Origin of the sequence: Corynebacterium sp. HMSC14H10 (assembly GCF_001807105.1) — a bacterium.
In the GTDB taxonomy this organism is placed as follows: Bacteria; Actinomycetota; Actinomycetes; order Mycobacteriales; family Mycobacteriaceae; genus Corynebacterium; species Corynebacterium jeikeium_D.
In genome coordinates, this window is record NZ_KV787407.1 from 50038 (window position 1) to 107708 (window position 57671).

48 protein-coding genes (1 of these 48 running past the window's edge) are annotated in these 57671 nt (G+C 58.9%); 21 read left to right on the forward strand and 27 right to left on the reverse strand.

All coding sequences use genetic code 11. The annotated features are described in order from the left end of the window. Window positions 1-107: 107 nt before the first annotated feature. Together HMPREF3135_RS00215 and HMPREF3135_RS00220 are read right to left on the reverse strand one after the other, a co-directional pair. Window positions 108-779 (reverse strand): YdhK family protein, encoded by a 672-nt coding sequence (locus HMPREF3135_RS00215; RefSeq protein ID WP_210384691.1) that lies wholly within the window; start codon window positions 777-779, stop codon window positions 108-110. 76 nt (window positions 780-855) lie between these two features. Continuing rightward, window positions 856-2340, reverse strand: coding sequence for a YeeE/YedE thiosulfate transporter family protein (locus HMPREF3135_RS00220; protein WP_070437248.1), 1485 nt, complete (start codon window positions 2338-2340; stop codon window positions 856-858). Window positions 2341-2544: 204 nt separating this feature from the next. Here HMPREF3135_RS00220 and HMPREF3135_RS00225 point away from each other — a divergent pair, with 204 nt between their 5' ends. Continuing rightward, complete coding sequence (locus HMPREF3135_RS00225; protein WP_070437249.1) at window positions 2545-3564, forward strand: hypothetical protein; 1020 nt, start codon at window positions 2545-2547, stop codon at window positions 3562-3564. Here the strand turns inward: HMPREF3135_RS00225 and HMPREF3135_RS00230 are convergent. The 3 genes from HMPREF3135_RS00230 to betT form a co-directional block, all read right to left on the reverse strand. Next, window positions 3561-4379 carry a CDP-alcohol phosphatidyltransferase family protein gene (locus HMPREF3135_RS00230; protein ID WP_083280581.1) on the reverse strand — a complete coding sequence of 273 codons (819 nt, stop codon included), beginning with the start codon at window positions 4377-4379 and terminating at the stop codon, window positions 3561-3563. The genes HMPREF3135_RS00225 and HMPREF3135_RS00230 overlap by 4 nt on opposite strands. A 143-nt stretch (window positions 4380-4522) precedes the next feature. Further along, a complete protein-coding gene (locus tag HMPREF3135_RS00235; protein WP_070437251.1) occupies window positions 4523-6091 on the reverse strand; it encodes an aldehyde dehydrogenase family protein in 1569 nt (522 codons plus the stop codon). Next, window positions 6092-8272 (reverse strand): choline BCCT transporter BetT, encoded by a 2181-nt coding sequence (betT, locus tag HMPREF3135_RS00240; protein WP_070437253.1) that lies wholly within the window; start codon window positions 8270-8272, stop codon window positions 6092-6094. It lies immediately after the preceding gene. 348 nt (window positions 8273-8620) lie between these two features. On the opposite strand from betT, the gene betA reads away from it, so the two are divergent. Together betA and HMPREF3135_RS00250 are read left to right on the forward strand one after the other, a co-directional pair. Then, window positions 8621-10360: a choline dehydrogenase gene (betA, locus tag HMPREF3135_RS00245; RefSeq protein ID WP_070437255.1), complete on the forward strand. Its 1740-nt coding sequence runs from the start codon at window positions 8621-8623 to the stop codon at window positions 10358-10360. 111 nt (window positions 10361-10471) lie between these two features. Next, window positions 10472-11578, forward strand: a complete 1107-nt coding sequence (locus HMPREF3135_RS00250; protein WP_070437257.1) for an NAD(P)H-dependent flavin oxidoreductase — start codon at window positions 10472-10474, stop codon at window positions 11576-11578. 115 nt (window positions 11579-11693) lie between these two features. On the opposite strand, the gene HMPREF3135_RS00255 is transcribed toward HMPREF3135_RS00250, so the two are convergent. The 6 genes from HMPREF3135_RS00255 to HMPREF3135_RS00280 form a co-directional block, all read right to left on the reverse strand. Further along, a complete protein-coding gene (locus HMPREF3135_RS00255) occupies window positions 11694-12890 on the reverse strand; it encodes a globin domain-containing protein (RefSeq protein WP_070437259.1) in 1197 nt (398 codons plus the stop codon). Between the two features lie 191 nt (window positions 12891-13081). Then, complete coding sequence (locus HMPREF3135_RS00260; protein ID WP_049190987.1) at window positions 13082-13555, reverse strand: RrF2 family transcriptional regulator; 474 nt, start codon at window positions 13553-13555, stop codon at window positions 13082-13084. 112 nt (window positions 13556-13667) lie between these two features. After that, window positions 13668-15503, reverse strand: coding sequence for a phosphoenolpyruvate carboxykinase (GTP) (locus tag HMPREF3135_RS00265; RefSeq protein ID WP_070437261.1), 1836 nt, complete (start codon window positions 15501-15503; stop codon window positions 13668-13670). Window positions 15504-15801: 298 nt separating this feature from the next. Beyond that, window positions 15802-16227 (reverse strand): DUF6802 family protein, encoded by a 426-nt coding sequence (locus HMPREF3135_RS00270; protein WP_016421630.1) that lies wholly within the window; start codon window positions 16225-16227, stop codon window positions 15802-15804. A gap of 34 nt (window positions 16228-16261) precedes the next feature. Then, window positions 16262-17290 (reverse strand): hypothetical protein, encoded by a 1029-nt coding sequence (locus HMPREF3135_RS00275; RefSeq protein ID WP_070437264.1) that lies wholly within the window; start codon window positions 17288-17290, stop codon window positions 16262-16264. Beyond that, entirely contained in the window at window positions 17272-17814 is a 543-nt protein-coding gene (locus HMPREF3135_RS00280) for a hypothetical protein (protein ID WP_070437266.1), read from the reverse strand. Before HMPREF3135_RS00280 ends, HMPREF3135_RS00275 begins: the two co-directional genes overlap by 19 nt. A 323-nt stretch (window positions 17815-18137) precedes the next feature. On the opposite strand from HMPREF3135_RS00280, the gene trmB reads away from it, so the two are divergent. The 7 genes from trmB to HMPREF3135_RS00315 all read left to right on the forward strand — a co-directional run bounded on the left by trmB (window position 18138) and on the right by HMPREF3135_RS00315 (window position 24710). Further along, entirely contained in the window at window positions 18138-18986 is an 849-nt protein-coding gene (trmB, locus tag HMPREF3135_RS00285) for a tRNA (guanosine(46)-N7)-methyltransferase TrmB (protein WP_246818282.1), read from the forward strand. Between the two features lie 4 nt (window positions 18987-18990). Beyond that, window positions 18991-19674, forward strand: coding sequence for an NYN domain-containing protein (locus tag HMPREF3135_RS00290; RefSeq protein ID WP_070437268.1), 684 nt, complete (start codon window positions 18991-18993; stop codon window positions 19672-19674). 59 nt (window positions 19675-19733) lie between these two features. Further along, window positions 19734-20747, forward strand: a complete 1014-nt coding sequence (locus HMPREF3135_RS00295; RefSeq protein WP_070437270.1) for a lysylphosphatidylglycerol synthase transmembrane domain-containing protein — start codon at window positions 19734-19736, stop codon at window positions 20745-20747. A 92-nt stretch (window positions 20748-20839) separates the two neighbouring features. Further along, complete coding sequence (locus tag HMPREF3135_RS00300) at window positions 20840-21211, forward strand: DUF3054 domain-containing protein (RefSeq protein WP_049171813.1); 372 nt, start codon at window positions 20840-20842, stop codon at window positions 21209-21211. An 87-nt stretch (window positions 21212-21298) separates the two neighbouring features. Continuing rightward, complete coding sequence (locus HMPREF3135_RS00305; protein WP_016421637.1) at window positions 21299-22825, forward strand: peptide MFS transporter; 1527 nt, start codon at window positions 21299-21301, stop codon at window positions 22823-22825. Between the two features lie 236 nt (window positions 22826-23061). Beyond that, window positions 23062-23331, forward strand: a complete 270-nt coding sequence (locus tag HMPREF3135_RS00310) for an ACT domain-containing protein (RefSeq protein WP_070437272.1) — start codon at window positions 23062-23064, stop codon at window positions 23329-23331. 14 nt (window positions 23332-23345) lie between these two features. Beyond that, window positions 23346-24710, forward strand: coding sequence for a PFL family protein (locus HMPREF3135_RS00315; RefSeq protein ID WP_069359737.1), 1365 nt, complete (start codon window positions 23346-23348; stop codon window positions 24708-24710). An 18-nt stretch (window positions 24711-24728) separates the two neighbouring features. On the opposite strand, the gene HMPREF3135_RS00320 is transcribed toward HMPREF3135_RS00315, so the two are convergent. From HMPREF3135_RS00320 to glf, 11 genes are all read right to left on the reverse strand, one after another. Next, the gene (locus HMPREF3135_RS00320; RefSeq protein WP_070437275.1) at window positions 24729-25286 is read right to left on the reverse strand and encodes a TM2 domain-containing protein; all 558 of its coding nucleotides are present in this window, start codon (window positions 25284-25286) and stop codon (window positions 24729-24731) included. 212 nt (window positions 25287-25498) lie between these two features. Continuing rightward, on the reverse strand, window positions 25499-26422 hold the full coding sequence (locus HMPREF3135_RS00325) for a cutinase family protein (RefSeq protein WP_070437277.1): 924 nt from the start codon (window positions 26420-26422) through the stop codon (window positions 25499-25501). 5 nt (window positions 26423-26427) lie between these two features. Continuing rightward, window positions 26428-26916 carry a DUF732 domain-containing protein gene (locus tag HMPREF3135_RS00330; protein WP_016421642.1) on the reverse strand — a complete coding sequence of 163 codons (489 nt, stop codon included), beginning with the start codon at window positions 26914-26916 and terminating at the stop codon, window positions 26428-26430. A gap of 37 nt (window positions 26917-26953) precedes the next feature. Next, on the reverse strand, window positions 26954-29065 hold the full coding sequence (locus HMPREF3135_RS00335; protein ID WP_070437279.1) for an alpha/beta hydrolase-fold protein: 2112 nt from the start codon (window positions 29063-29065) through the stop codon (window positions 26954-26956). Between the two features lie 554 nt (window positions 29066-29619). Then, a complete protein-coding gene (locus HMPREF3135_RS00340) occupies window positions 29620-30663 on the reverse strand; it encodes an alpha/beta hydrolase (protein WP_070437281.1) in 1044 nt (347 codons plus the stop codon). Window positions 30664-31123: 460 nt separating this feature from the next. Then, on the reverse strand, window positions 31124-32143 hold the full coding sequence (locus HMPREF3135_RS00345) for a decaprenyl-phosphate phosphoribosyltransferase (protein ID WP_070437330.1): 1020 nt from the start codon (window positions 32141-32143) through the stop codon (window positions 31124-31126). A gap of 29 nt (window positions 32144-32172) precedes the next feature. After that, window positions 32173-32763 carry a phosphatase PAP2 family protein gene (locus HMPREF3135_RS00350; protein ID WP_049190962.1) on the reverse strand — a complete coding sequence of 197 codons (591 nt, stop codon included), beginning with the start codon at window positions 32761-32763 and terminating at the stop codon, window positions 32173-32175. Then, window positions 32747-34807, reverse strand: a complete 2061-nt coding sequence (locus tag HMPREF3135_RS00355; protein ID WP_070437283.1) for a glycosyltransferase — start codon at window positions 34805-34807, stop codon at window positions 32747-32749. Before HMPREF3135_RS00355 ends, HMPREF3135_RS00350 begins: the two co-directional genes overlap by 17 nt. Before the next feature lie 199 nt (window positions 34808-35006). Next, the gene (locus tag HMPREF3135_RS00360; RefSeq protein WP_070437285.1) at window positions 35007-36020 is read right to left on the reverse strand and encodes an alpha/beta hydrolase; all 1014 of its coding nucleotides are present in this window, start codon (window positions 36018-36020) and stop codon (window positions 35007-35009) included. 182 nt (window positions 36021-36202) lie between these two features. Beyond that, entirely contained in the window at window positions 36203-37156 is a 954-nt protein-coding gene (locus tag HMPREF3135_RS00365; RefSeq protein ID WP_246818283.1) for an EamA family transporter, read from the reverse strand. 36 nt (window positions 37157-37192) lie between these two features. Next, the gene (gene glf, locus HMPREF3135_RS00370; protein WP_069359745.1) at window positions 37193-38389 is read right to left on the reverse strand and encodes a UDP-galactopyranose mutase; all 1197 of its coding nucleotides are present in this window, start codon (window positions 38387-38389) and stop codon (window positions 37193-37195) included. 330 nt (window positions 38390-38719) lie between these two features. On the opposite strand from glf, the gene HMPREF3135_RS00375 reads away from it, so the two are divergent. Both HMPREF3135_RS00375 and HMPREF3135_RS00380 read left to right on the forward strand, forming a co-directional pair. Next, complete coding sequence (locus HMPREF3135_RS00375; protein WP_070429913.1) at window positions 38720-40225, forward strand: N-acetylmuramoyl-L-alanine amidase; 1506 nt, start codon at window positions 38720-38722, stop codon at window positions 40223-40225. Window positions 40226-40310: 85 nt separating this feature from the next. After that, the gene (locus tag HMPREF3135_RS00380) at window positions 40311-42728 is read left to right on the forward strand and encodes an N-acetylmuramoyl-L-alanine amidase (protein ID WP_070437287.1); all 2418 of its coding nucleotides are present in this window, start codon (window positions 40311-40313) and stop codon (window positions 42726-42728) included. A gap of 76 nt (window positions 42729-42804) precedes the next feature. On the opposite strand, the gene HMPREF3135_RS00385 is transcribed toward HMPREF3135_RS00380, so the two are convergent. Beyond that, the gene (locus HMPREF3135_RS00385) at window positions 42805-43638 is read right to left on the reverse strand and encodes a Cof-type HAD-IIB family hydrolase (protein ID WP_070437289.1); all 834 of its coding nucleotides are present in this window, start codon (window positions 43636-43638) and stop codon (window positions 42805-42807) included. A gap of 6 nt (window positions 43639-43644) precedes the next feature. After that, the gene (locus HMPREF3135_RS00390; RefSeq protein ID WP_070437291.1) at window positions 43645-45294 is read right to left on the reverse strand and encodes a lysophospholipid acyltransferase family protein; all 1650 of its coding nucleotides are present in this window, start codon (window positions 45292-45294) and stop codon (window positions 43645-43647) included. A 441-nt stretch (window positions 45295-45735) separates the two neighbouring features. Here HMPREF3135_RS00390 and HMPREF3135_RS00395 point away from each other — a divergent pair, with 441 nt between their 5' ends. From HMPREF3135_RS00395 to HMPREF3135_RS00420, 6 genes are all read left to right on the forward strand, one after another. Beyond that, a complete protein-coding gene (locus HMPREF3135_RS00395) occupies window positions 45736-47472 on the forward strand; it encodes a glycerol-3-phosphate dehydrogenase/oxidase (RefSeq protein WP_070437293.1) in 1737 nt (578 codons plus the stop codon). Between the two features lie 249 nt (window positions 47473-47721). Further along, the gene (locus HMPREF3135_RS00400; RefSeq protein WP_180950648.1) at window positions 47722-48471 is read left to right on the forward strand and encodes an MIP/aquaporin family protein; all 750 of its coding nucleotides are present in this window, start codon (window positions 47722-47724) and stop codon (window positions 48469-48471) included. A gap of 84 nt (window positions 48472-48555) precedes the next feature. Further along, window positions 48556-50112 (forward strand): glycerol kinase GlpK, encoded by a 1557-nt coding sequence (glpK, locus tag HMPREF3135_RS00405; RefSeq protein WP_070437295.1) that lies wholly within the window; start codon window positions 48556-48558, stop codon window positions 50110-50112. A 142-nt stretch (window positions 50113-50254) separates the two neighbouring features. Further along, complete coding sequence (locus HMPREF3135_RS00410) at window positions 50255-51427, forward strand: alpha/beta hydrolase (protein WP_049171838.1); 1173 nt, start codon at window positions 50255-50257, stop codon at window positions 51425-51427. Between the two features lie 254 nt (window positions 51428-51681). Beyond that, a complete protein-coding gene (locus HMPREF3135_RS00415; protein ID WP_049171840.1) occupies window positions 51682-52017 on the forward strand; it encodes a PadR family transcriptional regulator in 336 nt (111 codons plus the stop codon). Then, on the forward strand, window positions 52014-52856 hold the full coding sequence (locus tag HMPREF3135_RS00420; RefSeq protein WP_070437297.1) for a DUF5808 domain-containing protein: 843 nt from the start codon (window positions 52014-52016) through the stop codon (window positions 52854-52856). The genes HMPREF3135_RS00415 and HMPREF3135_RS00420 overlap by 4 nt, the downstream gene beginning before the upstream one ends. A 316-nt stretch (window positions 52857-53172) precedes the next feature. Here HMPREF3135_RS00420 and serS read toward each other — a convergent pair whose 3' ends face one another. Both serS and HMPREF3135_RS00430 read right to left on the reverse strand, forming a co-directional pair. Continuing rightward, the gene (gene serS / locus HMPREF3135_RS00425) at window positions 53173-54435 is read right to left on the reverse strand and encodes a serine--tRNA ligase (protein WP_016421664.1); all 1263 of its coding nucleotides are present in this window, start codon (window positions 54433-54435) and stop codon (window positions 53173-53175) included. Between the two features lie 47 nt (window positions 54436-54482). Next, window positions 54483-55133: a LysE family translocator gene (locus HMPREF3135_RS00430; RefSeq protein ID WP_016421665.1), complete on the reverse strand. Its 651-nt coding sequence runs from the start codon at window positions 55131-55133 to the stop codon at window positions 54483-54485. A 121-nt stretch (window positions 55134-55254) separates the two neighbouring features. On the opposite strand from HMPREF3135_RS00430, the gene HMPREF3135_RS00435 reads away from it, so the two are divergent. The 3 genes from HMPREF3135_RS00435 to HMPREF3135_RS00445 all read left to right on the forward strand — a co-directional run bounded on the left by HMPREF3135_RS00435 (window position 55255) and on the right by HMPREF3135_RS00445 (window position 57524). Further along, window positions 55255-56508, forward strand: coding sequence for a septum formation family protein (locus HMPREF3135_RS00435; RefSeq protein ID WP_246818284.1), 1254 nt, complete (start codon window positions 55255-55257; stop codon window positions 56506-56508). Between the two features lie 47 nt (window positions 56509-56555). Then, window positions 56556-56900, forward strand: coding sequence for a metallopeptidase family protein (locus HMPREF3135_RS00440; protein WP_038626990.1), 345 nt, complete (start codon window positions 56556-56558; stop codon window positions 56898-56900). Between the two features lie 78 nt (window positions 56901-56978). After that, window positions 56979-57524 (forward strand): DUF1707 SHOCT-like domain-containing protein, encoded by a 546-nt coding sequence (locus tag HMPREF3135_RS00445; protein ID WP_038627001.1) that lies wholly within the window; start codon window positions 56979-56981, stop codon window positions 57522-57524. Window positions 57525-57558: 34 nt separating this feature from the next. Here the strand turns inward: HMPREF3135_RS00445 and HMPREF3135_RS00450 are convergent, their stop codons facing one another. Further along, window positions 57559-57671 carry the end of a histidine phosphatase family protein gene (locus HMPREF3135_RS00450; RefSeq protein WP_070437302.1) on the reverse strand. It continues 679 nt past the right edge of the window, so only the last 113 of its 792 coding nucleotides appear in the window; its start codon lies off the right edge, out of view; it ends in the stop codon at window positions 57559-57561.

A 57671-nucleotide genomic window follows, 5' to 3' on the forward strand; every position in this document is an offset into this window, starting at 1 on the left:
GGCATGAGGTGACATAGGTGTCGTGAAGTGGCTGGGCGATTTTGAGTCGGAGCGGATTGAGCGAGAGAAGAGAGAAAGCTATCCGGAAAGACCGTCCAGACAGCCTGCTAGTCCTCCGGAGCAAGCTCGCTTTCAGTAACCCACTTGTGGTTCTTCATGGTCATACCATCATCGTCAATGTCGACCATGTACACCGGCTCCTGGGTGGAGTAGTCAACAGTGCCCTTGGCCCCCTTCATGCCCGCCATATGCTCGGCGTTGATGGTGATCTCGGAGCCGTCGGCAAGCGGTGCTTCGCCTGGGTTCTCCAGCTCCTCATGAACGACCCAGCGGTGGTCCTTCACCGGCTCACTGCCATCGGTCGGGGTGTAGGAAACGGAGTAGGTTGTGGTGGTGAAAACACCAACAACCTTGCCTTCTGCACCCTTCATGCCCGGCATATGATCGGCGAGAACCTGCACTTCACTGCCGACCGGGAACTTCGCGTTGTCCGCCGCAATCATTCCCTCTGGAGCCGGACCACCATCGGCCGGATGGTCATGGCCGGCCATCGCGTCATCACCATGGTCACCATGACCGCCATGCTCATCGGCATCGTCCATATCATCCATGTCGTCATGCCCCTCAGAGCTGGTGGCCGACACGGAAGAGCTGGTTTCGCTAACAGTGCTGCTTGCCTCAGTACTAGCCGAATCATCGGAGGAGCAACCGGCCAGCACAAGGACGCTGGCGGCACCCGCGGCTACGAGAGCATCTAGTGGTCGAATATTCTTTGCCATGGTTGAGCTCCTTTGTTGTTGATGTCAATCAATCTATGCCCTCACCCTAACAGCGCTCTCCCGCCGTCACCATGCCTTACTTCCCGCGGCGGACGGAAATCGTCCAGCCAGCTTCACTGGTCTGCTCAAAGTTGGTGACCTTGTGGCCATCCTTCGCAGCCCAGCGCGGAATCGCATCCGTGGCCTGGGTGCAGTCGAATGGGATCACCAGCTCCTCGCCGACCTCAATCTTGTTGATCGCGTCCTTGGCCTCGATCAGCGGGAATGGGCACACCGCGCCGACGGTGTCGAGCTCGTAACGCCCATCGCCCAGTGGCGTGAGCTTGCCGTCTTCCTGCTTGACGACGCTCCGGTCGAGCAACGCTACCGGCGCGACAGCAAAGGCACCCGCCAGCGGGGAGGCCTCGGTGCCAGCGGCACCGGCACCTTCGCTACCCGGCAGGGACACAGGCGAAGTAGCAGTCGAAGTGACCGGAGAAGTTGCCGATACCGCCGTGTCGTTGGTGGTGGAAGGGGTGCTCGGGACGTCGTTAAGCGAAGGTGCGGACGGCTTCAGCCAGAGCTTGGCGGCGATAGCGACACCTGCGGCGATGGACGCCAGCGCAAGCCAACCCTGGTAGCTGAACAGCGAGGTCTGGACCATGCCGTTACCGACGGTGCAGCCGCCGGCCCACGCAGCGCCGACACCCATGAAGATGCCGCCGACGACCGAGCGTGCACCCTGGGTGGCGTCCGGGACGCGGAGGCGGAATTCACCGGAGGCCTTGGCCGCGATGAAGGAGCCGACGAGGATGCCGAGGACGAGGAGGACGCCCCAGTCGAAACGCTCGGTGTCACCAGTAACAACGTAGTTGGCGAGGTTGGAGGACGGAGTCGTGATGCCGAGGCCGTCGTTGCGGCCGGTGGCGGCGGACAGCGGCCATGCGATAACGCCAAGTACACCGACGATGGCGGCGGTGGCGTACACGTGCCAGGCCTTTTCAGTCAGAATGTGCGCGAGACCGGACTTGCGCGGCGCCAGAGTGGCCGGGCGCGGGCCGGAGAATTCTTCGCGCAGGAAGCGGACAGCGAAGTATGCCGTGACGGCGCTCAGCGCGATGACCAGTGGCCAGATGCTAATGCCCAGAGAGGCGTGAATGCTGGTCAGGCCGACGGTGCGTTCCTTCAGGGAATCCTGCAGGCCGTTGAGGAAGCCAGTCTTCATGGCAGCAGCGGATAGGGCGTAAAAGACCAGTGCGATCCAGGAGCCGATCAGGCCCTCACCGGAGCGGTACCAGGTACCCGAGGCGCAGCCACCGGCCAGGACGATACCAAGTCCGAAGATAACGCCACCGACAATAACGGCCAGCGGTGCCAGCTCGTTGTATTCGGGAGTAATCACGCCGGCGCTGGTCAGTGCGGCCAGGCCGATGGCGTGGACGGAAATAACAATCAGCAGGGAGACAAAGCCGCGCCAGCTGCGCTGAGTGAAGATATCGCGCAAGAAGCCGGTGACGCAGAAGCGTCCTCGCTGCATAACAAAGCCGAGCACGGCACCCAGCGCTAGTCCTGAAATGAGCATGAGAGTGTTTCTCCTAAAATTATGAGCCAGTCCGCCATCAAAGCCATAATGAACAGACCTGTCTATTAGTGGATTAGAAGCTACTCTACACAGCGAAAAAAGTCCAACTTAATGAAGTTTTCATAGGGTAGAACACCTGCCAATAGACAGACCGAACCGTATAGTTGCTGGTGAGAAGCGCAAGTTGTGGCAAGCTAAAACACTATGAGCGCACAGAATTCAGCCCTGGTTGGACACCAGCGACACCAGCGGTTCCTTGCGATGCGCTCGATACTCGACCTTCCTTTTACCCATGCTTTCGCCCTTGATCCTCAGGCGGTCATCGATATTTCCGGCGTGGCCCGCCTCAGCGAGCTCAATGCCAAAAATGTCGCAATAATCGACAGCTTGCGTTCACTCGCCCACACCAACACGCAGGACTTTTACGCCATCGATGACGCAGCAGAAGCTCTGGGGACCGCCTTGCGAATGGCGATTTCCTCCCGGCAGCTACTCTGGTTCAGCTCGCTGCCCGAAAGTGATGTGGACAAGGTACAAAACATCCTCGGCGGCGACATCGTTCATGTGGTGGGCCCGGAACTGGCCGTCGATAAGCTCGATGGCAGTACCCTCGAGCTTCCCACTGCGCTGAAACAGCGCGGAGAACCACTGGTGCCCATCGCTATCTCGCCAAGCGAGCTGGTGCAGGCCTGGGCACACGGCAGTCTCGAGCAGCAAAAACTGCTCGCTTACCTGCTGGAGGGAACAAATACGCTGGTCATGCAGCAAAAGGATCTGCATGCACTACGCAAAGTCGGGACCAAACTCATCGAGCGCAACCCCGTGTGGCGCCTGCTCTACAACCCGAAAGTGTTGGCCTATCTGGTGGTAATGGTCTACTCTTCGCTCCGCGCGCTACCTGTGGTTTTCGTCCCCGGATTCCATGGCAATGTCTGGGTGCTGTGGAGCATCGACATCATTACCGCTATCCCCTACACCTGGGGAATTGTCGAGATGATCACCGGCCGCTCATTCGGCCGAAGAATGCTGGGGCTCCTGATCACCCTAGTGACTTTCGTCTCGCCTTACGTCTACTTCTGGGCCAATGGGCGCGATTATCCGATGTGGGTCACCATCTTTGTCATCGCGTTAATTGTCGCAGCCTGCGCCGTCGAATACGTCCGCTGGCTGCGCGACCGCGCCATCTCCGCAATCCTGCGCCAACCACCCACCAACTGCCGCTAGCGACCGCTAAGCGAGCGCCGCACGCCGCCAATAATCAGCCAGGCACCGGCGGCAACGTTGACAGCCACAAGCCCGTGGATAGACGCCTTGCTTAACGACGCTGCCATCGTCTCACTTGCGATAAGCATGCCGGTCGAGACAATCCAGATGAACGTTGCGGCAATGTTGGCAATCCGGCCGCGTTCCACGCGGAATGGATGCGTGTAGTGCAGCGGCACCAACGTCATTGCGCTGAAGATAAAAATGGCAGAGATACACACCGCCATGGGCGCGTTCCATACCCACAGCAAGACCGCCACGATATTCCACGCGGCGGGGAAACCAACGAAGTAGTAGTCGCCGGACTTGGCGGCTTCGTTGGCATAGCAGAACATCGACGACACCAGGACCAAAATAATCAGGGCAATCGCCAACGGCCGTGGCCCCAGTGGCAGATACATAACCATGAAAGCCGCGGGTATGGCGGTCCAGGTGAGATAGTCGACGATGTTGTCCACCACTGCGCCGTTAAACCACGGGACGACTTCCTTGATGTGATGCTTACGCGCCATATTGCCGTCGACACCATCGACGACGAGGGCAATGCCCAGCCAGAGCCACATCCAATGTGGGCTGCCCTCCAGCAGTGCGACCGCAGCCAGCGTTGCCCACACCAAACCGGTCAGCGTGAAGGCATGCACAGCCCAGGCGATGACATGCTGGCGCCAGGTGAAGCGGGTGAAGGTCGCGGCGGTGCTGGCAGTATCGGCGCAGGCAGTATCTGGCCCACTGGCGGTACTAGAACTGGCATTGTCGGAGCGAGTAGTAGCGTTCACGGCAGATGTCCTTTAGAGAACAAAATGCGCACAACTGCAAACCTTTATCGCAGTTGTGCGCAGAGTCGATTTTTTTCAATCGGTGAGTATAACGGCCGATGGGTCGTTTTCCCGTATTTTTACTCGGGCTTGTTCCGAGTTATTTAACGACGATCCTCGAACCAACCGGTAACAGCCGGTGCTGTGTTCTCGTAGACCAGCTTGGCTTCGGTGTACTCCTCCAGGCCGGTCGGGCCCAGCTCGCGGCCAATACCGGACTGACCAAAGCCACCCCACTCGGCCTGTGGCAGGTAGGGGCCAAAGTCGTTGATCCAGACGGTACCGTGACGCAGCTCGCGGGAAACGCGCTCAGACACCTCGCGGTTGGATGACCACACCGCACCGGCCAGGCCGTATTCGGTGTCGTTGCCGATCTCGATGGCCTCGTCAACCGTGGTGAAGGTCTCCACCGTCACTACCGGGCCAAAGGCTTCGTCGTGGACGCAGTCCATATCGCGGGTGACCTGGTCAATCACGGTTGGGAGGTAGAAGTAGCCGTCGGCAAGCGAGGCGGAACCATCGGCGGTGGTGCCCGTGGCGATCTCGCCGCCTACGCGCACACGAGCGCCCTGCTCACGAGCTCGATCGACGTATGCCGCGACCTTATCCAGGTGCTGCTTCGAAATCAGCGCACCGGTCTCGGCCTTCTCGTCGAGCGGACCGCCGAGCTGGATGTGTCCGGCGCGCTCGACCAGATCGTCGACAAACTTCTCGGCGATGGACTCCTCCACAATCAAGCGAGCGCCCGCCGAGCACACCTGACCGGAGTGCAGGAACGCAGCATTGAGGGCATTGTCCAAAGCGGCTTCGTAATCGGCGTCGGCGAAGATGATGTTCGGGTTCTTGCCGCCGAGCTCAAGCGCGACCTTCTTCACAGACTTAGCCGCTTCACCAGCAATAATCTTGCCAGTGACAAGACCGCCAGTGAAGGAGACCATGTCCACCTTCGGATGCGAGGACAGCGGTGCGCCCGCTTCGGCACCGGCTCCGGTAATGAGGTTGGCAACGCCTGCCGGAACACCCAGATCATCGATGACGTGCATGAGCAGAATTGCTGTGTGCGGAGTCAGCTCCGCCGGCTTGAGCACAAAGGTATTGCCCGTGGCCAGCGCCGGTGCAACCTTCCATGCGGTCTGCAGCAGTGGGTAGTTCCACGGCGTAATCAGGCCACAGACACCAACAGGTTCACGCACAATACGCGCGACGACGGACGGGTCATCCGCATCCACGAGACGACCGGCATCATTGCCTGCAAGCTTCCCGAAGTACTCAAAGCAGGCGATGATGTCATCCATATCGGCTGCCGCCTCTGGCAGGCGCTTACCGGTATCCATGGCCTCTGCCCAGGCAAATTCGTCCTTGCGCTGCCTGATGGCAGCACCGATGTCGAGTACCAACTTGCTGCGCTCAGCTGTGCTCCAGGATGCCCAGGAACCTTCCCCGGTACGTCGGAAGGCGGCGTCGGCGGCGGCGATGGCGCGCTCGGTGTCGGTCGCATCTGCTTCCGCAACTTCGGCGATGAAAGAGCCATCGGCCGGGCACTCGATAGTGCGAGTGTTGCCAGCGGCTGCAGCGGACCAGGTGCCGTCGATAAACAGCGTGGCCGCGCCTTCGTGGGATTTGGCGGTCTCGGGTGCGAGGGCCTTATCAGTAGTTGAAGGCTTAAAGGTCATTTAGGAATCCTCCTTGGCGTAGTCATCAGACCATTCGCGGACAGGTTCGGCATTATCGGACAGATCTGAGGTGCCCGGGAGATCAGACTGCATGTGCAAAAACTCCAAGTGCCGTTCGTAGAGGTCGAGGACGTCGGAAATCAGCTGCTCTTGGGTGTAGCCATAGACGTCGTAGCCGAGCGAACCGGTCAGCGTGAAGACCTCGAGGCGGTAGTAGTAAATATCAGCATCACTGTCCAGGTGTACCAGGCCAGCGAAAGACGGCGTCAAGTGTTCAACCGGATAGACCTGGTAGCGGAAGCTCATCTCCTCGCCGAATCCGACCTGCAGGTCAATCTGGTCAATACCGACTTCTTCTGCTGGTTCACGGTGCAGCGTCACTTCACCGCCACGTTCCCTGATAGCATCTGCCACCTGTTCAAGTGCGGGCTGCACCACTCGGTCGAGGTAGCGCATGACTGGCTTCTTGCCCGGGAAGGACATGGAGCGGGCAAGTCGATTGCGCCAGTCACCCTGTTGGCCATCCACGGCGCGGCCCGACATCGCCCCGTGGAGGGCTCGACGTGTCGAATCCTGTTGCAACAGCTCCAGTCGCAGCGACTTAAACAGGCCATACATCACCAGATAGATGACAAAGGCAAACGGCAGACCCATCACAATCGTTGCCGACTGCAGCGTCGGAATACCACCGACATAGAGCATGGAGATGGTCAGCACACCGACCACGACAGCCCAGAAAATACGGGTCCACTTCTTACCGTCCTGCTGTGTGTCGGTGATCTTCGAAGTGAAGTTACTCATCACCAGTGCCGCCGAGTCCGCCGAGGTGATGTAGAGCAACAGGCCAATCAGAGATGCGACTGCAGCCACCATCATCGGCGCCGGGTACTGCTCCAGCAGCAGGTAGAAGGCACGCTCCGGGTAATCCAGTGCAGTCTGGCCAAACTCCGAATCGCCATTGATGACCAGGTCCAGCGCCGAGTTACCGAATACCGACACCCACATCAGGACGAAGAGGAATGGAATGGTCAGCGTGCCGACGACAAACTGGCGCAGGCTACGGCCACGGGAAATACGAGCCAGGAACAAACCGACGAACGGTGCCCAGGCCACCCACCAAGCCCAGAAGAACAGGGTCCAGGAATTCAACCATTCCTGCGCTCCGGAGAACGCGTAGGTATCCATAGTCATGGATGGGAACTTGGAGACGTACTCGCCGACGTTCATCACCAGGGCGTCAAACAGGAACGCCGTGCGACCAGTGACCAGGATGTAGAGCATCAAGCAGATGGCCAGGCCAACGTTGAGCTCCGAGAGACGGCGAATCCCCTTGTCAACACCGGAAACCGCGGAGGCGATAGCCACCGATACAGCCACGACGATTAGAGCGATCTGCCAGGACGTACTCTCATCCACCCCGAACAGCACGCGCAGGCCGTAATTCAGCTGGACGACGCCGATACCCAGCGAAGTTGCGACACCGAAAACGGTACCGAGCATCGCTGCGATTTCGACCGCTTCACCAGCGGGGCCGTGGATGCGCTTGCCAATGATTGGGTAGAGCGCCGAGCGAATGGTCAGTGGCATGTTCAAGCGGTAAGCGAAGTAGCCGAATGCCATGCCCATCAGCGCGTAGAGCGCCCAACCGGTCACACCATAGTGGAAGAGCGTGAACACCACTGCCTGACGCGCGGCTTCGATGGTCTCCGCATCTCCGGTCGGCGGGCCATAGTACTGTGCCACCGGCTCTGCTACCGAGAAGAAGAGCAGGTCAATGCCGATACCTGCGGCAAAGAGCATAGAGGCCCAAGAAAACAGGCCGAACTGAGGTTTGGCGTGATCGGGGCCGAGCTTAATCTGCCCCGTTCGCGAGATGGCGATGTAGAGCATGAAGAGCACTGCCACCGTCGCGGTCACGATATAGAACCAACCGAAGTTCTTCGATACCCAGGCGACAATGCCCGCTAGGGTGTCCGCTGCATTGTCCGGGGCAAAAATAGCCCACAGGGCAATGGCGAGAATACCAACGCCTGAAATAATAAATACAGGCCAGTTGACCTCAGGCTCAGAGGTCACACTCGCTTGCGCTTGTTGTGGAGGGACCGACTGCGATCGCTGCATTTCTTGCGACGATCCAGATTTTTCCTCCGTTACCTTCTCAGTTGGCGGAGTATCAGACATAGGAAAATCCTTCAGATTCGGGAACTAACCCAGCATACCTAGTTTGAATAATCCCTCAAGTTTAAGAATCGATTCAGAAGAATTCTCCAATACCAACATCAACACCTTCACCTGCATATTTACCCAGTTTTCAAGACGTTTAAAATCATTCCAACTGGAATTGAATACCAATTGTGTGGCATTCTATATAGGTGAAGGGGATTTGAGATACGCCTCCGGCCACTTATTCCAATATCAATATATAGGGCCCGCCTTTAAATATTACTTGGGGCTTATCGGGGCTTATCACAGTCCTTGAAAACCATTCCGATATGCATCGGCAAACAACCTACGGAGGTACACCAGAACATGGGAGCTTTCCCGGCTGTCTTCAACTTCGGTAAAAAGAATGGCAACACCACAGTCGAACACCGCGACGTCGTCATCGTTGGCGCGGGCTCTGCCGGCTCTGTGCTGGCTAACCGGCTGTCCGCAGACCACACTCAGCAGGTGCTCGTACTCGAGGCCGGCCGCATGGACTCCCTCTGGGATCTCTACATTCACATGCCTTCGGCGTTCTCCTTCCCAATCGGTAACAAGTACTACGACTGGAAGTACGAATCCGAGCCGGAACCGGAGATGAACGGTCGCCGCATCTACCACGCCCGCGGCAAGGTCGTCGGCGGCTCCTCCTCCATCAACGGCCAAATTTACCAGCGCGGTAACCCCATGGACTACGACAAGTGGGGCGACACCAAGGGGCTGGAGAACTGGGGCTGGAACCACGTTCTGCCGTACTTCAAGCGCATGGAAAATGCGCTCGGCTCCGACAAGGACGACCCGCGCCGTGGCCACGACGGCCCACTGCGCATGAAGCGCGGTCCGGCCGATTCTCCGCTGTTCAAGGCCTTCTTCAAGTCTGTCCAGCAGGCCGGCTACAACTACACCCCGGACGTCAACGGCTACCGCCAGGAGGGCTTCGGTCCCTTCGACGCGAACATCGACAAGGGCCGTCGCCTCTCCGCTGCCCGCGCATACCTGCACCCAGCCCTGCAGCGTCCAAATCTGGAGCTCCGCACCCGCGCAGAAGCCACCCGCATCCTCTTCGAGGGCACCAAGGCCGTCGGCATCGAGTACACCTGGAAGGGTCGTACACACCAGGTGCGAGCAGACAAGGTCATCCTCTGCGGTGGCGCTTTCAACTCTCCGCAGCTGCTCGAGGTCTCCGGCATTGGCGATGAGAAGGTCTTGAATGCCGCCGGAGTGAACGTCGTCAAGCACCTGCCTGGTGTCGGCGAAAACCTGCAGGACCACCTGGAGGTCTACATTCAGTACAACGCCACCCAGCCGGTGTCTTCACAGCCGTACCTGGAGAAGTGGCGTTGGCCGTTCATTGGCCTGTGGTGGCTGCTCACCCACAAGGGCCCGGTGGCAACGTCGCACTTCGAGGGTGGCGGTTTCGCGCGCTCCAACGACAACGAGCCCTACCCGAACCTGATGTTCCACTTCCTGCCGCTGGCCATGCGTTACGACGGCACGAAGATCGATAGCCCGCACGGTTTCCAGTTCCACGTTGGTCCGATGTACTCGGATGCCCGTGGCCATGTCCACATCACCTCCTCGGACATCAAGGTCAAGCCGTCGATTCTGTTCAACTACCTGTCCACTGATCAGGACCGCCGTGAATGGGTCGAGGCTGTGAAGGTCTCCCGTAAGCTGCTGGACACTCCGGCAATGAAGGAGTACACCGACGGCGAGATTTCCCCGGGTGCAGATGTGCAGACCGACGAGGAGATTCTCGAGTGGGTCCGCAAGGACGCCGAGACCGCACTGCACCCATCCTGCACCTGCAAGATGGGGCCGGCCTCCGACGAGATGGCCGTGGTCGATCCGGAAACCATGCAGGTTCACGGCACCGAGGGCCTCTACGTGGTTGACGCTTCGGTCATGCCGGGCATCACCAATGGCAATATCTACGCACCGACCATGATGATTGCCGAAAAGGCCGCTGATCTCATCGCCGGCAAGACCCCGCTGGCACCGCAGGACATTCCGTTCTACCGCGCTGGCCAGGGTATGCCGCTGGATCCGCCGGAGAGCACCAAGTAGTTCTTGAGTTTTTGAGGCGGTAGCGCGACGTCTATTGCGCAACGTCGCTCGTCGGAACCGGCCGGGTTCTCCCACGCGGGGGAATCCGGCCTTAGTGTTACTCTCGCCCTTATGAGCAGTACAACCTCGCAGACACTCGAAAACCTCCGACGCTCATCAATCATTTTGGCACCGATGGCCGGTGGCCCATCCACGCCCGAACTCGTCGCTGCCGTTTCCAATGCTGGCGGGCTTGGCACCCTTGCCGCCGGCTACCTCACTGTCGAAAAGCTCACTGAACAGGCACACCAGACGTGCACACTGCTTGACGACGGCAAAGGTTTCGGCATCAACCTCTTCTGCCCCAACACCGCTGACGCCGGTATCGGAACCTCAGAGGAGGAACTTGCTCAGTGGACCGCTTTTCGTAATCGTCTGGCGCCGGCCGCTGCCCACTTCGACATCGACTTGCCTGACACTCCGACCTGGTCAGATGACTACTTCTCGGCGAAAGTCGAGGCAATTCTCGCTGATGACTTTCTGCCCAATCCCGATGCCCTGAAGTTCGTCTCCTTTACCTTTGGCTACCCAGATAACGAGGTCATTGCTCGGGTAAAGGAATCAGGCCGCAAAGTGATTTTGAATGCGACCTCAATTGAGGGTATACAGGCGGCGGCGAAGGCTGGCGCTGATCGCATTGTCCTGCAGGGACTAGCTGCGGGTGGGCACCGCGCATTTGTGAAGGGGAAGGATTCGTCCGACAGCATTGGGGCCTCTGTAGAAGAGCTCGCCCAAGCAGTCACCGAAGCATGTGCGGTAACCGATGTACCTATCATCGCCGCTGGTGGGGTGGGTAACCGAGAGGACGTCGTCAAGCTTGTGGAAGCCGGCGCGGTGGCTGTGCAAGCTGGCACACGGTTCCTCACCACCGCGGAGGCGGGTACGAAGGAGACGCACCGACGGGCACTGCGTGATTTGGTGGGGCGTGACACCGTTTTGACTCATGCTTTTTCCGGCAAGCCAGCGCGTGCCATCGAGAACACGTTTACCCGGGAGTTTTCTAGGATCGCGCCGGAACTTTACCCACAACTGCACTACTTGACCACGCCGATTCGAGGCGCGGCGAATAAGGCCGGCGATTCTGAATATCTCAACTTATGGGCAGGTATTGGGTTTGCGCAGTGCGAGGTTCAATATGCGGGCGAGGTTGTTGCGGAGCTTTCCGGCTTGGCCGAGTAATACGAAGCCGCCGATGCTACAAACTGCAAAATGACCAGCCCCGGACATATATCGCGGCTGGTCATTTGGCTTTATTTGTGACGATGGATTTTATGCCGACGGCGCAGTTGTGGCGTTAGGCGTCGAGCAGCCAATCGTTCGGGCTGAACAGCTCGAAGTGAACGTTATTGCGGTCAATACCGCGATTGGCAAGCTGATCACGCACGGCCTGCAAGAAGCCATTGCCACCGCAGAGGTAGTACTGCGCCCCCTCCGGCAGGTCAACATCGGTCAAATCCATCAGATCCGGCTCGTACCACACCTGCTGGCGGGCATTGACCAGTGCAGAGACTGCGTTATTGCGTTCTGCACGCAGTGCGTCGGTGTTCTCGGCGCGGTCCGCGTGGAGGACGACAACATCACGCTTAGAGTCAGCCGCCACCAGGGCATCCAGCATGCCAATCATGGGGGTGGCGCCAATACCTGCGGAAATGAGCACTACCGGGTCATCGGACTTTGTATCCAACACCAGGTCGCCTGCAGGCAGAGAGATTTCGATGGCATCGCCCGGCTGCACCTTTTCCCACAGCTGTGTGGAAACTTCGCCAGCCGGCAGGTCCTCGGAGGCATCGACACGACGAACCGCGAAGGTCAGAACACCTTCCTCACCGCCGACCAGAGAGTATTGCCGTAGCTGGCCGGCGCCGTCCGGCATGGTCTGACGCACAGAGATGTACTGTCCCGGGAGGTAGGAAACGGGGGTTTCGTCGTCAAGCTTGACGGAGAACACTGCGACGTCATCACCGCGCTCTTCACGAGAAACGACATGAGCGGCGCGGAAGACATCTCCTGCTTCGACACCGAGGTCGTCATAGAGCCCCTTCTCGAAGTTGATGAGAACGCGCTGCATCTCCAGGTAGACGGCATCCCATGCGTCGCGGACAGCCCCCTGAAAGACCTCTGGGGTGAGGATTTCCTCGATGGCATCGAAGAGGTGCTTGTGTACGATTGGGTACTGCTCCGGCTTGATGCCAACGGAGATGTGCTTGTGGCCGATGCGGGAAAGCAGTTCTTCCGGGGCGGGAGCATCTGGGTCGACCAGGGTAGCTGCGAAGGTAGCGACGGATGCCGCCAGCGCCTTCTGCTGAGCACCCTGCTTCTGGTTGCCGCGGTTGAAGGTATCGGCAATGAGCTCTGGGTGAGCAGCGAACATCCGGTTGTAGAAGTTCGGCGTGATTTTCTCGATGTTGGCACCGACGACGGGCAGGGTTTGGGTGACGATTTCAGCCTGCTCTGGAGTCAGGCCGTTCTTGTTAACATTCAGGTTTGGCATGACTTCACAATAACACCATATTGCGCATTCTGTTTGCGCATTATTGCCCAATGGGGTCCATAACTACTCTTTGTGGTTGAGTTTTACCCGTCTTGAACTGCACAAATGGCAATGTCGAAAACTTCACCAGAAAACTTCGACAGCACCATTTTTAGCTTTTTCAACCCGCGGTCAGACCTTCAGCTCTGCACCTAAACCGGACGAATATTGAGCTGGGTACTCCCCTGCGGACCGTCTCCCTCGGGGCGATTGGCATCCACACCATTAGCCGATTTGGGCGGAATGAGATCAGCAATCAACACCGGATCCAGTGCGGCGAAGAACGCCTCCTGCGCAGCCGCTAACTTGCCACGCAACAGGCACGTCGGCAGTAATGGGCAGTCAGTGCCGACACAATCGACGACCTCGTTGTTTTCCAGAGTGCGCAGCAGCTTGCCGACGGATTTTTCCGTAGCCGACTCGCGCAGATAGATGCCACCATTGCGCCCCTTGACCGCTTCCAAGAAGCCGAGCTCCACAAGTCGCGAGACGACCTTGGAAACATGCGCGCGAGACGCATTGAGAGACTCCGCCACCTCAGCAGCGGTGTACTTCCGTCCCGGCTCCCCCATCGCCATCAAAGTGATGACACGCAGGCTCAAATCAGAGAAAAGCGTTAATTGCATTGCGTGTCACCCTTCATCGTTGTACTGCACAAACCACCCCCTTGCCAGCCACTTCGGGCAACAAGGGGGTGGTTCTATGTTCTAGCTTTTAGCAAGGCTAGCTAGCAAGATCTTAGTCCTGCAGGCTCTTCTCGATACGAGCCTTCAGAGCCTCGAACTCGTCCCAGACTTCCTGCGGAACGCGGTCGCCGAGGAACTTCAGCCACTCCTCGTTGTCCGGCAGGTCACCCTGCCACTTAGCAGCCGGTGCCTTCAGGGCTTCCTTGACATCGGCGAAGTCGATGTCCAGGCCAGTCAGGTCCAGGTCCTCTGCCTTAGCGGTGTGACCAACAACGGTCTCCTTGGCGCCAACACGGCCCTCAATGCGGTCGATGATCCACTTGAGAACGCGAGAGTTGTCACCGAAGCCCGGCCACAGGAAGCGGCCGTCTTCGCCGCGGCGGAACCAGTTGACCAGGAAGACCTCTGGCATCTTGTCGCCGCCCTTGACACCCATGTCAATCCAGTGCTGCAGGTAGTCACCGACGTTGTAGCCAATGAACGGCAGCATTGCCATCGGGTCATGGCGCAGGGAACCGACCTTGGCCTCAGCGGAAGCAGCGGTCTGGCCGGAAGCCAGGGTTGCACCGATGAAGGTTGCGTGGTTCCAGGACAGTGCCTGGGTCACCAGCGGCACAGTGTCCGGGCGGCGACCACCGAACAGGATGGCGTCGATCGGGACACCCTGCGGATCGTCGTACTCCGGTGCGGCGACCGGGCACTGCGAAATCGGGGTGCAGTAACGGGAGTTCGGGTGCGAGGACAGCTCCTCGGAATCCGGAGTCCAGTCATTGCCCTTCCAGTCAATGAGGTGCTCCGGCTTGCCTTCCATGCCTTCCCACCAGACGTCACCATCGTCGGTCAGCGCGACGTTGGTGAACAGGGTGTTACCGGCCTCCATGGTCTTCATGGCGTTCGGGTTGGAGGAGTAGTTGGTGCCCGGTGCAACACCGAAGAAGCCGTTCTCCGGGTTAACAGCGTACAGGCGACCGTCCTCCCCGAACTTCAGCCATGCAATGTCGTCGCCGACGACCTCGGCCTTCCAGCCCTCGATGGTCGGAGTCAGCATAGCCAGGTTGGTCTTACCACATGCAGACGGGAATGCAGCGGCGATGTGGTAGGCCTTGCCCTCCGGATTAGTGAGCTTCAGGATGAGCATGTGCTCAGCCATCCAGCCCTCTTCCTTGGCCATGACCGAAGCGATACGCAGTGCGTAGCACTTCTTGGCCAGGATGGCGTTTCCGCCGTAGCCGGAACCGTAGGACCAAATCTCCTTGGTCTCCGGGAACTGGGTGATGTACTTCTCATCGTTGCACGGCCATGCAACGTCCTCCTGGCCCTCCTCCAGCGGAGCGCCAACGGAGTGCAGAGCGTGGACGAAGTCTCCGTCCGGGCCAATCTTGTCCAGGGCATCCTGACCCATGCGGGTCATGATTCGCATAGAGAGAACCACGTACTCCGAGTCGGTCAGCTGAACACCCAGCTTCGGCTCCGGGTCGGTGATCGGACCCATGCAGAACGGAACGACGAACATGGTGCGGCCCTTCATGGAACCGCGGTAGTGCTCGGTCATTTCCTTCTTCAGCTCGACCGGATCCGCCCAGTTGTTGGTCGGGCCAGCGTCCTCTTCCTTTTCAGAAGCGATGAACGTGCGGGACTCCACACGAGCAACGTCCTTCGGGTTAGAGCGGGCAAGGAAAGAGTTCGGGCGCTTTTCCTCATTCAGCTTGATAAGAGTTCCCTTATCAACCAGGTCCTGGGTAAGGCGGTTCCACTCTTCTTCCGAGCCATCAGCAAAGACAACCTTGTCTGGCTGGGTCAGTTCTACGACCTCAGCAATCCAGCGCAGCAGTTCGGCGTTCTCGGTCGGGGCCTGGCCCTCGAGACCAGGAATAGAAGGTGCGGACATCAGTTCTCCTGACTCATTGATTCGCGTCTTAATTTAAGGCTACCGGGGGATACCGAAAGTTGCCGGGCCCCACATCGACAATCGGCTTGTTCCCGCATTTGCAAGCCGTTACATCACAGCTTTACAACAAATAATTTTCCCCGCCCCATTCTTGCGACCTGTTCATTTACGGCCATAACCAGTGAATAAGGCCAGCCTCACCACATAAATCTACAACCATTACCCCTTCGGGTGCAGTTACCCCCATTTGTAAGCAACCGAGACACGGGTACCCCCGCGCACCGTGGTTCCAAAGTCGTTAGTCCCAGCTGCCCCGAGCGGATTGCTCCCATGAGTACGCATCCCACTTCCCCGCGGCTGATGCCGGTTTCACTGCTGCTTCGCCCATCGCGTCAGCAGCCCTCACATCATCACTGCTCCAAGACTCCCAAGTGCCGTCAAAACGGACCGTCGTAACGTGATCCACCGTGCCGTCACCGTCCAGATCTGAATAGATTGACAACCCGGAATCGTCGGCAAGCGTAATTGACCCCTCGTCGTCGCCGAGGTCGTAGAGCTGCCCATCGACCTCCACAACCAGCCCGGCGCCACCAACGTCCACCGACTGCCCATCAATCGGTGTCGCTGCCTCCAAACCACACGGCGTAGCGGGCGAACGCGCCTCCACCCCGCCATCGGACGCGGGTTGATCGGAAAAGTACTGCAGTAAAGAAAACTCATCCATCGTGATATCCCCCTATTTCTCTTCGCTGTCACAGCTATCGTGCAGGCGTTCCGGTGTACTCCGCCAGCTGCTCTATTCGCCATCCCGGACCCCGCGCACCAATGGCTTCGCGCACCGTCATCTCCACGGACTGTGTCCATTTTCGCCGCAGATGGGCAAGATAATTTGCCCGCCACTGCGAGGTGCGTTGGCGTGCGTTACGACGAATCGTTGCGCTCACCGCCACCACCGCAACACCGAGGCCTATTGCGAGTGCGACCAGCTGCGCCGCAAGCGTCGGCACCCCAATCCACATCAGCAATCCGTGGACGATCCGCACTGCGCCGACCGCCACGCCAAGCGATGCCACCGCCACCAGAGCGTCCATGGCATAACTGGGGTGAGCTGGGCTTGCTGGAGCGGGCACTGAGATTTCCACACGAAGGCCCAATTCGTCGCCACACCGCTGTTGCAGCCGCGTCGCTGCGACCTCGGCACGGCCCTGAAGTTCCGCTTGGTCACCCGCGGGGCCGTCAGCCACTTCCTGGAGCGCATCCCGCACTGCACTCTCAGCTGCCAACTGCATCTTCCGCTGCAATCGCGCCGCCGCCCCGGCTCCGCGCGATCGCTCCTGCGCCAGCTGAGCTCGCACGTTTCGAGCCCGGCGCGCACTCAGTGTTTCCCCCGAGTTTCTGGGCGGGCCTTCTGCCAGCAGAACCAGGGTTCTGGCCATCCTCTCGTCCAGCGCACCCATCGGGATTGTGCTGTCGATTTCCTGACGCCAGGCCTCGGCATACTCACCATTGCCAATCAGACCAACTGCAACGCGGCCGGTGGCCTGGCTAATTGCTGCAACCGTGCTGACGCACTCCCGCGTGGGCTGCACCTCGCTGTCTGCAACATAGAGCACGACGGCGCTGCGTTTATCCACAAACTCCAGCCGACGTGGCGGCGTCGCAGTGTCAACGATCTGCGAGAAGTCCGCGCGGTCCGCCGCGTCCCCGGCTTTGGTGACAAGGAGCGGTGGCTGCTCAGACCCCTCCGCCGAGACCGGGCGTGGCTCAACTACGTCCGGTGTTGCCATAGCAACTCCTCCAGGCTGTCTCTAGCCGCGGGAAAGGCTGCCGCGATCTCAGTCAACTGCACTGCGAGTAGCCCGTCATCATTGCGTGATCCGCCTTCCGCACCGTAGCGTTCAGCAATCTTCCGCAACGCGGAACTGAACAAAAAGGTGTGTTCAGCTGTCTCGTTTGTGGTGATGTCGCAATACTCGTCGGCAAGCGAATGGCGAATCGGTTGTTGCTCGATGACCAGCGCGACAGGGGCGGACAGCTTGTCGGCCAGCTCCGCGTGACATTGCGAAAATGCCTCGCGCACAGCGGTTTCGCGCACGCCCCTGCGCAATCGCGCGCAGATTATCGGTGGCCGTTTCTCGCGCTCAAGCGCCTTGGCGACGCACACCTCCGCGCCGCTCGTGTTAGCGGTGTCCGAGTGCGAGGCCTGTCGTGATGACAGCCAGTCCACCACGGCAGCGCGCAACGACGACGATGTAGATCCCGTTGACGGCTGTGTTGTTTCCGTGACATCAGTTGCGGAAATAAGGTCCATCCGGCCTAGTCCCCTCCCATAAATCCCCTGCGTGGTTTAGTTAAAACCTGCGTAACCCCCATACGGCCCGTGGGCCAGATTCCGCGCCCTGAAACGCTGCGCTAGGCAGCCCCCAAGCACCGCTTCAACAAACGAATAAGCGCGGCTTCGCGTTCAGCCTACAGCGGACCGCGGAATCGGCAAGTCGACAAAACAACTCGCCCGCCGTGCCGCCAACTCAGGGCGACGCGGCATCGCCTACCGGTGTGAAACCGCCAGGACAACAACAAAAATCCTAGGGGCAATGATTGGATAGTTGGCCGATGTCGTGGACAATAGGGAACGTGACTACTTCTGATTTTTCTGAAAATATCGAACAGCCTGCGGTTTCGCAGGAATCCGAACCATTGCCAACTCGCGCAGACGCGCAGGCGGAACAACCGCATGAGCGCCAGCCGAAAAAGGGCGAATTGCCTGCAGGTCGTCCGGAAAAGACCCAATTCGATGATGGTCTTGACTACCCGCGCATCGGCAATCTGTCCTTCCGCCGTGGCACTTTGACTCCCAACCAGGAAAAGATCTGGGAAGACAACTGGGACACGTACGGCAAGGTCCTCTCCGACGAAGTCATTGACGTGGAGGAATGGTTCGGCCGCAAGGGTCCGACCATCGTCGAGATTGGCTGCGGCACCGGCACGTCCACCGTGGCTATGGCTCCGCAAGAACCGGACCACAACATCATCGCCGTTGAGCTCTACCGCCCTGGCCTGGCGAAACTGCTCTCCGCCACCGTGCGCAATGAGGTGTCGAACATCCGCATGGTCCGCGGCGACGGCGTCGAGGTCCTGCAGCGCATGATCGAGCCGGAGTCGCTGGCCGGCGTACGCCTGTTCTTCCCGGACCCGTGGCCGAAGGCACGCCACCACAAGCGCCGCATTGTGCAGTCCGGCACGTTGCGCCTGATTTCTTCGCGTCTGAAGCCCGGCGGCATTTTCCACGCCTCCACCGACCATGCGGACTACGCCGAATGGATCGAGGAGCTCCGCGAGGTTGAGCCGACGCTCGAGCCCATCGCCTGGCCCTGGCCGGAATCCCCCATGCTTCTCGACCGACCGACGACCAAGTTCGAAGCCCGCGGCCTGAACCTCGACCACGACATCCACGAGTTCATCTGGCGCAAGAAAGAGGCATAGGAACATGAGCACTACCCAAAACACCTCTGCCAGCTACAACACCACCGAGACACACCCCACCGCGCTGCTCGTGTGGGATGCCCCGAACTTGGACATGGGGCTCGGCGCCATTTTGGGCTCCCGCCCGACCGCCGCGCACCGCCCGCGCTTCGACGCCGTGGGCAAATGGCTTATCGACGAAGCCGAGCGCGTATCCCACAAAATCGGTTCCGACGTCCTCCCCGAGGCCACGGTGTTCACCAACGTCAACCCGGGCTCAGCGGAGATTGTCCGCCCCTGGGTCGAGGCTCTGCGCAATGTCGGTTTCGCGGTCTTCGCAAAGCCGAAGATCGAAGAGGACACCGACGTTGACCCGGACATGATTGCGCACATCCAGCGGCGTTACGACGAGGGCGTGTTGCGCAGTGTCGTCGTTGCGTCCGCCGATGGCCAGAATTTCCAGGAGCTGCTGGAAAAGCTCGCATCCGAGGGGATTCGGGTAACCGTCATCGGTTTTCACGAGCACGCTTCCTGGGCGCTGGCCTCCGATGCGATTCGCTTCGTTGACCTGGAGGAAATCAAGGGCGTCTTCCGCGAGCCGCTACCGCGTATCGATCTCGACCGCCTGCCTGATGACGGTGCGTGGCTGCAGCCGTTCCGTCCGCTCACGTCGTTGCTCAAGGAGCGCGACGGCAAGAACGACGACTAGGGAGACCACCGCGGCGACGTCTAGGGAGACGAACAGGAAGACGAACAGGCTTCTTATTTATGTCACGACTTAAAAAAGTCCTCAAAACCGGCAATTCGAGCTGGCTACGATCGATAATCCTCGTGGCCCTCGTGATTGCCGGTATCGTCCTGACGGTAAGAAACTGGGACAGCGTCGTCCAGGGGCTCCAAATCCTTGCGGATGTCGACGCTAAGTGGCTGTTCATCGCCATTTTTTCCGTGGCTTTTTCGCTCTACGCGATGGCGGAAGTGATGCGTCTGCTGTTGCGAGCTGGAGGCGTAAAAGCAGCCACTCGCCGTAGCACCAATGCGTTAACCCTCGCATCCAACGCGTGGGCGGTCACCGTTCCCGGTGGTGCTGCATTTTCCACGGCGCTGCAGATTAAGCGCATGATGCAGTGGGGCGCATCCGCGGTCCTTGTCAGCTGGTTCGTGCTTTTTTCGGGTGCGTTGTCGTTTTTAGGTCTGGCATTTCTGGGGCTTGGCAGCCTCTTCTTCGTCGGACAGGGTGGCACGACCGCAGTGCTCATCGCTATGGCAATTGCGGTGTTACTGGCCACCATTTTGCTGTGGCGGATTTCGCAGAACCCGGCTTTTCTCAACAAGACAGGCGCGTGGTGTCTGCGTGTCTTTAACAAGATTCGAAAGAAGCCCGCAGACACCGATGTCGACCGACTTGAAGAGTCCATCAAACAGCTGACCAGCGTGAAGTTGCCCGTGCAAACTTTAGCTCTTTCCTTCACCTGGTCCTTTATCAACTGGGTGGCGGAAATTGTCTGTCTCTACGCCGCCATCCGGGCCGTTGGTGTCGATGACATCTCCGCTACGAAGGTGCTGCTGGCCTTCGTAACCGGCAAGCTCGCGGGTTTCATCCAGGCCACACCGGGCGGCATCGGCACTGTCGAGGCCGCTTTGACTGCGGCTCTCATCGCAGGCGGCACCACCGGCGCCGAGGCTTTTGCAGCGGTGCTGGTCTACCGCATCGTTTCCTTCGTCCTGGTGGCAATTGTGGGCTGGATTATCTACGCCCTCGGCTTCGACCACAAGGATTAGCCCGAGCATCAGCCAGTCGCTGACCGCTAATGGCTTCCTCGCCGCTGGTCGCTGGTCCCCCACCAATCTGAGGGGTCGCTAGACTAAGAAGCATGAACACACGCGTATCGACGTTCTTGATTGACATCCTCGCCATCTTTATTTTCGCCGTGTTAGCGCGCCTGGCTCACAACACTCCCGAGGATTCTTTTACCTTCATCAATATCCTCGATACCTGGTGGCCGTTCGCATTCGGTGTCCTCCTGGGCACCGCGCTGATTAAGAACGAGCCGAACCCGCGTGCAGTGAGTTCAGGCGCAATTGTGTGGCTCGGCACTGTCGTCGTCGGCCTAGCTGTGTGGGCCACCCGCAATTCGGCAGTCCCGCACTGGTCCTTCATTCTGGTTGCCTCAGTCATGAGCGCCTTGCTGCTGCTGGGTTGGCGAGCAGCGTCGAATGCGGTTGCTCGTAAGTCTCTGGACTAAGCCTTCGGCCCCATCCCTAGCCCTTCGGTTTAGTTCACTGACTAAATCTGGTTTTTAATTTTTGCACTCCGCCTCGATAATTGAAGAATGGACAAATCTTCTGACGAGGCTCTCGGCAATCAACCAACTGCTGAGACCCAACGAACTCATAACCCCGCAGGGTCCAGCGAAGACCGTACCTTCATGGGCCAACCGTGGGGTCTCGCCAACCTCTTCGGCATCGAAATGTGGGAGCGCTTCAGCTTCTACGGCATGCAGGCCATCCTGGCTTTCTACATGTACTACGAGACCACTCAGGGCGGTCTCGGCCTGGACAAGGGTGCTGCTACCTCCATCGTCGGTGCTTACGGCGGTCTTGTCTACATGGCCGCACTCGTTGCCTCTCTGGTTGCCGACCGTATCCTTGGCTCGGAGCGGACACTGTTCTACTCCGCCATCCTGGTCATGTTTGGCCACATCTCCTTGGCATTCATCCCTGGCGTGATTGGCCTGGCTATTGGCCTTGTCTCCATCGCAATCGGCTCCGGCGGTGTGAAGACCAACGCACAGGTCGTGCTGGGTCAGCTCTACGCCAAGGACGACCCGCGTCGTGACGCCGGCTTCTCCATCTTCTACATGGGCGTCAATATCGGTGCCCTGTTCGGCCCACTGCTCACCGGCTGGATCTGGGGAATGAAGGGCTTCCACTGGGGCTTCGGCCTGGCCGCTATCGGTATGGCTGCCGGTCTGATTCAGTACATCCTGATGCGCAAGTCCACCATCGCCGAGGCTGGCCATGAGATTCCGAACCCGCTGCCGAAGAAGCAGTACCCGGTATGGATTGGCATCGCAGTGGTCATCACTGTTGTCTCGGTTACGCTGGTTTCCACCGGAATTGTTCCGGTCACGACTCTTTCCACTGTGGTCACAGTGATTGCACTGATCGCCGCTGTGGTGCTGTGGTGGCAGATGTACTCCTCGCCACTTACGACGAAATCGGAGAAGACTCGCCTGGTCGGCTTCATCCCGATGTTCGTCTCAGGCGTGCTGTTCTTCGGTATCTTCCAGCAGCAGTTCACGGTGCTGGCCATCTACTCGGACATCCGCCTCGACCGCGAGATCTTCGGTTGGGAAATGTCCCCGGCCTGGATTAACTCGATCAACCCGATCTTCATCATCGCCTTCTCGATGGTCTTTGCAGCCGCCTGGTCCAAGCTTGGTGACCGCCAGTGGTCCACCCCAGTGAAGTTCGGTGTCGCCAACATCATCATCGGTATCTCGCTGTTCTTCTTCATCCCATTCTCCGGTGGCGGTGAGAACTCCACTCCGCTGTATGCGATTATCTGGATTCTCTTCCTGTTCACCATGGGTGAGCTCATGCTGAGCCCGGTCGGCAACGCCCTTGCTACCAAGGTCGCTCCGGCAGCATTCCCGTCGCGCATGATGGCCGTCTGGCTGATGGCAGTCGCTATGGGTACTTCACTGGCAGGCACTCTGGCCGGCTTCTACAACTACGAGGATGCCGCTGCTGAGAACACCTTCTTCATCACCCTGGGTATCGCCTCGGTTGTCCTGGGCCTGATTCTGCTCGCACTGCGCAAGTGGATTGTCAAGGAGTTCGTCGACGTCCGGTAGGGCTGGCTCCGTAAGGCTGGCCCCCGCTCTGGCACAGCCCACGCCCACGCCCCTCCCCTCCTCCTCACTTCACGACACCTATGTCACCTCATGCCGCCTCCACAGATGGCACGTGGTGACATAGGTGTCGTGAAGTGTTTTTGGGTGGCCCTGAACATGCTTCGCCACAAACTTGCCACCAGCACAACCGCCATCCACAAGTTTTCCCCGCCTCCCCACCGGCTAAAATTGAGGCCATGTTTGCCATCATTACCGTCACCGGCGAAGATCACACCGGCATCATCGCCGCCGTCACCACTGCTCTGGCGGAGCAGGACGTCAACATCGTCGATGCTTCCCAGACCCTCATGGATAAATGGTTCACCATGATCCTGCGGGTGGAGTTCAACGAGAAGGCCACCCCCATCAGCACGCTGCAGGGTTACATGGATTCCGTCGGCAAGCGGGAGGGGCTTGTCATTCGAATCCAGTCTGAGGCGCTGTTCAACGCCGTCAACGAGATTTAAAGGGCGCGACCAGGATGGATTTCAACTTCGCGCAATCTAAGTTCCTCGACACCATTGACATGATCGAGAAGTACCGTCTGGATATCCGGACGGTCACTATGGGAATTTCCCTGCTCGAGTGCTCTCGCTCTGAAATGGAAGCCACCGCACAGGCGGTGTATGACCGCGTGACCAGGCAGGCCGCTCGCCTCGTGGAGGTCTGTGAGGGTATCGAGGCGGAGCTGGGCATTCCGATTGTCAATAAGCGTATCTCCGTCACACCAGTTTCCCTCATCACGGCCGGTTGCGAAGGCGACCCCACCGTGGTGGCCAAGGCCCTCGACCGCGCCGCCCGCGATTCTGGCGTGAACTTCCTCGGCGGCTACTCGGCGCTCGTCGAAAAGGGTGCGACGACCAGCGAGAAGCGGCTCATCGACTCCATTCCCCACGCTCTGAGCGAGACCGAATTGGTGTGCAGCTCGGTCAACGTAGCGTCGTCACGCGCGGGCATCAACATGGATGCAGTGCGTCGCATGGGCGAGGTGGTGAAGGAAGCCGCGGCGCAAACCGCTGACCGCAGCTCGATTGCCTGCGCCAAGCTGGTGGTTTTCGCCAATGCGGTGGGCGACAATCCGTTCATGGCCGGCGCGTTCCACGGCGTCGGGGAGCCCGATTGTGTCGTATCCGTCGGCGTTTCGGGTCCGGGTGTGGTCGATCGCGCGCTCGGCGATCTGCAGGGCGCCAGCTTTAACGAAGTCGCCGAGGAGATCAAGAAGGCAGCGTTCAAGATCACACGCACGGGTCAGCTGGTCGGCACGATGGCGTCGGAGCGCCTGGGCGTGCCTTTTGGCATCGTGGATCTCTCGCTCGCGCCGACCGCCGAGATGGGCGACTCCGTCGCTCATATTCTCGAGCACATGGGGTTGGAGCAGGTCGGCACGCACGGCACCACTGCCGCGCTGGCACTGCTTAACGACGCCGTCAAGAAAGGCGGCCTGATGGCGTGTTCACGCGTCGGTGGACTGTCCGGGTCGTTCATTCCGGTCTCTGAGGACAAGGGCATGATTGATGCTGTGCGCGCGGGGTCGATCAGCATGGACAAGCTGGAGGCGATGACCTCTATTTGCTCGGTGGGCTTCGACATGATTGCGATTCCCGGTGACACGCCTGCGACCACGATTTCCGGCATGATTGCCGACGAGGCCGCCATCGGTGTGATGAACCACAAGACCACCGCAGCCCGCCTCATTCCGGTGCCGGGTACCAAGCCGGGCGATGAGGTGAACTTCGGTGGTCTGCTCGGCTACGCGCCGGTCATTGATGTCAATGCCAAGGGCAATGCCGAGTTCATTGCCCGCGGCGGCTACATCCCCGCGCCGGTGCACGGCTTCAGGAACTAGCGGATTCGGACGAGGCTCCTACGATTGCAGGCGGCGCCCATTTGCGTCATAGGCGTAGGAGCCGCTACCGACGAGAATCAAAATGAACTCGATAAATGCCCAAATGCTGACGCCGATAATGAGGAAGAAGCCAACCAGGAAGATGGCGGTAATCCAGCCGAATACCGTCAGTGCTAGCTGAATAGCACCACGCGAGTTGTGCCCCAGGTAGAAATTGTGAACACCGAGGGTGCCCAGGAAGAAGGCAAGCAGAGCCGCTGCAATCTTGGACTTATCCGAGACAGGGGAACCTGCGACCCCGTAGCCCTGGTGCGGGTTCGGGCCGCTGAAGCCAGCGGAATACGCCGGCGCCTGCTGGTTTGGGTAACCACTCTGATACGGGTTCGAGTACCCGTTGTGGAAATTGTGCTGGCTCGGGTCCTGATAGCCCTGCCCCACGTTCGGCTGCTGCGGTGGGTATGGATCCGAGTACGGCATACCGGAGCTGTAAGCACCCGAGCTGTTAGCGAACTTCCCCTTGGACCTCGGCATACCGTCTTCGTCGAAATCTCCATATGGGTTTGTCGGATTCGTCATTGCACCCTACCTTTTCGCCTAGATTTCCCCGGTCATGAACAGCAGTTCCTTGGGCGATAATAACCGGTTCCTTCAGACTGCTTCCTGCAACTTCGTCAATTTCTTTCGAAGTTTTAGCGAAACTGTTGTTTTGAAACATTAAACACCAGTTCTTGAGCAAGATTCTAACAGCAAGTCCCCGTCGGGGGCGTCTCGCACATTTTGAGCTGCCCCTACCGCGCCAGCGATTGCTCAATCAGTTCGCGAGTCCAGCCCTCAGTCCAGGCCAGCGGAGTCGTACCCGGGATTGCTACGTCATTCGTGGCGTAGGTCGCATGCGCTCCTGCGCCGGCAATCATCTCCTGCGCTCGCGCAATCGCATCAGCCACTGCCGGAGGAACATCACAGAAGGAATCCGATGGCACGCAGACATTCTGGACCTTGTCATTAAGAGGCCCAAAGCCGTCTCGTGGACCGCGCATCGTTGCGCCCGGAACCACAGCCTGCACAATGCCGCCAAGCGGCTGCAACGACAGCTCGACACCCACACCAGCCAGCGGAACGCCCTGGTTCACGCCCTGATTGGGGTCACGCCGCGGGTCGCCCAACAGAGCCACGCCCGCGATGCGCTCGGCCGGAACGACACCGCGGCCATTGCCGATGTCAGAGGCCAAGTCACCTGCAATAGCCGCACCCTGGGAGAAGCCCATCAGGACGAAGTCCGTCAGCGGGCACTGCCCGTGTAAGTCAGCCATTTCCTTAGCGGTGACATCGCGCCCGACTGCCTGCGAATCATCGTAGGTGAGTTGGTCGGGCAGCTGATGTGTCTTAATCTGTGCCGGGTACGGCGTAGTCCAGACCTTGACATCACCCTCCGAGTAGGACTGCGAAATCGAGTTTGTCAGGCCAAGCAGCAGCGAATGTGGGTTCGCGGTCGGGGCCATTGGGTCATCGTCAGCACGCGATTCCGCAGTTCCGGGCACCGCGATAACTTCTACCGCCGGGCACCACTCGGGCTGTTCGGCCAGAATCCCACCATCGTCGCCGGGGGTCGGTGGGGTTTGACCGCCTTGGTCGTCGTTAAGCCATTGCACTACGCCGAAGCCAATAGCGGCCACCAGCACAATGACCGCCAGAATTGTCAGCACTTTACGCATGAGTGCTAGCAATACGCCTTTTTAGCGGAGCTTGCAATAGTCTTCGCCACTTCTTCGGCACTTTCCTGTGAGCGCCCCTGTGCGACCAGCTGCCCGGCAATCGCCAGCGCGATGACTTCACGCTCCTCCTCCGGTGCGTCCGCGCATGCCGCGCGACCTGTGCCGATGAGCTGATCCTCCACCCCATCAACATCGATTCCCGCTTTTTCCAGCGCTCCGAGGTATGAATCGTCCGCCTCGCTGAGCTTCATCTGCCCATCGGGCGCTTCGTCCACGCGCTTAGCTTGGGGATCTGTGATCTCCGGCGCAGACTTTTCGCTCGACTTCGGCGCAGAAGTCTTCGTGCTTGACGACGTCGTGGAGGTCTTCGTAGTCGTCGACGAGGTGACCTCCGAAGATTCCACTGTGGAACTGCCACAGGCGGCCACTCCGAAGGTCAGCAGCGCAACAGCTGTGGTTGTAGCCAGTGTCCGGAAGGACTTGTTCATGGACATTTGTCTATCCCTTATTCAGTGCCCTGCTTTGGTTGGCTTACTTGTCATCACCGTTGTCGGCGGCTGGGGCCGGCGCTTCTGGCTTATTGCGCTCTTCGACAATCTTGCCGTTGAGCTGACGAATCCAGCCACCCTCGAACTGCTGCTCAAGACCGCCGGCCTTGACTGGCTGCAGTGGGCCGACCGGGTAGCCGAACGGGCCATTTTCGTAGCCAGTGCTGCCCCAGTGGTCAGTGATGTCGTTGGAGCGCACCGGCTGTGCACCAGTTTCCGGAGTCCAGTAAATGGCACCGTGTTCGAAGCGCTGGAAAGCGCCGCGGGCGAGCTTGACCTCGTCGCCGTCGACAGGCAGACCCAGATCGGACTCAGCGCCACCGAGCTCCTTGTAGACACGGCCGATTTCACCACGCACGATGCGAGGTTCTTCGCCGCCGATCTTGACGATGGTGCCACCCTGGAAGTCCTGAGCGACACCGCCCGGAATATCGCGGTGGTTGGCGACTGGGTAGCCCAGCGGACCGGTCTCGAAGCCGGCCTTGCCCCAGACGTTCATAATGTCGCCGGTGACTTCGTGGGCTCCGCCTTCCGGAGTCCAGTAAATCGAGCCCTTTTCGAAGTGAACGAAGCGTCCCGAGCCATCCGGCGTAGCCAGTTCGTTGGTCACTGGGTAGCCGAGCGGCGAGGACGGACCACCGAGCTCGTTGTAACGCGAACCGATGCGTCCCCAGACCACATGTGCCCCGGAATCCGGGTGCCAGTAGGCGGTACCGCCGGTGAAGTCCTGAGCCACGCCATTCTTGGCGACACCATACTCATCCGACAGGCAGGTGCCGATTCCCGGCAGCGATGCGACGGCCTTTTCAATCTCGCCACCTACGCGGCAGACAGCGCCACGATCGGACTCCGGCAACTGCAGTGCATCGGCCAGCGTTGGCCAGGCCTGACTGACCTCGAATTGCCAGTACGGCCAGGTGTGAGTACCCGAGCTCCGGAAGTTCACAACCGGCTCGACGCCCTTTTCGCGAGCATTTCGGATGAAGGTCTCACTGGTCATGCGGGAAAGCACTTCCAATGCGTAACCGGTCGGATTGTCCGGCTTCGTCGGATCGATCTGCGACGGCACGTCCCACTCACCGGTGTTGCCGTTACCCGCCGAGATGTACAGCGACATGCCCTTGAGCTTGTCGATGTTCAGCTTCGGATCATTGTCCTTCCAACGCTGCGAACCGAGCGGGCCCCACATCTTCGTCGCGTCATAGCCACCGGTGTTCTTCATCGCCAGAGAGATTGCCTGCGGCATGCCCGGCGAAGTCATATCCAGGTAACCAGAGAGGCTACCGGCAAACTTCCACAGCTCCGGAGAGTGTGCTGCAACGTTGTAAGCACCGGTAGCTCCCATGGAGATACCGATAATGCCGCGTTCATCGTTGCCGCGGAAGCCGTTGGTGATAACCGGCACGAGCTCCTTAGTGATGAAGCTCTCCCACTTGTAGTTCTGACCGTTATCCGGCTGATCCCAGTCAGAGTAGAAGGACGATGTACCGCCGGCAGGCATAACCACCAGGACATTCTTGTCCTCGTAGAAGCGCTCGATATTAGTAGCGCGAATCCAACCGGAGTAGTCATCAAACGATGCCATACCGTCAAGGTGGTAGACGCTCGGGAATGTGCGCTCCTTGTCGCGGTACCAATCGCGCGGCAGCAAAATCTCAACCTGGATTGGCTTCTCCGGCATGGCAGCCGAGCGAATGTGCGCAATGACGTGGTGATCTGTGTACCACTCGACCTTGTCTACGCTGACTCCGCTGGGGAGGTTCGCCACTGCGGGAGTATCGACTTTAAATGGCGTACGCTCCGGCCCTGGCATCGGCTTCGGCATACCCAGGCCAGGTAGCTGCGCACCAGCAGCTTGCGCTGCTTCAGCGGCCTTAGCAAGGTCTCCCAGGTCTCCAGATTGAGCCAACTGCCCCTGAACGGCCTGAAGCTCCTCGTAGCTAGGCAGACCTGGCTGAGCTGGCTCCGGTTCCGCCACTGCAGCAGGGGCACCGAGAGCGAGAGTCAACGGTAGTGCCAAAAGTGCGGTCAACGCCCGCGATGACTTCCGGCTGTTGCCGAGGCCACCACGGGGGAATCTAGCGGTTACGCGCATAAGAGGGCTTCCCTTTACAAAGTCGCTGGTTGAAATTATTTGAGACGTTGAGTGTTGCACCGGCGCCGATTAGGCACCTGCAGATAGCATCACGCGGCGCTAGAGCTATGCGTTTACCGTTCGACTTCGCGGAATTACGTGGTGACCAGCAACGTATCCGAAGGTTCCCCTCCTCCGGCATGCCGCTGCACGAAGAATCTCACACACGTTCTGCGAAACAAACGGTATAGCTACCTGAATAGCTTCACCCTTTACTTTAAGGTTCGACTCTCATGTTTACCCTCTTACGGGTAAAAACCGTGGAGACACACGCAAACGGAACTGAATTCAAGCTTTGACAGCGCAACTCTTTGTGCCCCTCTTTAAGCCGTTACCCACACCTTCCGCTCAGCATCCAAACCGGACTCAACACAGAAAAAGACCAACCCCAACAAAAGGATTGGTCTTTTTCAAAATTGAGACGTCTTAAGAAGCTAGTCCCTTTAAGAAGTCATCCAGCACCAGAACTAGGCCAGCGCGCCAGAGCGCCAGAGTGCCCTGAAATAATTACCGGCTTAAAGCCCCAGCGCCCGAAGAATGTGCGGGCGAGCAAGCGCGGCATCACGGCCCCACAGCTCCCACGAGTGGATACCGTTGGGGCTGTAGACAAACTGCGCATTGAGGCCGGCAGCGCGAGCATCCTGCTCAAAGCGCTGCGTCGAAGCGCGGGAGACGGACTCCATCACGGCACGCCAGACGGTGTCAGGGAGCTGTGGCACCGGACGGTTCAAAACCTCCGGATCACTCCACAGGCTCTGAACACCCTGGGCGGAGGAAACATACATCGGCAGCCCCTTGAGCTGGTCGAGCAGCATCGAAGGGTCATGGGCCTGGCGTTCCGCCGAGGCCGGAACCGGAAGACCCCACATGCCAGTCGGATTCACTACACCAGTGCTAGCCACCATTGCAGTGGTACCCGTAGCAACAACTGGGTTGGACATCTGGTAGTAACCGGACAGCGAAGTAACCTGCTTGAACTGATCACGGTGGCGGGCCGCCAGAGAAACCGCCGCAGCCGCACCCATGGACAGACCAGCGATTGCGTTGCGGTTCGGGTTGACACCAAACTCACGCTGCAGATAGACCGGCAGCTCCTGAGTCAGGAAGGTTTCCCACTTCTGAGTCTTGACCCCTTCGGAAGTCACGGCCGGATCGCTCCAGTCGGCATAGAAGGAGCCGTCGCCAGCAGCCGGCGCAACCAGAGTGATGTTGTCATTGGCGAAGGTCTGAGCAATGTGACCCGACCAAATCCAACCGGACGCGCCCTTATTAAAGCCCCACAGACCGTCGAGCATGTACAGGGACGCATCGCCGCCACCAGTAGCCGCCTTAATCTGAACCGGAATATTGCGGTTCATAGCCGGCGAGAAGACCTGGCAGTACTGAACCCACCAGTTGTATGGATCCCACTCACAGCCTGGACGCAGTCGATCACGGTTTGGATCAGCACTCGCATCCTTCGCGGATGCGAGCATGATGCCACCAAACACCATTGCAACAGCCACAAGGGCAGCTACGACCTTCACCGTGAAGTTACGACTCACTGCAGTAAAGCTCATCGTTCTCCTCTTTACTTTCGGACTTACCTCCGCGCCAGACTTTTCGGAGGCAGTCGCTTACGCGAGCTTTCGCTTTTCTGCTTCCAGTTGTGACGCGACAACTGGAGACCCCACAAAAGAATCTCGAGTATGTAACGATACTCAATCGTTTCCCTACATCCAAGTTTAAATCGTAATCATTCCGTAATATTTCTCACATTTCTCCCCAAAACTATCCACCACAAGGAGAAACAATGTTTACCAGCATGGAATTACAAAATTGTAATTCTGCCCCCGGCTGATCCGTAGGACTAACTGAGAAACCTAAAACACGCCTACAAGAACCCCAAACACAACCTAAGTACTAACGAGGTACAGAAAAGCCCATGCACCCCTCGGTGCATGGGCTTTCAGCTACCACCCGAACCCGACGAGAACCCGACGGAAATCGCAGTTCGCTTAAAGGGAAAAGAACAGGAAACTACCCCAGAACTGGAACAGCGTAGACAGCGATGGCAATGGACAGCAGCCACAGCACAGCCAGTGCCTGCAGCGGACGGTCCTTGAGCGCAATCTCATCCGGGCTTCCTGCATCACCACGGTCAACGTCGGCTGCGAAGCGCAGGATGGCCACAGTGAATGGAACCATCGAGATCTCGTACCAAATAGCCGAAGTCGACGAAGTGCCCGGCGCGCGGCCCATCTCAAAGCCCCACAGCGCGTAGCTCAGCACCACGGCGGTCGCAGCGAGGGTCCACACAAAGCGCAGGTAAGTCGCGGTGTAACCCTGCAACGACTTACGAATCTTCTTACCTGTGCGCTCCGCCAACAGCAGCTCAGCGTAACGCTTACCGGCTGCCATGAACAGCGAACCAAAGGCGGCAACCAGCAAGAACCACTGGGACAGGTTGATGTTGGCCGCAACACCACCGGCCATTGCACGCAGCATGAAACCAGAGGACACCAGCGCAATATCAATCACCGGCTGGTGCTTCAGGCCAAAGCAGTAACCAAGCTGCAGTGCAATGTATACAGCCACAACAATTGCTAGCCCCGGCCCCTCAGAGGCAAACCAGGACACCGCAATCGAACCAATAATCAGTGCGGCCGCCATAATGTACGCCATGCTAACCGGCAGTACGCCAGCGGCAATTGGGCGGAAGCGCTTGGTTGGGTGCGCCCTGTCAGCTTCGACATCGCGGGCATCATTAATCAGGTAAATCGACGATGCCGCCAAACAGAAGGCCACAAACGCCACCAGGATGTCGACGGTCAGCGTGCCGATCGAACGTCCCGAGTCCATAATCTCGTTGCCGGCCGCCAGTGGAGCCGCAATGACCAGGACATTCTTCACCCACTGCTTCGGGCGAAGCGCCTTGATCATGCCGTCCAGCAGATTCTTCGGCGGATGCCCCTGCGGGTGCGCAGGCTCATCGATACCGGAAGTGTGCGGCTCGGACCCAATCCTTGATTGAGAAGCTCGCCTCTGGTTGGCCGACACATTGGCCAAGTTGTCGTTCGCCGCCTGTGTCACTGTGCATTCCTTTCCGCAATGGAGGGCTGTCCACCCTGGTTATGCTGCGCCTTTTTCGGCTCGATGACCTTATCACCTATCTTGTCCACCGCAAGAGCAGTGGCTGTACCCAGCGCTGCTCCGAGAGCGACATCGGTTGGGTAATGCACTCCCAGCACCAGGCGGGAGAGCATAATCGCCGGCACGCCCACGGCCGGTGCTGCCGGGTAACCCAACTTTGCAATCCCCACCAGCGCCGCCGTCGTCGACGTCGCGTGCGAGGACGGGAAACTCAGCTTGCTTGGCGTACCAACGCCGATTGCTATACGACGGTCATGGGGACGCGGGCGACGGACAATGCGCTTAAGCACCACCGATGCCGCATGCGAGGTAAAGGCGGCCACACCGACCTTTGCCCAGCTAATGCGTCGCTCCTTATCCACCGCCGCCCCGAGGGCAGCGAGCCCCATCCACCCAAGGGCGTGCTCACCGAAATAGCTCATGGCACGCGCGGTGGGCAGCACACCCGGAACGTCGTTAAGCGTGTGCTGAATATTAACGAGAACGTCGGACTCGCCGAACGGATCGCCTTTAATTTTCGAAGACATTCGCCCAGGCCTTCCTACTGGTCAAATCGTCATAGGCTGCGCGGTAGCGTGCCTGCATTTGCTCGAACCGCTCCTCAACCTGCTTTTGCAGCTCCCAGGATTCTTCCAGCAGAGCCTTGGCCTTGTCGCGGTCACGTTGGCGATACACCACGCCACGGCCGTCAGCGGTGGTGACCGTTGCGCCATCCAGACGCGACAGGGAGAACCAACGAGCCTCCAGCGGCGCCAGGTTTGCCTGCGGCACCGCATGGTGCTCGGAGTTTTCCGGGCGCACGCTGTGAAGCAAGCCCTTGGCCAGCCAACCGACCTTCTTCAGCTTGCCCAGACGACCACCGACATCCTTTGTCGGAATCCCCGGAATACCGGAGGGCTTTGGCAGATCGCCTGCACTCGGCAGCACAACCGCGTCGGGGAAGCTCTTGCGCAGGGCATTGATGCGCGGCAGCGAGGACTCGAGAATGTCGAATAAACGCTCGGGACCTGCCAGGAAGTCCTTCATGGCTTCGTTCTGGATGGCAACAGTGGAGTACTCCAGGCACAGAAGGTGCTTGAAAGTGGCCTTGCGCATGGAACGCACGATACCGGCAGCATCGCCCTCGTGCTGAAGGGCCGCGACAATCAAGCGGTTGCGCAGGTGGAAGTACGCCTGCCAATCAATCGCATCATCCTTGTCCGACCAGGCCATATGCCAAATTGCGACGCCCGGCCACGTAGCCGTCGGAAAGCCTGCCTTGCCTGCGCGCAAACCGTATTCGGCATCGTCCCACTTAATAAACAGTGGCAGCGGCTGACCGATTGTCTCAGCGGCGACGCGTGGAATCAGGCACATCCACCAGCCGTTGAACTCAACATCGATGCGACGGTGAAGATCCTTCGAATCGACAACCTCACCGGTTGCGTTAGTGCCGTGCTCCCCGCGATCGCGCAGTGGGTGCGCATAAAAGTCGTGGTCATAGTGGACGTGCGGAGCGGAAGTCCACATGAAGTCATGGCGGCCGATGACTTCACCCATCGAGTGCAAGTGGCTGCGCTCCTGCAGGTTCAGCATCTGACCGCCGACCAGCATCGGGGACTTCGCGAACCGGCCGACAGCGACCGCACGCAGAATGGAATCCGGTTCGATGGCGATGTCGTCATCCATGTAGAGAATGAACGGACTATCGGTCGCACGCTTCGAATCCGAATCCGGACCGCCCAGGGCCTCATACATAATGCGGGAGTACCCGCCGGAACCACCGAGATTTCCCTGCGGGAAAATACGCAGGCGGTCACCAAAGTGCTCGGCGACAGCATCGAAGCCCGGCTCATCTGCCGGGTGCTTAGTGCCCTGATCAGGCATCAAAACAGCATCGATGATGGCATCGACCTCAGAATCCGAGGACAGCGCCTCAAGAGCAGCAACTGCGTCGGTCGGGCGATTGAACGTCGGGATACCGATAGTGACGCGCCCCTCCGGCGCCGGATGCTCTGTGCCGTCCGGGTACGTCTGGCTCGGTGCCTCGATATCGGAGTACCAACCTGCGGAGTGGATTACCACGTCCGTCTCACAGGTGAGGTCAAACCAAATCCAGCCGCCGTCTTCAAACTGCGTCAGCGGTACTGGGATTTCGCAAACATGCACATCCTTGCCGTCCACCTTGGCTTCTGCGCCTTCAGCAGCAGCGCCCAGGTCACCGACAACTTCGCCGGTCACGGCGATACGCGCACCGTCAATCTTCGAACGGTAGATGTCCACGCGCGCGGTACCGGACAGCTCCAGGCGCAGGACAACATTGTCCAGATTCGTCCACCGGCGCCAGTAGCTGGCCGGAAACGCATTGAAATAGGTTTCAAAACTAACTTCATCACCCGCCGGAATGGTGGCTGACGTGCGCGAATGCGCTTGCACACGACCGGCATTAGTCTCCGGCTCAACCAAGTAGAGCGAGCGGACATCACGCGGCTCACCCAATTTTGGCAGCAGAATCCGCTGCAGGCGTTCAACGGCAAGGCTTGACGACGTTGTCGGGGTATGTGTCCGCTTTTGTTCAGGCTGTGATGCCATGAGACGTATCAACCACTTTCCGAAAGGTCTACCGGGGGTGTAGCCGCCGATAAGTTACCGACGTTTCTATCTCATAGCATCCTAGTGCCCGTGGCGGATTGCCTCTTGTTGCCACGCTAGCGACAGGCCAGAATGTGAAAGCCCCTACGCGCTGCGGACTATCTGCTGCGCATAGGGACTTTTCGTTCAGGTTCTAGTTTTAAGCTCCGAGGAAACCTTCGATGCGGGCTTTGGAGTTCTGGAGGTTGCGATCCCAGGTCGGCCAATCGTGGATACCGGTCGGCTCGTATTCAAAGGTGGCATCCAAACCGGAGGTACGAGCACGCAACTCAAACTCGCGGGTTGACAAGCGGGACAGCGACTCCAGCGCAACGCCACCGGCCTTCGGAACAACACGGTAGAGGTTCTTCGGGTCACGAACCTCATCCGGAACACCATTTGCCGAGGTAATAACCAGATCCAGCCCCTTCATCTTCTCGACGTTCAGGTACGGATCATTGCGGACACGCTCCGCTGACATAGGCGCACCCCACATGTCGAAGGAGCTGTAGCCAGCCGACAACTGAGCAGCCTCAATTGCAGTGGTCATACCCGGCGCAGTGGTGTGCAGGTAACCGGAGAAGGCAAGAGCCTGACCGAACTGGTCTCGGTGGTTGTATGCCAGCGACAGTGCAGCAGATGCGCCCATGGACAGACCTGCAATGGAGTTACCAGTGCGAGAAATGCCGAACTCACGCTCAAGGTAAACCGGCAGTTCCTGAGTCAGGAAAGTCTCCCACATGTTTACAAACGGACCGTGCACACTAACCGACGGACGCTTCCAGTCGGTGTAGAAGCTACCGCCGCCACCACCTGGAATAACCAGGTTGACGTTGGATCCCTCAAAAGTACGTGGGGCGTTACCGTGCTCCACCCAGTCTGAGGCATCAGCCGGGCTACGCAGGCCATCTAGCAGGTAGAGAGCCTTGTTACCGCCATTGGCCGAGGCCACAATCTGAACCGGAATATTACGATCCATGGCCGGCGAATAAACCTGGCACTTCTGGGTGAAGTACCGGTACGAATCCCACTCACAACCCGGGCGCAGCGAGCCTCGGTCACCCGCCGCGCTCGCTGCCGGCGCCATGGTCAATGCAGACGCAGCCACAGCTACTGCGGACGCAACGGCTGCAACCTTTCGGCGCCAACCACGGAAAGTAGAGGTGATTTTCACGTGTGCATTCTCCTCACAATGTGCGATTCCCCACGGCCGGTGGGAGCTATCAGGCGTGTTTCCTCTTCAGGGAATTACCTTAAGAAACAATAAATCTTCGACAAACTTACCCGCATTCACTGTTGTTTTCCAGCAGAACACGTCGAAACCCCACTTTTCGGCGGGTTCTGGTATCCGCATTTTTACTGCGCAAGCCCCCGCAGCTCGCGCGACTCCCGCGCCCCGCGCCAGGTAATAATCGCGCCAGCCGCCGCGATTAGCACGATGCCCAGCGCCATGGACCAAGTCACTCGGTCACCGGAAAACGCCCAGCCCAGGATTGCACCGATGACCGGGTCCAGTGCAAAGAGCGTGCCGACGACCGCCGCTGAGACAATCCCCGCAGCGATGGTGTCCATCACGTAGGGAATAACAGCGCCAATAAACCCGGAAATAACGATGGTGGCCCACATCGAACCGTCGACAAGCGGTGCAGCGGAAACAGAAAACGGCGCGAGCACGATTGCTGCGACGACCACTGACAGCGCCAAATCTGGCATGCCACCGCCTTCGGTGCTGCCCATTCGGGCGGAGAAGAGCGTGTAAGCGCCGAAGAAGATCGCGCCGATTGCGGCGTAACCAATGCCGATAGGGTCCAGGTCATTGGAGGGCTGGGCAATCAGTGCAACGCCGATGAAAGCGACGATGGCCCACAGGCGGGAACGCCACATTTTCAGTCCCAGGAAAGACACGACGCAGGGGCCGAGGAAGTCGATGGTGACGGCGACACCCTGTGGGAGGCGGGCGATGGCGGCGTAAATCATCATGCTCATCATGCCCATGGCGATGCCGTAGACCACGATGTTGATGGCGCGGGCGCGGGTCATTCCGGACAGTTTTGGTCGGAACAGAACCACCATAATGATGGCGGCGGCGGTCATGCGCAGGCCCGATATGCCCGGCGCGCCGACCGTGGAAAGCATGCCAGTGACCAGCACGGCCGCGGCCTGTGTGCCAAGAGAACCGATGAGAACCAGAATTACGGGAGCCACCGGCAGAGTGAGAAACTTGTTCACACGCTGCAGCAATGGCCCCTGCTGGGGAACCTGCCCAGCTCCCTGCTGGGGAACTTCGGCTTGGATTTTCTCGCGCGACACTCGCGCAATACTAGCGCGGGAGCCGCAAGCGGCAAATTAGTGCCCGCGCTCCTGCTCGATTGCTTCGCCGTCGTTGAAGAACGGCGCAATCTTGTTGTCGAACATCGACAGTGCGGAACCGATTGCCATGTGCATATCCAGGTACTGGTAGGTGCCCAGACGACCACCGAAGAGAACCTTGTTCTCCTGCGCTTCTGCTGCAGCGAGCTTGCGGTAGGCCTCCAGCATCTCGCGGTCTTCCGGGGTGTTGATCGGGTAGTACACCTCGTCGTCATCGTCGGCGAAGCGGGAGTATTCCTTAACAATTACCGTCTTGTCCTTGACGTAATCGCGCTCCGGGTGGAAGTGGCGGAACTCGTGGATTCGGGTGTACGGCACATCCGCGTCGTTGTAATTCATCACTGGAGTGCCCTGGAAATCGCCGGTGTTGACAACCTCCATCTCGAAGTCCAGCGTGCGCCAACCCAGCTTGCCCTCTGCGTAGTCGAAGTAGCGGTCCAGCGGGCCGGTGTAGACGACCGGGGCGTCCGGGGAGACAGCGCGCAGTTCGTCGCGCACCTCAAACCAGTCGGCGTCAACAACGACATCAATCTTGTCGGAGGTCACCATGTTTTCCAGCCAGGCGGTGTAGCCGTCGACAGGCAGACCTTCGTAGGTGTCGTTGAAGTAGCGGTTATTAAAGGTGTAGCGAACTGGCAGGCGGGTGATGTTGCCGGCCGGCAGGTTCTTCGGGTCGGTCTGCCACTGCTTGGCGGTGTAGTGCTTGACAAAGGCCTCGTACAGCGGACGGCCGATCAGGGAGATGGCCTTTTCCTCAAGATTCTTCGCGTCACGCGGATCCAGACCATCGGTCTGGTCCTTAATCAGCTGGCGCGCCTCGTCCGGGCTGTAGTACTTGCCGAAGAACTGGTTGATCAGCCCCAGCCCCATCGGGAACTGGTATGCGGTGCCCTTGTACATAGCGAACACGCGGTGCTGGTAGTCGGTGAAGTCAGTGAACTGGTTGACGTAGTCCCACACCTTCTTATTAGAGGTATGGAACAGGTGCGCACCGTACTTGTGCACCTCGATGCCAGTCTCCGGCTCTGCCTCCGAGTAGGCGTTGCCACCGATGTGGTTGCGGCGTTCGACAACGAGCACGCGCTTACCCAGCTCATTGGCGGTCCGCTCAGCAACGGTCAAACCGAAGAAACCCGAGCCGACCACGATGAGGTCGTAGGTGTTGTCCTTGATGTCCTGTAGGGACTTCGGAGCAAATTCATTGGCAGTGGTGTTCTTTTCGCTACTCACGCCTTAAAACCTATTGCATTTCCATCCGGTTTGCGGGTGTACACGCGGGCTTTACGACGTCCACGTGAGCCCAACCCAACGTTCGTTTGGTCACATTATTTGATAATTTTCCCAAAATTAACGGGGAAACACAGATGTCTCACTAGATTTTTTTAGTCACACTGGTAACATCCTCCTCAGAATTTTCTGTTGCTTTGCAACTTTCCTTCCCTTCGACCCCGAGGTAGGCCTCGGGTCGATAACCCTGTACCCCATTTTTTTGGAGCTTTTACCGTGCCAACTCGCCGTCGCATCAATGCCCCGTCGATGGGCCGTCGCACCTTCCTCTATGGACTGGCAGCTACTACTGCCGCAGCTCCACTAGCAACATGGGGCATTCGCCAGGCCCCTACCCTGGTTGAAAGCCCAGGCGTAGGCCCCATCGCAGCCAAGATCTCGACATCGCCGCTGGTTGACGCTGTCACGATGATGATTGACGACGCAGCCGTCGGCACGCATGCCATTACCGATGCCCTGCACCCGCTTCGCGGATTCGTGAAGGACATCACCCGCGACGAACCGTTCTCCCAGTTCGCCCTGACCTGGCCGGGCGATGACAACCTGCAGCTCTACGTTCGCGCCGAGCGTGAAGACGGCAGCTTTGGCCCGTGGTTCCACGCTGATTCTCACGGCCCGATGAATAACTCCGGACAGTCCGGCACCGAGCTGCTGTTCGTTGAGCCCACCAGGCGCGTGCAGGTGTCGACTGTCGGACTGAACCTCCTCGAGGGCCTAGATCCACGCAACATCATTGGTATCGACAATCTTGACCCCGCAACCATCGGCGGTTCCCTGCAGGACCTCGTCAGTGCTACGGCCGCGTTGTCCCTCAACGCCGTCCAGGCAGTTTTCATCGACGGCGTAGAGCAGGTCGGCGAGGTTATTCAGCCAGTTGCGTACGAGTCGTCGATTGCCGGTGCGCCAAATGTAATCAGCCGTGCAGCATGGGGCGCAGATGAGTCCATCCGCAGCGGTTCGAGCTCCTACAGCACTTTCAAGGGCACGTGCATCCACCACACCGCGGGTTCCAATAACTACTCAGAGTCGCAGGGACCAGCCATTGTCCGAGGCATTTACGCCTACCACGCAAAGACGCTGGGCTGGGGCGATGTTGGCTACAACGCGTTGGTCGATAAGTACGGCAACATCTACGAGGGGCGCTACGGCGGCCTGGACAAGAACATCGAAGGCGCACACGCAGGTGGCTTCAACAACGGCACCTTCGGTATTTCGGTGATGGGCAATCACGACCAGCTGGAGATTCCGGATGCGGCCGTCACTGCACTCGGCGAGATGGTCGGCTGGCGCATGAAGGTCGGTGGCGTCGATCCGATGTCCACCGCCGCACTGACCAGCGCCGGCTACTCGAAGGCACGCTACAGCTCCGGCCAGACCGTGAACCTCCCGGCCATCTTCGGCCACCGCGACACCGGCTACACCTCATGCCCGGGCACCTTCGGCTACCAGCAGATGGATGCCATCCGCGCTGCAGCCAAAGCCAAGTTTGATGGCGCCGGCGGAGCGGGTATCGCCGGCCGCTCGACGGATTCGAACAACCAGGACGGAGAGGCCGCCAGCATTCCGTCGATTCCGGGCACCGGCGAGTCGGGCGACAACGGCGGTTCCCTCGGAAACGTGGAAACGCCCACACCAGGCGAGGTTCTCGGTGAGTTTCTAACTGATTCCCTGCCAGCCAACCCTGCCGAAGCTACGCAGGCCTGGTTCGCACCTCAGAACTAAGTCTCCCGCTTATCCACAACAGGCATAACCACATCACATTTGTGGTGTAGCACCAGATCTTCGCAATCACCCAGGAGTTATTACCGTGTTTAGTCGCCGCCGCATCAATCGCCGCGCAGGTGCCAAGCAATCCTTGGTACTCGCTGCCGTGGCGACCCTTGCCCTGACACCCGTTGCCGTTGTCGGCGCAGGTGCCGCTTATGACCTCATCGAGGAAAACGGCACCAGCCCCATCGACGCGGTTGTCCAGAGCAAGTCGCTTGCAGACAGCGCCTCTGTCCTCGTCGAAGACGCGGCAATCGCAACGCAGTCGCTTGCCGACGAGGCTCATCCCAACCGCGGTGTCGTCAAGGAAATTACCTCCGATACCGAGTTTTCCCAGTTTGCGCTGACGTGGGCCGGTGACCCTGATATCGCCAGCTTCGTCCGCGCCGAGCGCGCCGATGGCTCCTGGTCCGACTGGTTCAGCGTCGACCCAGACTACCCCGCTGAAGGCAATGGCAACGGCCTGAACGGAACGGAGCTCATCTACATCGAGCCAACCAAGCGTGTTCAGGTTTCCACCCACGGGCTCAACATCTTCGGCCCGGGTTCCGGCGTGGATCTGAAGGACATCAAGGGCGCCGAGAAGTTGGATCTGTCCAAGCTCAACCTCGACGAGATTAATGCTGAGGGCGCCAAGAAGGCTGTGGAGGATGCAAAGGAATCCGCTACGGATGCAGCCAAGGATGTCGCCAAGGCCGTTGACGATGCCGCTTCCGACTACCAGCAGACTCCGGATGCAGCTCCTGAGGACGCACTCGATGACCCGACCGCTCCGAGCGCTAACGACGCTGCAGGTCTGGACTCGCCGAACCTCCCAGTGAAGTGGACGGATATCGAGCCAGTCGCCGATGAACTGCCAATCGACCAGGTCGACGCAGTGCTTATTGACGGCCAGGCTGCCGCATCCGGCATCGACCCAATTGTGGACGCCAAGAATGTCACGGGCATGCCGAAGGTCATTACCCGTGCCGGCTGGGGTGCCAACGAGAATAACCGCTGTAAGGGCGCGGACTACGACAGCAAGCTTGTCGGTGCCACCGTGCACCACACCGCTGGCTCAAACAACTACACCGAGAGCCAGTCCGCTGGTATCGTCCGCGGTATTTACCAGTACCACGCACAGACTCTGGGCTGGTGCGACATCGGATACAACGCCCTGGTCGACAAGTACGGCAACATCTTCGAGGGCCGCTACGGTGGCCTGGATAAGAATGTCCAGGGCGCTCACGCAGGTGGCTTCAACACCGGTACTTTCGGCATCTCCATGATGGGTAACTACACATCGGTTGCTCCCAGTGAGGCTGCACTGAACTCGGTGGGCAACATGATTGGTTGGCGTCTGAAGGTCGCCGGCGTCAAGCCGACCGGCCAGATTCAGATGACTTCGGGTGGCACCAGCTACTCCAAGTATGGTTACGGCAAGCAGGTCACTCTGCCGACCATCTTCGCGCACCGCGATGTTGGTAACACCACCTGCCCAGGTGATGCTGGCTACGCCCAGATGGGCAAAATCCGCTCGATTGCCGAGAAGAAGTACAACACACTCACCAGCGGAAAGATTGATAATGAGGGGCCTGACGGCTTGATTGATCTCCTCGTTCCGCAGGATGAAAAGGACGATAAGACCACCGAGAACACAGACTCGCAGTCGAGCACGTCGACCTCGACCACTTCGACCACCTCGGCATCCACGGGTACGTCCACGACCTCGTCCTCCGAGAAGTCCTCGAGCGCATCGAGCACCACTTCTTCGACAACGTCGAGCTCCGACTCGACCACCTCGGGTACTTCGAATACCTCGGAGCCAACCGACGCCACGAACACCGGTGACACTGCTACGGCTGACTCCTCCGCACCGTCGGCAAGCGAGCAGAGCAACTCCTCCTCGCCGAGCGCATCCGACGAGCAGCAAAAGGCACAAGCTCTGGAGACAGTCTCGGGTGCACGTTCGATGCTGGCCTCGGCGCTGGGCATGCTCGGCGCACCGGGGCTCGGACAGACCGCCGATGCGATTCTGGGTGCCGTTGGACGCTCGATTGAAAACGGCCCATCGATTGCTGACCTGCCGGTCCTGATTGACCAGATCATCACTATCAATGAGCAGAACGACCTGGCTGCCGAATGGCGCCAAGTTTCCGAGGAAATGGGCTCGGTTCTCGGCTACGCAATGTCCGGTATCCAGAGCGGTTCTACCGTGGCGAACAATGCTGGACAGGCCGATGCCCTGCGCTACGTGAAGTTTTCCAACGGCGTAATCACCGACTCCGACACCACCGGCGCTCACGCTATCTGGGGCAAGATTGCTGATGAGTGGGCCCGCCAAGGCTTCGAGGTCGGCAAGCTGGGCGCTCCGACGAAGACCCAGGTGGTCGATGGAAACATCGAGCGCGCTGAGTTCCAGAACGGTTCAATCACCTTCGACCGCACCACCGGCGAAGTCAAGACCGAGCTGAAGTAAACGCTGCAGTAAACCCGAAGCAGACGCTGTCGAGCACTGGTCAGCCAGCTGGCGCGGGGAAAAACCTCGAGGCTAGCTAGAACCAGCGCTCCAGCACACGAGCAACACCGTCATCATCATTGGTGGCGGTGATTTCGTCTGCAATCTCCTTGACGTTGTCAGCCGCATTGCCCATGGCCACACCCGTGCCCGCCCACGACAGCATCTCGATATCGTTCGGCATGTCACCGAAGCAGACCACATCTTTCGCGGTCGCTCCGACCAGTTCAGATACGTATTCAAGCCCGGCGCGCTTAGTCACGCCCGGCGCGGACACCTCCAAAAGCCCGTCCGGCATGGAGTAGGTCACGTGCGCCAGGCTCGCGTCAATTGCGGGGGCGACCAGTTCATATAGCTGGGCACTGTTCACATCTGAGTTTCGCAGCAAGAGTTTCGTCGCGGGTTCTGACAACACGGCCTCTTCAGCAAGCTCACCGTGCTCATCCGATTCCCACGCATGATCATAGGACGGTGCCACCACAAAAAGCTCATCGATGGCGTCATTCGCCGATGTCCCAGCGCGCTCTGCCGCAATGCCGATTCCACCGATGGATCGCGTCGCTTCGCGCGCATGCTTAACGACGTATCGCAGCGTCTCTGGCTTCAGTGTGTTGGCGGCAACTACTTCATCACGGCCGGAGTCGTAAATCACGGCGCCATTGGCGCACACGCACAACGGCTGAACCGGCAGCTGCTCGAGCACTGGCTGCAACCACCGGGCCGGCCTTCCCGTGGCCAGCACCAACGGGGTGCCGCGGCGTAGCATTCGCGTGACGGCCTGTCGCAGGCGGGGAGTTACCCGCTCCCGCGAGTCGATGAACGTCCCGTCAATATCCGAAGCTACGAGTAGTGGATGTAGTCTCTCGGTCACGGCGAACTACTTGCCGTCCTCACTGTTGCCATCTTCACCGTCATCGCAGAACCGGTCGTGCAACAACTGCAGCGTTGCAGCTACTCCCCCATGCTCGACAGTGTCAATTACCCAGTCCGCGTTCTTCAGCAAGGCCCAGTCCGCATCGGCCATAACTACCGGCATGCCGACACGCTGTGTAGCTTCCTCAAAGTTCGAGCGACCGGCGAAAAGAATCGCGGTTTCTTCCTTGCGAGCCTGCTTGCGCAGCGTGCTAACCACCGCATTTGTGACGTCCAGCTTGCTGGCGCCCTCCGGAAGTTCCACGACCTGCAGGTCAACCGATTCCAAAGCCGATAGATTCGGCTTATCTCCCGACTCGTGCAGAACAACGATTGTGGCTCCGACATCACCGAGCTGCTGCAAGGCCTTGATAGTTTCTTCGCTAATTGTGCCCGCGTCGTCGGCAAGCGATGCGGGGTAATCGAAGATAAACGTCTCCGGCTGAGCGGCGATGAGCCTGTTCAAGCGCTGTGGAAGCTTGTCGCGAATCATCATCGACTGGCCGATAAGACGGTAAACGGTCTGCTGCGTCTGTTCAACACCAGAGGCGGAGGCCTTCTCGAGCTGCACGTACGCTTCGCGGAACGTCACACGCATCGAATCCGTGGCAGTACGCACGGACTCCTTGCTCTCCTTGGCGCCGGCGACGACATCATCAGCCATCTGTTCCACAGACTGACGGAACTGCGCCAACAGCGCGGTCGTCTGTTCCCTTCGACGAGCAGACTCCGCGCTCATCGTGTGCGAGGCATCGAGGAACTGCTGCCTGGTCTGATCGCCGAACTCACGCGCACTATCGCCGAATTCACGCGCCGACTCGGCTAGCTTTTCCTTGAATGCAGCCAGGTCACCGCGCAAATGACGGATACGCTGGCGCTCTTCTTCGACTTTCAGGTCCTCTGCCTGTGCCTCTTCGAAAGTCGGCGCGCCACCGCCAAGACGAGCCGGCACCCAGTAGGCGCCCTTCGGCAGGGGACCTTCTTCAGCTGCGTACTCGTCCCAGAGCTGACGAACGCCCTGATCCATGATTTCGTGCAGCTTCTCGGTGGCTTCTGCCGGATCCCCCTCCGGTGTCCACGGTGGCAAAACCGTAATGTGAATCGGAGTATTGCTGCGGCCGAGATGCTTGGGGTGCCCCTTCGTCCACACGCGCTGGGATCCCACAATCAGCACGGGGATGATGGGCTTGCCGGTGCGCTGCGCCATACGCACTGCGCCGGACTTCAAATTCTTGACCTCGAAACTGCGCGAGATAGTCGACTCCGGGAAGATACCTACCAACTCGTCGTTTTCCAGCTTCGCGCAGGCCTCTTCGAAAGACTTGGAGCCGTCAGTGCGGTCGACCGGAATGTGCTTACAAGCACGCATGATTGGTCCGGCGACCGAGTGGTCGAAAACTTCTTTCTTCGCCATAAAACGGACAAAACGGCGGTGCTTGCGGAATGGAAGACCGACATAGGTGAAGTCCATGTATCCGGTGTGGTTAGTAACGAGAACGGCACCAGAGTCTTTCGGCACGTTTTCCCAGCCCTTAACGGTGAACTTCAAACCTTGGGCAAAGAAGACGGTGCGCGCCAATCCGATAATCGTTAAGTACACAGGATCCTTGAACATGGCCTTTACTCTACAATCTTTCGCACCCCTTAGCGGGGCAATATGTACTGGTATCTGAGACTCGTGAATAAATGTCGTTACAGGCTCATATTCATGTGTAAATGCGAGCGCAGTTCCAGTCATCGCCTCTCATATACGCCACACGCCCGCCGTGCACCCATTGCCCACCCATCAGCCATCTTTGATACCCCCATTATGGGGGTTTCATTGCCAGCCGACTTTCAGTCTAAAAGTGGAAAACCTCTATTAACATAGCCATCTACCTGCGGAAAATCGGACAACATTACTGGCGCGATTTTCGTGACTTTTTGCCCCATTATTTATATCTACGTAACCGTAGGTTGGCGCTCACAAGTAAGCCGAGTTTTGGTAACCTGAGCCGTGAGCCGAGAAATTCTCTTCGACGAAAAAATCAACGCCCCCACCGGGAAGGATTGGAAAATGTCGTCCTCTTCATCTCTCGCCCCATCTGCAGTTCTGAACAAGGAACAGCATGAAAAGACCTGGGAGAAATTCGGTACCGAGCAATACGACGTCGTCATTATCGGCGGCGGTTCTGTAGGCGCTGGCGCTGCGCTCGATGCCGCAACCCGTGGTTTGAAGACTGCGGTCATTGAAACTCGTGACTTCGCAGGCGGCACCTCTAGCCGCTCCTCAAAGATGTTCCACGGCGGTCTGCGCTACCTGCAGATGTTGGACTTCCGCCTGGTAGCTGAATCCCTGCGCGAGCGCGAACTGTCCATGTCGCATCTGGCACCGCACCTGGTTAAGCCACTGCGCTTCGTCTTCCCTCTGACTCACCGCGTATGGGAGCGTCCGTTCATGGCATCGGGCTTCTTCCTTTACGACGTCATGGGTGGCGCCAAGCAGGTTCCGATGCAGAAGCACTACTCCCGCAAGGGAACCCTGAAGCAGGCTCCGGGCCTGAAGGAAGATGCCGTGGTCGGCGGCGTTCGCTACTACGACACTCTGGTTGACGATGCCCGTCACACCATGACTGTCCTGCGCACCGCTGCTCACTTCGGCGCTGACGTCCGCACCTCCACCCAGGTTGTCGACTTCGTGAAGGAAGGCGAGCGCATCGTCGGCGCGAAGCTCCTTGACACCGACACTGGCGCGACCACCACTATCCGCGGCAACGTTTTCGTCAACGCCACCGGCATTTGGTCCGATGAGATTGAGAAGCTGGCTGGCGTCACCGGCAAGTTCCGCGTCCACACCTCCAAGGGTGTCCACATTGTTATTCCGAAGTCCGCTCTTGAGGGCTCGGTGGCAATGACCTTCGTGACTGAGAAGTCCGTCCTGTTCGTTATCCCGTGGGGTGAGTACTGGATTATCGGTACCACCGACACCGACTGGACCATGAACCTGGCAAACCCGGCAGCTACCCGCGCTGACATCGACTACATCCTCGATCACGTCAACGCCAAGGTTCGTCGTCCGATTACTTACGACGACATCGTCGGTGTCTACTCGGGTCTGCGTCCACTGGTGGAAGGCGACTCCGTCTCCACCACTAACCTCTCCCGTAACCACGCTGTTGCCCACGTTGCTCCGGGCATGGTCTCCGTCGCAGGCGGTAAGTACACCACCTACCGCGTCATCGGCGCCGACACCATTGACGCTGCAGTCCAGGATGTTCCACGCAAGGTACCAGAGTCCGTCACCGCTGATGTCCCGCTGCTCGGTGCCGATGGCTACCACGCACTGAACAACCAGAAGCCAGCGCTGGCCAAGCAGTTCGGTATCACCGAGAAGCAGGTCGAGCACCTGCTCAACCGCTACGGCTCCCTTATCTACGAGGTTCTGGCTCCGGCAGCTGAGGACAAGTCCCTGCTCGAGCCACTGGAGGCCGCTGAGCAGTACATGCGCGCTGAGGTCCTCTACGCAGTGACCCACGAAGGCGCAAAGCACCTCGACGACATCCTGGAGCGCCGCCTGCGTGTCTCCATGGAGTACGCACACCGCGGTGTCGACAGCGCCCGGGCCACCGCTGAACTGGTTGCCCCAGCTCTGGGTTGGGACAAGGATACGATGGAGAAGGAGATTAAGGTCTTCATCGAACGTGTCGAAGCAACCCTGGCAGCTGAACGTGAGCTGACTGACAAGGCCGCTAACGAGATTGCTGCTCATGCAGTGGAAACTCGCGCGGACGTCGACGTCAGCCTCGACCGCTAGTTCATTTCCCACCCTCCCCTAGGTGGCCATACGAGTTAGCTCTTGAATGGCCACCAGCGCTGTAGCCACAACGAAATAGCTTCCTTCTCGGGAAAACGGCTTCGCACTTCAAAGGGCTGATGGGGTCGAAATAAAAGTGCCGGCGAAAAATAGTTTCTCGCCGGCATTTCTTATACCTAAAGAATTCTACGTTGCAAGATTCATCGTGACCTTGCCCGGTCACGACTCACAGAGAGTTTTCTACATCTCATGGAGACAATCACAGGATCCCAGGCATTCCTCTGGGAGTTTTTCGGAACCGCCATTCTGATTCTGCTCGGTAACGGAGTCTGCGCCTCTATCAACCTCCGGACTACCCGCGCTGCAAATGCAGGCTGGTTGGGCATTGCCTTCGGTTGGGGTATGGCCGTTTTCGCTGGCGCATCTATTGCTGACGTATCCGGCGGGCACTTGAACCCAGCGGTAACCGTTGCCCTGGCAGTCAAAGGCAGCCTGGCTTGGAGCCTGGTCCCCTACTATGCCGCAGGTCAGCTGTTGGGCGCATTCGTAGGTGCAATCCTGGCATGGGCCGCGTTTAAGCAGCTGTTCGATGCCAATGGCGTTGACGACAACGGCAATCCGACCAATGCGAATGCCGAAACTGGTGGCAACTTCTTCACCGCGCCGGTTCATCCAAATAACTTTTGGAATGCCGTCACCGAGTTCATCGCGACCTTCGTTCTGCTCGCATTCATCCTGTTCGGCCCAGCCGGCGGCGAGCTTGGCCCGCTGACCTACTTCGGTGTCTCGTTCATCATTGTGTCGATTGGTCTTTCCCTTGGTTCCCCGACTGGATACGCTATCAACCCGGTTCGTGACCTCGGCCCCCGTTTGGCCTACGCTTTCGTGCTCCCGATCAAGGGCAAGGGCGATGCGAACTGGGCATATGCATGGGTTCCGATTGTCGCACCGATGCTGGCAGCCGTGGCTGCAGGCGCTCTTGCCTTTGCCATCGGATAACGGGAATATGAGAGTAAACGCACAATAAAATAGCGCAAGTCCGAAAACTCACATTTACACACAATTTCGCTAGGAGTATCCCCCATGATGCACAGCAAATATGTCCTCGCCATTGACCAGGGAACTACTTCCACCCGCTGCATCATCTTCAACCATGACGCAGAGATCGTCACTGTCGCCCAGATGGAGCACAAGCAGATCTTCCCGGAAGAGGGCTGGGTCGAGCACGATGCCCAGGAGATTTGGACCAACACCCGTCGCGTAGTCAGTGAAGCTCTCGCTGATGGCGACATCTCCTCCCAGGACATTGAGGCAATCGGTATCACCAACCAGCGCGAAACCACTGTCGTCTGGGACAAGAACACTGGTGAACCGGTCTACAACGCCATCGTCTGGCAGGACACCCGCACGAACACCATCTGTAAGGAGCTCATGGGGGATGAAGGCGCGGACCGCTGGCGTGAGACCACGGGCCTGCGTATCAACTCCTACCCGGCTGGACCAAAGGTACGCTGGATTCTCGACAACGTCGAGGGCGCTCGCGAAAAGGCTGAGGCTGGCGACCTACTCTTCGGCACTATCGACACCTGGCTGCTGTGGAATCTCACCGGCGGCGCAGAGGGCGACAACGGCGAATCTGCAGTTCACGCAACGGACGTCACTAACGCATCCCGTACTCTCCTGATGGACCTCAAGACCCTCGAGTGGGATGAGGACATTTGCCGTGAGATTGGCATTCCGATGTCGATGCTGCCGGACATCCGCCCGTCGGTAGGCGACTTCGGCCGCGTTCGCGCCCGCGATGCGCTGTCCGGCCTGCCCATTACAGGTATTCTCGGCGACCAGCAGGCCGCCATGTTCGGCCAGGGCTGCTTCGGCGAGGGCGACACCAAGAACACCTACGGCACTGGCCTGTTCATGCTGATGAATACCGGCGAGAACCCGAAGTGGTCCGAGCACGGCCTCATCTCCACCGTCTGCTACCAGGTCGAGGGCGAGAAGCCGGTCTACGCTCTCGAGGGTTCGGTCTCCATGGGCGGCGCACTTGTTCAGTGGCTGCGTGACGAGCTGCAAATGATTCCAAATGCCGCTTCCATCGAGAACAAAGCAAAGAGTGTCAAGGACAACGGTGGCGTGTACATCGTGCCGGCATTCTCCGGTCTCTTCGCTCCTCGTTGGCAGCCGGACGCCCGTGGCGTCATCGTCGGCCTGACTCGCTTCGTTAACCGCAACCACATCTCCCGCGCTGTGCTGGAGGCTGCTGCGTACCAGACCCGTGAGGTTCTCGATGCCATGGTCGCAGAATCCGGCACGGACATCACGACGCTGAGCGTTGATGGCGGCATGACCATGAACGAGTTCCTCATGCAGTTCCAGTCCGACATCCTAGATGTCACTGTCACGCGCCCGAACAACATTGAAACCACTGCTCTCGGCGCTGCATATGGTGCAGGTCTGGGCGTTGGCTTCTGGTCGAGCTTGGATGAGGTCAAGGCCCACATCACGATTGACAAGAAGTGGCGTCCGAAGATGGAGGCCGAAGAGCGCGATCGCCTGTTCCACCAGTGGAACCGTGCCGTTGAACGCACCTACGGCTGGGTCGAGGATACCGATGCTGAGGAGGCACCGAAGCCTGAATAAGCCCTCGTAAGAGCCTAAAAATGGCTCGGAGAACCGATTCGGTTTTCCGAGCCATTTTTATTATAAATTCAGGGCTTATTTGTTATAATAAAATTATTATCACTACCATCCGCTCCTCGATTGAAAATAGAAAAGAGCAATCATGCGTCGCGCATCGATTTTCACTGCGAGTGTGACCACCGCCCTGACTTTGGCACTGGCCACCCCGGCAGCATCAGCAGCCCCAACGGACTTCATCAAGAACCCGCTGGAGCCAACCCCTGACCCGCAGTCCACTGCAATGGTCGAACTGCCAACTACCCCGGCGCCGACCACTACAGTTGACGGACGCCACGTGACGGTCACCGACGGCTACATGACCTCACAGGATGGCAAGGGCACCCAGATTTACTGGAAGTCCAACACCATTCCGAACGCCAAGGCCACTGTCGTCGTCGTGCATGGCGCTGCAGAGCACCTGGGTCGCTACGAGTGGGTAACCGGCAAGCTTCTGAACGCCGGCTACAACGTCTACCGCCTCGACCACCGCGGCCACGGCCACACGGGTCAGGTTGAAGGCACTCCAGTTGCTCGTGGCCACATCGATGATTTCCACTCGCTTGTCGATGACCTGCACATGCTTGTAGAGAAGGCCAAGGCGGAGAACCCGAGCACGAAGACCTTCCTGCTCGGCCACTCCATGGGCGGTCTTGCTGTGGACTTCCACGGCATCAAGTACCCGGGCAGTGTCGACGGCATCGTCGCCAACGGCGGTGGCGCTCTGTTCAACCCCTACGGCGGCACGGACAAGGGCGAAACCATCACCCCAGAAGCCATGACCGATGTCCAGCGCGAAGCACAGCCGACGATTTACCAGCGTTTGCCGTTCCAGGACATGACTACTTTCAACACGCGCATGCTCAAGGAAGTACCGAACCGTACCGAGATGCGCGTCCCATCGCTGCCGGGCACTGACCTGATTCAGGTTGGCAACCCGCTGGGTGCGAAAACCTCTTCTTCCCAGGCAGTGCGTGATGAATACGGCACTGATCCGTACAACAACTCCAAGCTTTCGCTCGGCATGGGACAGCAGATGGCGTTTGCCGCTACCTACAACGGCACCAACTCCGTCGACTTCGTTGAGCCGACCCTGGTCATGATGGGTGGCCAGGATGAGATTGTGCCGCCGTTCTTCTCGCGTGACTGGTACAACGGTATCTCGTCCACCGACAAGCAGCTGATCGAGTTCGAAGGCCAGTTCCACGAGACCTTCAATGAGCCGGCACAGCATGAGGCCATTGCGACGGCTATTGCCTGGCTTGATGCGCGCATCTAATTGAGCGCTAAATAGGAACCGAACCGGTTCCTAACAGTTACGAGTTCTTCATAGAGCTAACCCGGTGGAATGGGGGCGATTGTCTTCTGACAATTGCCCCCATTTTCTTTGCCCTGTTCTCTGCCAGCTGTATAGGCGTTCAGTACTTGGCAATACAAACTACTGGGGGTATAGTTGGCATTACAAGGTACTAGGTATGAAAAGCATTATGCTCAAACAACTTCCTTCTACCGCCGGAAAGAGAGCACAACGCCATGCCCAAACGCCCACAAACACAACTGAAGAAGGGAGTACTCGAGCTCGCCATTCTCAAGCTGATTTCTCGCGAAGAGCTCTATGGCGCGGCACTCGTCGCAAAGCTCAACGCCTACTCCCACCTCAGCGCGCCCGCAGGAACCGTCTACCCCCTACTCTCGCGGCTTACCACCAACGGCTTGATTAGCAATCGCTGGGAGGAATCCCCCAAGGGGCCGCCCCGCAAGTACTACTCACTAACAGACAAAGGACAGCAAACACTCACGCAGCTACATCAGGATTTCATCGACCTATCCGCCGACATGACCGCACTATTTTCCGAGGAGCCCCAATGAACACCTACCTCACCGCCATCGACCACAAACTGCGTGAAATCGGCATGCCGCACGCGCAACGCCAGGCAATCATTTCCGAGCAGGAGAGTCTTCTGCAAGAGCTTAACGACGTCCACGCAGACCTGGCCGAAGAGCTGGGAACGGCGACCGAATACGCCGAGCGAGTCGCCGAACAAGTTGGTGAACCGAGCGCTTTGCGACGCTACCTCAGCAACCCACTTCGAGCATTTTCCAAGCGCGGTCGCGCTTCCCTGTGGAATATGAACGACCCGCGGATCCTCCAACCTCACCTGTTGGGTTTCGGCTGGTCCGTTAATTGGGCTGCGGTGGCCACCAAGCTGGGCATTGTCCGACCGGACGATATTGACGGTGAGGTTATCTCTGAAATTCCGGCTCGCGCACTGCAGGCGACCGCTTTTCTCCCCGCAGCCGTGACGGTTGCACACGGAGTCGCACTGGCCAGGTGCTGGAAGCAGTTGCCTTCAGAAGTCCACACAAAATGGAAGCTAAACGGCGAGGCAGTTCAAAAGACAGCACCGAAGGAAACTCTGCTTCTTCCCTTCGTGGTTTCTACGGTCGGAGCTGGATTCTCAGCTGCTTCGCTGCTCAAGGCGGATGACCGCGAAGATACTCTGCGCGTCGCGTCCCTAGGCGCGCTCGCAAGCACAATTGCGCCATCTCAGCTGATCGGCGTTCTCACGGAAGAAAACTCCAAGCTCAATCCGGCCTTAGTCCACGCTGGTGTTGCTCTGACGTCGGTCGTGGCTTCGGCCGCATGCCTTGTCTTTCCCCTCTTCGCGGGGCTGAAGGCCACGTGGAAGAAAGCTGGAGCAGCTTAAATCACGGTGCAGGAGACATCAGCAGGTGAAAGACTCATCAGAAAGATTGTTGTAATCCGAATGTTGTAAACAACCTCTACCACCTCGAGTGAGGCTATCCCCCTGATTCAGTTGTGTTTTCGGTTGTGTTTCTACACTCAACCTTCCTGGTGTTTTTACCTTCTCAATCCCCCAAGTAATTTTTTAGCGCAATTACACGACTCACGCCCGAAAAAGTCACTTCACGACACCTATGTCACCTCGTGCCAGCTGTGGAGGTGGCATGAGGTGACATAGGTGTCGTGAAGTCGCGGATGAGCTGGGGGCGGGGCCGCACCTACTTAACCGGCTCGAGAACTTCCTTGCCCATCATGAACGGACGCAGCGCCTCCGGAATCACCACAGAACCATCGGCCTGCTGGTGGTTTTCCAGAATGGCGACCAGCCAACGCGTCGTGGCCAGCGTGCCATTTAGGGTGGCGCAGTACTGAGACTTGCCATCGGCATCGCGGTAGCGGGTCTTCAAACGACGAGCCTGGAAAGTCGTGCAGTTCGAAGTCGAGGTCAACTCGCGGTAGGTGTTCTGCGTCGGCACCCATGCCTCGGTATCGAACTTGCGGGCAGCCGATGCACCCAGGTCACCACCAGCAACATCGATGATGCGGTACGGAACATCGACCGCGGCCAGCATCTCGCGCTCCATGTTCAGCAGCTTCTGGTGCTCTGCCTCCGCCTGCTCCGGCGGACAGTAGGAGAACATCTCCAGCTTGTCGAACTGGTGTACGCGCAGGATACCGCGGGTGTCCTTGCCGTAAGAGCCCGCTTCACGACGGAAACAGGAAGACCAACCAGCGTAGCGACGCGGCCCCTCCGACAGGTCAATAATCTCGTTGGAGTGGTAGCCGGCCAGCGCGACTTCCGAGGTACCGACCAGGTAGAGGTCATCTTCCTGCAGGTAGTAGATCTCATCGGAGTGCGCACCGAGGAAGCCAGTACCCGACATGGTCTCCGGACGAACCAGCACCGGCGGCACCATCAGCTGGAAGCCATTCTGAGTTGCCTTCTGAGCAGCCAGGTTCATCATGGCCAACTGCAGCATGGCACCGTAACCGGTCAGGAAGTAGAAGCGGGAACCGGAGACCTTGACGCCACGCTCCATATCAATAAGACCCAGCGACTCACCGAGGTCCAGGTGATCTTTGGGCTCAAAGTCGAACTGTGGAATCTCACCGATTTCCTCCAGCACGACAAAGTCATCTTCGCCGCCGGCGGGCGCACCCGTAACGATGTTGCCAATCAGGTACTGCAGGCGCTCGACCTCAGCCTCGGCTTCCTTCTGCTCCGCTTCGGCTGCCTTCACGGCGTCGGAAAGCTCCTTGGCCTTCTCCAGCATGGCCGGGCGCTCTTCCTTCGACGCCTGACCAATCTTCTTGCCGAAGCCCTTCTGCTCTGAACGCAGCGCGTCGGTGGAGGCAATAACCTCACGGCGCTTAGCGTCAGCTTCCAGCAGCTGATCGACCAATGCCGGGTCCTCACCACGGGTGCGCTGGGACTCGCGGGCTACTTCAGGGTTTTCGCGGAGAAATTTGAGATCAATCACGTCCCCTAGAGTACCTGGTTTACGTCGGCAAGCAGGCACAAGGCTTGCTAGAGTGCCGCTTCCGCTCCTGAGGCGACCAGCAGCGCGCCGAGGACGAGGAAGATCACGCCGGCGACAGTGTCAATCCACGGCCCTGCCAGCACCATTCGCTTGACGACGGCATCCGTCGACACCACGATTGCGATAAATAGGAAGAAAGCGATTTGGGAGACGATTAGCACCAACGTACAAAGCACAAGCGTCCCCACGGATGCGCCTGCGGGAATGAACTGTGAAAGCACTGCCGCGAGGAAGAGAACAATCTTCGGGTTCGACATGTTGGTGAAAAAACCCTGGCGGAACGTCGCCTTCGGTGACCGGAGCGCCTCACTTCCCAAGGCTGGTGCGGCACCGGCGCGCAGTTCGCGGAGGGTATTGATGCCTGCCTTGGCCATACTGATACCCATGTAAATGAGATAACAGCCACCGACGAGCTGGATTACGCCCATCAGCAAAGGATTGGCGGTGATGACAGCTGCGAACCCAAAAACTGTGAGGGTCATCCAGATAGTGGCGCCAGTACTGATACCCGCAACCGCTGCGATGGCGTGCTTTCGGGATTTGGTGGCAAGGCGCAGGATTAAGAAGACGTCAGGCCCTGGTGAGGCCATACCAATAATGTGGACGCCCAGCAGGCTGAGTAGTGCAGTCCAGGTCAAGACTCGTGTCCTCGGGTAGCGAACAAATACCGGACTATTGTAGTGCTTGAAGTTATTGAGCAAACTCGGACAGAGCGTTACCTTGTCCACAGGCTCATTGGCGGTGCACAATGGGGTCACTATGGCTGATGACAATATGAACCAGAATCGCGAGCACGCTGCCGCCACAGACACTGACTCCGGTGCAGGTACTGGCGCAGATGCCAGCGCTGGTGCATCCTCCGCAGCCAGCAACGATGCCAACGCTTCCCGTAACTCGCGTGGAAGCTGGGGAATGCGCGCTTTGTCGACGGCAATGCTGGTCGGCGCCGCGGGAATGGCATTCGCGCTGCAAGCGGGAGTCATCGAGCCACCGAGTGGGCCACTTGGGGGCAAGGGCTCGTCGGCAAGCGCGTCATCGTCGACAACGACGACCATCGTTGACAAGGAGACGACGGCGTTCACCAGCGCAACCGCGGGCAACTGTCTGGACTGGAATCTGGCAGAAGATTTGAATGTTTCTGACTTCCGCGTCGTGCCCTGTGAGCAGCCACACGCTTATGAGGTCGCCAAGAAACTGAACCTCGCCGACTACGAGGAACATCCGGGGCAATACGCAAAAACTGCCAACTACCCGACAGCGGACAATTTGGTGGCTCTGCAAAATGGCGTGTGTCGCAACACCGTGACTGAATACCTGGGCGGCCAGTACGATCCGGACGGTCGATTTATCACGGCGCCAATCATTCCTTCGCCTAGCCAGTGGGAAAAGGGTGATCGAACCTTCCTGTGCGGTATCCAGGTCGTCGATGAAGACGGCAACACGGCGCACATGTCCGGTCCTGCGGCCGGGCAGGACCAGTCCCGCGTGTTCGAGGGCGGCCGCTGCGTGACGTTGGACGAAAGCGGCGCCATCCGCCAGGTGCCTTGCGTGGAAGATCACCTGATGGAGTCGACGGGAATTGTCAATCTCCGCGACCATTTCGGTGACAACGTCCCCACTGACCAGGAGCAGAATGATGTGCTCGCGGAACAGTGTGTGACTCTCGCGCAGAATTACCTCGGCGGTGACGACCCGCTGTATAACTCAACGCTGTTGCCATTTTGGACGTCCCTGTCGCAGGAGTCGCTCAATGCTGGCTCGCGCAGTGTGAATTGCTGGTTGATTAAGGACAATGGCCAGGGCGGATTCTCCACTCTCAACGGCCACGCTAACGAGTCCTTCACTATCGACGGCCAGCCGCCCGTGGCTCCACCACCGCGCAATCCGCTGCGGGAGGAGCAGGGTGACGCTGGCGCTGGCGCTGGCACAGGTGACGTCGGTGAGGTCGGCGCCGACAGTACTGGTGCTGAAGCAGGCGCTGTGGATAACGCAGTCGCTCCCGCAGGACAGTAGAACAATCGGCCAGTAAAACAAGAGGACATTGCGAGGCAGCACCATAAATGGTTGACGTTAGCCCGGAGCGGTTCGATGCACTTGTCGATGAGGCCATCGACCGCATCCCCACGCAGTTTCTCGACCAGCTCGATCAGGTCATCATCCAGGTCCACCCGTATAACCTCGACGAACCCACACTGCTGGGCCTCTACGAGGGCATACCTCTGACCGAGCGTTCTAACAACCACTGGGGTCCGCCTGACCAAATCAGCCTGTATCGCGACATGCTCTGCCGCATCAGCCGCACCGAAGAGGAGCTGGTGGAGCAGATTCGGGTCACTCTCCTGCATGAAATCGGGCATTATTTCGGCCTCGAAGAGGAGGATTTGGACCGACTCGGCTACGGATAAGTTTGTCCCGCCGTGCACGGTCTCGTTCCTCTCGCGATACTGTCCCCTCCCCTCTTCTTCCCTGTAGCCTTAATAACCATGAGCGACAACTCGAGCGAGAAGCCAGAAATCAGGGTCGGCGACAGGGAGCGCAACGCTGCCATGGAGCGTCTCGGCAATCATTTCGCTGATGGCTACTTGGATGTCGATGAGTTCTCCAAACGCGCCGAAAGTGCTGCTTCCGCTAAAACTCGGGCGGAACTGCAAACTCTCTTCGCGGACCTGCCCGCTGAGGTCTCCCCCGAGAGTTCACAGGGCACCCCGGCTAATCCGCAGCATCAAAGTGTCGATCAAGAGCTGCAAAACCTGATGAAAAAGGGCCGCCAGCTCAACATTGTTGATTCTGCTGCAGGCGTTATCGTATGTGTCACTATCGTTCTGATGTTTTTCACCAATATCGATAACGCGTGGCTCGGCTTCATCGTCGCTGCGGCCGTTGCCCTTATCGGGCGCGCCGCCTTGAACATCAATGATGACGAAGAAGAGCTCCTCAACGAAATCAACGAAGAGGAATCCAAGCGTCGCACGGAACGCCTACGCCTGGCAGCTCAGAAGCGCCGCGAGATTCAGGAGGGCCAGCAGTAACGGTCAGCAGTAACGGTCGCCGTTTCGCTCTCTTCTAGGGCAACTCGCTGTCGCCCCAGCGACGCACATCCCACGTGCCCGGCTCAATGCCGGCACGCTTGCCGACGTCCACAGCGCTCGGAACCAGCTCAATTCGCTCGGTATTGG

Bases quoted from the DNA above. Each gene is read 5' to 3' on its own strand.
- HMPREF3135_RS00220 (WP_070437248.1), bottom strand. From the start codon at position 2,340: ATGCTCATTTCAGGACTAGCGCTGGGTGCCGTGCTCGGCTTTGTTATG.
- HMPREF3135_RS00445 (WP_038627001.1), top strand. From the start codon at position 56,979: ATGAGCGACAACTCGAGCGAGAAGCCAGAAATCAGGGTCGGCGACAGG.
- HMPREF3135_RS00225 (WP_070437249.1), top strand. From the start codon at position 2,545: ATGAGCGCACAGAATTCAGCCCTGGTTGGACACCAGCGACACCAGCGG.
- HMPREF3135_RS00255 (WP_070437259.1), bottom strand. From the start codon at position 12,890: ATGCCAAACCTGAATGTTAACAAGAACGGCCTGACTCCAGAGCAGGCT.
- HMPREF3135_RS00295 (WP_070437270.1), top strand. From the start codon at position 19,734: ATGTCACGACTTAAAAAAGTCCTCAAAACCGGCAATTCGAGCTGGCTA.
- HMPREF3135_RS00315 (WP_069359737.1), top strand. From the start codon at position 23,346: ATGGATTTCAACTTCGCGCAATCTAAGTTCCTCGACACCATTGACATG.
- HMPREF3135_RS00395 (WP_070437293.1), top strand. From the start codon at position 45,736: ATGTCGTCCTCTTCATCTCTCGCCCCATCTGCAGTTCTGAACAAGGAA.
- glpK (WP_070437295.1), top strand. From the start codon at position 48,556: ATGATGCACAGCAAATATGTCCTCGCCATTGACCAGGGAACTACTTCC.
- HMPREF3135_RS00300 (WP_049171813.1), top strand. From the start codon at position 20,840: ATGAACACACGCGTATCGACGTTCTTGATTGACATCCTCGCCATCTTT.
- betT (WP_070437253.1), bottom strand. From the start codon at position 8,272: ATGTCTGATACTCCGCCAACTGAGAAGGTAACGGAGGAAAAATCTGGA.
- HMPREF3135_RS00410 (WP_049171838.1), top strand. From the start codon at position 50,255: ATGCGTCGCGCATCGATTTTCACTGCGAGTGTGACCACCGCCCTGACT.
- HMPREF3135_RS00330 (WP_016421642.1), bottom strand. From the start codon at position 26,916: ATGTCCATGAACAAGTCCTTCCGGACACTGGCTACAACCACAGCTGTT.
- HMPREF3135_RS00415 (WP_049171840.1), top strand. From the start codon at position 51,682: ATGCCCAAACGCCCACAAACACAACTGAAGAAGGGAGTACTCGAGCTC.
- HMPREF3135_RS00390 (WP_070437291.1), bottom strand. From the start codon at position 45,294: ATGTTCAAGGATCCTGTGTACTTAACGATTATCGGATTGGCGCGCACC.
- HMPREF3135_RS00350 (WP_049190962.1), bottom strand. From the start codon at position 32,763: ATGTCTTCGAAAATTAAAGGCGATCCGTTCGGCGAGTCCGACGTTCTC.
- HMPREF3135_RS00325 (WP_070437277.1), bottom strand. From the start codon at position 26,422: ATGCGTAAAGTGCTGACAATTCTGGCGGTCATTGTGCTGGTGGCCGCT.
- HMPREF3135_RS00310 (WP_070437272.1), top strand. From the start codon at position 23,062: ATGTTTGCCATCATTACCGTCACCGGCGAAGATCACACCGGCATCATC.
- HMPREF3135_RS00340 (WP_070437281.1), bottom strand. From the start codon at position 30,663: ATGAGCTTTACTGCAGTGAGTCGTAACTTCACGGTGAAGGTCGTAGCT.
- HMPREF3135_RS00305 (WP_016421637.1), top strand. From the start codon at position 21,299: ATGGACAAATCTTCTGACGAGGCTCTCGGCAATCAACCAACTGCTGAG.
- betA (WP_070437255.1), top strand. From the start codon at position 8,621: ATGGGAGCTTTCCCGGCTGTCTTCAACTTCGGTAAAAAGAATGGCAAC.
- HMPREF3135_RS00400 (WP_180950648.1), top strand. From the start codon at position 47,722: ATGGAGACAATCACAGGATCCCAGGCATTCCTCTGGGAGTTTTTCGGA.
- HMPREF3135_RS00235 (WP_070437251.1), bottom strand. From the start codon at position 6,091: ATGACCTTTAAGCCTTCAACTACTGATAAGGCCCTCGCACCCGAGACC.
- HMPREF3135_RS00275 (WP_070437264.1), bottom strand. From the start codon at position 17,290: ATGGCAACACCGGACGTAGTTGAGCCACGCCCGGTCTCGGCGGAGGGG.
- HMPREF3135_RS00270 (WP_016421630.1), bottom strand. From the start codon at position 16,227: ATGGATGAGTTTTCTTTACTGCAGTACTTTTCCGATCAACCCGCGTCC.
- HMPREF3135_RS00215 (WP_210384691.1), bottom strand. From the start codon at position 779: ATGGCAAAGAATATTCGACCACTAGATGCTCTCGTAGCCGCGGGTGCC.
- HMPREF3135_RS00355 (WP_070437283.1), bottom strand. From the start codon at position 34,807: ATGGCATCACAGCCTGAACAAAAGCGGACACATACCCCGACAACGTCG.
- HMPREF3135_RS00420 (WP_070437297.1), top strand. From the start codon at position 52,014: ATGAACACCTACCTCACCGCCATCGACCACAAACTGCGTGAAATCGGC.
- HMPREF3135_RS00250 (WP_070437257.1), top strand. From the start codon at position 10,472: ATGAGCAGTACAACCTCGCAGACACTCGAAAACCTCCGACGCTCATCA.
- HMPREF3135_RS00280 (WP_070437266.1), bottom strand. From the start codon at position 17,814: ATGGACCTTATTTCCGCAACTGATGTCACGGAAACAACACAGCCGTCA.
- HMPREF3135_RS00335 (WP_070437279.1), bottom strand. From the start codon at position 29,065: ATGCGCGTAACCGCTAGATTCCCCCGTGGTGGCCTCGGCAACAGCCGG.
- HMPREF3135_RS00435 (WP_246818284.1), top strand. From the start codon at position 55,255: ATGGCTGATGACAATATGAACCAGAATCGCGAGCACGCTGCCGCCACA.
- HMPREF3135_RS00440 (WP_038626990.1), top strand. From the start codon at position 56,556: ATGGTTGACGTTAGCCCGGAGCGGTTCGATGCACTTGTCGATGAGGCC.
- HMPREF3135_RS00320 (WP_070437275.1), bottom strand. From the start codon at position 25,286: ATGACGAATCCGACAAACCCATATGGAGATTTCGACGAAGACGGTATG.
- HMPREF3135_RS00290 (WP_070437268.1), top strand. From the start codon at position 18,991: ATGAGCACTACCCAAAACACCTCTGCCAGCTACAACACCACCGAGACA.
- HMPREF3135_RS00260 (WP_049190987.1), bottom strand. From the start codon at position 13,555: ATGCAATTAACGCTTTTCTCTGATTTGAGCCTGCGTGTCATCACTTTG.
- HMPREF3135_RS00265 (WP_070437261.1), bottom strand. From the start codon at position 15,503: ATGTCCGCACCTTCTATTCCTGGTCTCGAGGGCCAGGCCCCGACCGAG.